Origin of the sequence: Kouleothrix sp. (assembly GCF_046328425.1) — a bacterium.
In the GTDB taxonomy this organism is placed as follows: Bacteria; Chloroflexota; Chloroflexia; order Chloroflexales; family Roseiflexaceae; genus Kouleothrix.
Map to the genome: position 1 here is coordinate 1 of NZ_JAXLWP010000014.1, position 57,671 is coordinate 57,671.

Annotated in this window: 47 protein-coding genes and 1 tRNA gene (1 of these 48 running past the window's edge); 32 read left to right on the forward strand and 16 right to left on the reverse strand. The window is 65.6% G+C overall.

The annotated features are described in order from the left end of the window. Nucleotides 1-93: 93 nt before the first annotated feature. The 6 genes from U0177_RS14165 to rpsB form a co-directional block, all read right to left on the reverse strand. Complete coding sequence (locus tag U0177_RS14165) at nt 94-993, reverse strand: phosphatidate cytidylyltransferase (protein ID WP_409571291.1); 900 nt, start codon at nt 991-993, stop codon at nt 94-96. Beyond that, complete coding sequence (locus U0177_RS14170) at nt 950-1,669, reverse strand: isoprenyl transferase (RefSeq protein WP_409571292.1); 720 nt, start codon at nt 1,667-1,669, stop codon at nt 950-952. The genes U0177_RS14165 and U0177_RS14170 overlap by 44 nt, the downstream gene beginning before the upstream one ends. Nucleotides 1,670-1,745: 76 nt before the next feature. Then, on the reverse strand, nt 1,746-2,303 hold the full coding sequence (gene frr, locus U0177_RS14175) for a ribosome recycling factor (protein WP_409571293.1): 558 nt from the start codon (nt 2,301-2,303) through the stop codon (nt 1,746-1,748). A 12-nt stretch (nt 2,304-2,315) separates the two neighbouring features. Beyond that, nucleotides 2,316-3,047, reverse strand: a complete 732-nt coding sequence (gene pyrH, locus U0177_RS14180; protein WP_409571294.1) for a UMP kinase — start codon at nt 3,045-3,047, stop codon at nt 2,316-2,318. 83 nt (nt 3,048-3,130) lie between these two features. Beyond that, complete coding sequence (locus U0177_RS14185) at nt 3,131-3,661, reverse strand: elongation factor Ts (RefSeq protein WP_409571295.1); 531 nt, start codon at nt 3,659-3,661, stop codon at nt 3,131-3,133. A 169-nt stretch (nt 3,662-3,830) separates the two neighbouring features. Next, nucleotides 3,831-4,634 carry a 30S ribosomal protein S2 gene (gene rpsB / locus U0177_RS14190; protein WP_409571296.1) on the reverse strand — a complete coding sequence of 268 codons (804 nt, stop codon included), beginning with the start codon at nt 4,632-4,634 and terminating at the stop codon, nt 3,831-3,833. 437 nt (nt 4,635-5,071) lie between these two features. Here rpsB and U0177_RS14195 point away from each other — a divergent pair, with 437 nt between their 5' ends. From U0177_RS14195 to U0177_RS14215, 5 genes are all read left to right on the forward strand, one after another. Further along, nucleotides 5,072-5,752: an adenylate kinase family protein gene (locus U0177_RS14195; RefSeq protein WP_409571297.1), complete on the forward strand. Its 681-nt coding sequence runs from the start codon at nt 5,072-5,074 to the stop codon at nt 5,750-5,752. Nucleotides 5,753-5,789: 37 nt separating this feature from the next. Continuing rightward, entirely contained in the window at nt 5,790-7,298 is a 1,509-nt protein-coding gene (locus U0177_RS14200; protein WP_409571298.1) for a glycogen synthase, read from the forward strand. Between the two features lie 253 nt (nt 7,299-7,551). Beyond that, a complete protein-coding gene (locus tag U0177_RS14205) occupies nt 7,552-8,916 on the forward strand; it encodes an alpha/beta fold hydrolase (RefSeq protein WP_409571299.1) in 1,365 nt (454 codons plus the stop codon). Nucleotides 8,917-9,194: 278 nt separating this feature from the next. Further along, nucleotides 9,195-9,425: a hypothetical protein gene (locus U0177_RS14210; protein ID WP_409571300.1), complete on the forward strand. Its 231-nt coding sequence runs from the start codon at nt 9,195-9,197 to the stop codon at nt 9,423-9,425. A gap of 5 nt (nt 9,426-9,430) precedes the next feature. Beyond that, entirely contained in the window at nt 9,431-10,234 is an 804-nt protein-coding gene (locus tag U0177_RS14215) for a P-loop NTPase (RefSeq protein WP_409571301.1), read from the forward strand. Nucleotides 10,235-10,348: 114 nt separating this feature from the next. On the opposite strand, the gene U0177_RS14220 is transcribed toward U0177_RS14215, so the two are convergent. Beyond that, nucleotides 10,349-10,438: transfer RNA gene (locus tag U0177_RS14220), tRNA-Ser, on the reverse strand. A 165-nt stretch (nt 10,439-10,603) separates the two neighbouring features. On the opposite strand from U0177_RS14220, the gene U0177_RS14225 reads away from it, so the two are divergent. The 5 genes from U0177_RS14225 (at nt 10,604) to U0177_RS14245 (ending at nt 16,383) form a co-directional block, all read left to right on the forward strand. After that, nucleotides 10,604-11,257, forward strand: coding sequence for an O-methyltransferase (locus tag U0177_RS14225; protein WP_409571302.1), 654 nt, complete (start codon nt 10,604-10,606; stop codon nt 11,255-11,257). Between the two features lie 76 nt (nt 11,258-11,333). Beyond that, a complete protein-coding gene (locus U0177_RS14230; RefSeq protein ID WP_409571303.1) occupies nt 11,334-13,268 on the forward strand; it encodes a GAF domain-containing SpoIIE family protein phosphatase in 1,935 nt (644 codons plus the stop codon). After that, the gene (locus tag U0177_RS14235; protein ID WP_409571304.1) at nt 13,268-15,001 is read left to right on the forward strand and encodes an ABC transporter permease; all 1,734 of its coding nucleotides are present in this window, start codon (nt 13,268-13,270) and stop codon (nt 14,999-15,001) included. The genes U0177_RS14230 and U0177_RS14235 overlap by 1 nt, the downstream gene beginning before the upstream one ends. Nucleotides 15,002-15,488: 487 nt before the next feature. Then, on the forward strand, nt 15,489-15,881 hold the full coding sequence (locus U0177_RS14240) for a hypothetical protein (RefSeq protein ID WP_409571305.1): 393 nt from the start codon (nt 15,489-15,491) through the stop codon (nt 15,879-15,881). A gap of 256 nt (nt 15,882-16,137) precedes the next feature. Next, entirely contained in the window at nt 16,138-16,383 is a 246-nt protein-coding gene (locus U0177_RS14245) for a hypothetical protein (RefSeq protein WP_409571306.1), read from the forward strand. Nucleotides 16,384-16,582: 199 nt separating this feature from the next. Here U0177_RS14245 and U0177_RS14250 read toward each other — a convergent pair whose 3' ends face one another. Continuing rightward, nucleotides 16,583-17,878, reverse strand: a complete 1,296-nt coding sequence (locus tag U0177_RS14250) for a citrate synthase (RefSeq protein WP_409571307.1) — start codon at nt 17,876-17,878, stop codon at nt 16,583-16,585. A gap of 154 nt (nt 17,879-18,032) precedes the next feature. Between U0177_RS14250 and U0177_RS14255 the strand changes: the two genes are divergently transcribed. Then, nucleotides 18,033-18,776 (forward strand): PIG-L deacetylase family protein, encoded by a 744-nt coding sequence (locus tag U0177_RS14255; RefSeq protein ID WP_409571308.1) that lies wholly within the window; start codon nt 18,033-18,035, stop codon nt 18,774-18,776. Nucleotides 18,777-19,038: 262 nt separating this feature from the next. Then, complete coding sequence (locus U0177_RS14260; protein WP_409571309.1) at nt 19,039-20,214, forward strand: N-acetyltransferase family protein; 1,176 nt, start codon at nt 19,039-19,041, stop codon at nt 20,212-20,214. A gap of 99 nt (nt 20,215-20,313) precedes the next feature. Here the strand turns inward: U0177_RS14260 and U0177_RS14265 are convergent, their stop codons facing one another. From U0177_RS14265 to U0177_RS14280, 4 genes are all read right to left on the reverse strand, one after another. Further along, nucleotides 20,314-21,438, reverse strand: a complete 1,125-nt coding sequence (locus U0177_RS14265; protein ID WP_409571310.1) for a carbohydrate ABC transporter permease — start codon at nt 21,436-21,438, stop codon at nt 20,314-20,316. Beyond that, nucleotides 21,435-22,556: a carbohydrate ABC transporter permease gene (locus tag U0177_RS14270; protein ID WP_409571311.1), complete on the reverse strand. Its 1,122-nt coding sequence runs from the start codon at nt 22,554-22,556 to the stop codon at nt 21,435-21,437. Before U0177_RS14270 ends, U0177_RS14265 begins: the two co-directional genes overlap by 4 nt. A 133-nt stretch (nt 22,557-22,689) precedes the next feature. Continuing rightward, nucleotides 22,690-24,204, reverse strand: a complete 1,515-nt coding sequence (locus U0177_RS14275; RefSeq protein ID WP_409571312.1) for an ABC transporter substrate-binding protein — start codon at nt 24,202-24,204, stop codon at nt 22,690-22,692. A 305-nt stretch (nt 24,205-24,509) separates the two neighbouring features. Then, entirely contained in the window at nt 24,510-25,502 is a 993-nt protein-coding gene (locus tag U0177_RS14280) for a LacI family DNA-binding transcriptional regulator (RefSeq protein WP_409571313.1), read from the reverse strand. A gap of 451 nt (nt 25,503-25,953) precedes the next feature. Here U0177_RS14280 and U0177_RS14285 point away from each other — a divergent pair, with 451 nt between their 5' ends. The 7 genes from U0177_RS14285 (at nt 25,954) to U0177_RS14315 (ending at nt 37,826) form a co-directional block, all read left to right on the forward strand. Then, a complete protein-coding gene (locus U0177_RS14285) occupies nt 25,954-27,309 on the forward strand; it encodes a nicotinate phosphoribosyltransferase (RefSeq protein ID WP_409571314.1) in 1,356 nt (451 codons plus the stop codon). 164 nt (nt 27,310-27,473) lie between these two features. After that, nucleotides 27,474-28,118, forward strand: coding sequence for a DNA modification methylase (locus tag U0177_RS14290; RefSeq protein WP_409571315.1), 645 nt, complete (start codon nt 27,474-27,476; stop codon nt 28,116-28,118). A 744-nt stretch (nt 28,119-28,862) separates the two neighbouring features. Beyond that, nucleotides 28,863-31,331, forward strand: coding sequence for a hypothetical protein (locus U0177_RS14295; protein ID WP_409571316.1), 2,469 nt, complete (start codon nt 28,863-28,865; stop codon nt 31,329-31,331). A gap of 57 nt (nt 31,332-31,388) precedes the next feature. Beyond that, nucleotides 31,389-32,102 carry a response regulator gene (locus tag U0177_RS14300; RefSeq protein WP_409571317.1) on the forward strand — a complete coding sequence of 238 codons (714 nt, stop codon included), beginning with the start codon at nt 31,389-31,391 and terminating at the stop codon, nt 32,100-32,102. Nucleotides 32,103-32,157: 55 nt separating this feature from the next. Beyond that, complete coding sequence (locus U0177_RS14305; protein WP_409571318.1) at nt 32,158-33,306, forward strand: sensor histidine kinase; 1,149 nt, start codon at nt 32,158-32,160, stop codon at nt 33,304-33,306. A gap of 25 nt (nt 33,307-33,331) precedes the next feature. Further along, nucleotides 33,332-35,698 (forward strand): VC_2705 family sodium/solute symporter, encoded by a 2,367-nt coding sequence (locus tag U0177_RS14310; RefSeq protein ID WP_409571319.1) that lies wholly within the window; start codon nt 33,332-33,334, stop codon nt 35,696-35,698. A 706-nt stretch (nt 35,699-36,404) separates the two neighbouring features. Next, nucleotides 36,405-37,826, forward strand: a complete 1,422-nt coding sequence (locus U0177_RS14315) for an MFS transporter (protein WP_409571320.1) — start codon at nt 36,405-36,407, stop codon at nt 37,824-37,826. 78 nt (nt 37,827-37,904) lie between these two features. Here the strand turns inward: U0177_RS14315 and U0177_RS14320 are convergent, their stop codons facing one another. Continuing rightward, entirely contained in the window at nt 37,905-38,093 is a 189-nt protein-coding gene (locus U0177_RS14320) for a hypothetical protein (protein WP_409571321.1), read from the reverse strand. A gap of 265 nt (nt 38,094-38,358) precedes the next feature. Here U0177_RS14320 and ppk1 point away from each other — a divergent pair, with 265 nt between their 5' ends. The 3 genes from ppk1 to U0177_RS14335 all read left to right on the forward strand — a co-directional run bounded on the left by ppk1 (nt 38,359) and on the right by U0177_RS14335 (nt 42,630). Beyond that, nucleotides 38,359-40,494, forward strand: a complete 2,136-nt coding sequence (gene ppk1 / locus U0177_RS14325; RefSeq protein ID WP_409571322.1) for a polyphosphate kinase 1 — start codon at nt 38,359-38,361, stop codon at nt 40,492-40,494. Between the two features lie 227 nt (nt 40,495-40,721). Then, nucleotides 40,722-41,324, forward strand: a complete 603-nt coding sequence (thpR, locus tag U0177_RS14330; RefSeq protein ID WP_409571323.1) for an RNA 2',3'-cyclic phosphodiesterase — start codon at nt 40,722-40,724, stop codon at nt 41,322-41,324. Nucleotides 41,325-41,433: 109 nt separating this feature from the next. Then, complete coding sequence (locus tag U0177_RS14335) at nt 41,434-42,630, forward strand: AI-2E family transporter (RefSeq protein WP_409571324.1); 1,197 nt, start codon at nt 41,434-41,436, stop codon at nt 42,628-42,630. A gap of 362 nt (nt 42,631-42,992) precedes the next feature. Here the strand turns inward: U0177_RS14335 and U0177_RS14340 are convergent, their stop codons facing one another. Then, nucleotides 42,993-43,616, reverse strand: a complete 624-nt coding sequence (locus U0177_RS14340; protein WP_409571325.1) for a hypothetical protein — start codon at nt 43,614-43,616, stop codon at nt 42,993-42,995. 335 nt (nt 43,617-43,951) lie between these two features. On the opposite strand from U0177_RS14340, the gene U0177_RS14345 reads away from it, so the two are divergent. The 4 genes from U0177_RS14345 (at nt 43,952) to U0177_RS14360 (ending at nt 49,322) form a co-directional block, all read left to right on the forward strand. After that, nucleotides 43,952-44,419 carry a TIGR00725 family protein gene (locus tag U0177_RS14345; protein WP_409571326.1) on the forward strand — a complete coding sequence of 156 codons (468 nt, stop codon included), beginning with the start codon at nt 43,952-43,954 and terminating at the stop codon, nt 44,417-44,419. Nucleotides 44,420-44,635: 216 nt separating this feature from the next. Then, nucleotides 44,636-46,444 carry a cellulase family glycosylhydrolase gene (locus U0177_RS14350; RefSeq protein WP_409571327.1) on the forward strand — a complete coding sequence of 603 codons (1,809 nt, stop codon included), beginning with the start codon at nt 44,636-44,638 and terminating at the stop codon, nt 46,442-46,444. Nucleotides 46,445-46,897: 453 nt separating this feature from the next. After that, nucleotides 46,898-48,241 carry a hypothetical protein gene (locus U0177_RS14355; protein ID WP_409571328.1) on the forward strand — a complete coding sequence of 448 codons (1,344 nt, stop codon included), beginning with the start codon at nt 46,898-46,900 and terminating at the stop codon, nt 48,239-48,241. A 94-nt stretch (nt 48,242-48,335) separates the two neighbouring features. Further along, on the forward strand, nt 48,336-49,322 hold the full coding sequence (locus U0177_RS14360; protein WP_409571329.1) for an HDIG domain-containing metalloprotein: 987 nt from the start codon (nt 48,336-48,338) through the stop codon (nt 49,320-49,322). Nucleotides 49,323-49,366: 44 nt separating this feature from the next. Here the strand turns inward: U0177_RS14360 and U0177_RS14365 are convergent, their stop codons facing one another. Beyond that, nucleotides 49,367-49,834 (reverse strand): methyltransferase family protein, encoded by a 468-nt coding sequence (locus U0177_RS14365; protein WP_409571330.1) that lies wholly within the window; start codon nt 49,832-49,834, stop codon nt 49,367-49,369. A gap of 159 nt (nt 49,835-49,993) precedes the next feature. Between U0177_RS14365 and U0177_RS14370 the strand changes: the two genes are divergently transcribed. From U0177_RS14370 to U0177_RS14395, 6 genes are all read left to right on the forward strand, one after another. Further along, entirely contained in the window at nt 49,994-50,851 is an 858-nt protein-coding gene (locus U0177_RS14370) for an AAA family ATPase (protein WP_409571331.1), read from the forward strand. Nucleotides 50,852-51,106: 255 nt separating this feature from the next. Further along, on the forward strand, nt 51,107-52,267 hold the full coding sequence (locus U0177_RS14375; protein ID WP_409571332.1) for a vWA domain-containing protein: 1,161 nt from the start codon (nt 51,107-51,109) through the stop codon (nt 52,265-52,267). A gap of 135 nt (nt 52,268-52,402) precedes the next feature. Continuing rightward, nucleotides 52,403-53,275, forward strand: coding sequence for an FAD binding domain-containing protein (locus U0177_RS14380; protein WP_409571333.1), 873 nt, complete (start codon nt 52,403-52,405; stop codon nt 53,273-53,275). A gap of 87 nt (nt 53,276-53,362) precedes the next feature. Then, nucleotides 53,363-53,857: a (2Fe-2S)-binding protein gene (locus U0177_RS14385; protein WP_409571334.1), complete on the forward strand. Its 495-nt coding sequence runs from the start codon at nt 53,363-53,365 to the stop codon at nt 53,855-53,857. Nucleotides 53,858-54,006: 149 nt separating this feature from the next. Beyond that, the gene (locus U0177_RS14390; RefSeq protein ID WP_409571426.1) at nt 54,007-56,328 is read left to right on the forward strand and encodes an aerobic carbon-monoxide dehydrogenase large subunit; all 2,322 of its coding nucleotides are present in this window, start codon (nt 54,007-54,009) and stop codon (nt 56,326-56,328) included. Between the two features lie 97 nt (nt 56,329-56,425). Then, nucleotides 56,426-57,391: an XdhC family protein gene (locus U0177_RS14395; protein ID WP_409571335.1), complete on the forward strand. Its 966-nt coding sequence runs from the start codon at nt 56,426-56,428 to the stop codon at nt 57,389-57,391. Between the two features lie 74 nt (nt 57,392-57,465). On the opposite strand, the gene U0177_RS14400 is transcribed toward U0177_RS14395, so the two are convergent. Continuing rightward, nucleotides 57,466-57,671, reverse strand: the 3' end of a protein-coding gene (locus U0177_RS14400) for a DUF2231 domain-containing protein (RefSeq protein ID WP_409571336.1). It continues 268 nt past the right edge of the window; 206 of the gene's 474 nt are visible here — the last part of the coding sequence; its start codon lies off the right edge, out of view — the gene reads right to left on this strand; it ends in the stop codon at nt 57,466-57,468.

A 57,671-nucleotide genomic window follows, 5' to 3' on the forward strand; every position in this document is an offset into this window, starting at 1 on the left:
GCCAGATGTGTCACCCCCTCCCCTGACAGGGGAGGGGGGAGGGGTCGAAAGACGTTGCACCAGCCCTAGGCAGTGTGGCGGTACGCGGCCGGGCTATACCAGCAGGAGTTTAATCAGGTAGTAGAGCACCGGCCCGGTGAAGAGCAGGCTATCGGCGCGATCGAGGATCCCACCGTGGCCGGGGATGAGGTTGCCGGCATCTTTCAGGCCAACCTGGCGTTTGATCATCGATTCGGCCAGATCGCCCAGCGGGCCGACAATGCCGCCGACAAGCCCGAGGAACAGCGCCTGTGCAGTGTTGATCGGCAGGCCAAATACCACCGCGAATCCAACCGATGCCAACACCGAGCCAACCAGGCCGCCAACCGCACCCTCCCACGTTTTCTTGGGGCTGAGTATTGGTGCCATTTTATGCCGGCCGGTATACTTGCCAACGAAATACGCCGCCGTGTCCTGGATCCAGGTAATCGCTAGAATGAGGTAGATCCAGGCCGCGCCCGAATCGAGTGGCAAGCCGAGCAGAGTAAACAGGTTAGGCCGCAGCGCGCTGCTGAGCATGCGCAGTGGAATGAACTGGCTGAACAGCCAGCCGAGGTAGAAAGCGCCGGCCAGCGTCAGCGCCCACGAGGCCACGCCGCCGCGCTCGCTGTGGCGCGTCAGCTCGAACACCAGGCTGGCGACGATCGCCAGGGTAATCAGCGGCATGACCAGATCGAGCGAGGTAGTGGCGCGGAGGGTGACAGCGCCGATCAGCGCCAGCGCCAGTGCGATGCCAACCGCGACGCGCGGCCGGTAGCCGCCCTGCGCAAACGCGCCGTACAGTTCGAGCAGCCCGACCACAGTTGCGGCGACGACGAGCACCACAATTGGCCAGACACCCCACCACACCAGCCCAATCACAATCGGCAGCAGTATCAGCGCGCTGATGACGCGCTGAGCCAGCGAGCTTTTATTTCTGGGTGAGGCCGCCGAAGCGGCGTTCGCGCTGTCCATAATCGTGTAATGCCTGGCGCAAAAGCTCAGGGCTAAAATCGGGCCAAAAAGTTGGCGTGACCCAATATTCGCTATAGGCCGCCTGCCAGAGCAAGAAATTCGAGAGCCGCCACTCGCCACTGGTGCGGATGATCAGATCGGGGTCGGGTATGCCGCCGGTCGAGAGGCGTTCCGAGATCATCTGCTCGGTAATCGCGTCGGGGGCAACGCCAGCCGCAACCAGCGCGCGCACTGCGTCGACGATATCGGCGCGCCCGCCATAATTAAACGCCACGCACAGGTTGATGCGCTGATTTTCGCGCGTCAGATCGAGCGCCGCTTGGGTCTTACGCTGGAGCGCAGGCGAGACGCCCTGCATGCTGCCAAGGTGGCGGATCTTAACGCCTTCGGCATGCAGCGAGCGCGTTTCGCGATCGAGAAACTCGCCAAAGATGCGCATCAGGCCCTCGACCTCGGCCGAGGGCCGCGACCAATTTTCGGTCGAGAAGGCGTAGATCGTCAGGTACTGAATGCCCAGGTCGGTGCACTCGCGCAGAATGCGCCGAATATTTTCGACACCGGCGCGATGCCCGGCCAGACGCGGCAGACCCCGACGTTTCGCCCAGCGGCCATTGCCATCCATGATGATCGCAATATGCCGGGGGATCTGCGCTAGTGCAGGCTTCTCCGACGTCATTCCATCCCCCATGAAGAAGTTTCGAGCAATGCGTTTCGAGCTTGAGAAGATCGCGAGGCGCTCAAAATCGTGCGCTCTAGACTTCCATCACCTCGGCTTCTTTGGCGGCGCCGACGTGTTCGATCTCACGAATATACTTATCGGTCAGCTCCTGCAGCTTCTCCTGGCCGCGGCGCTGGTCGTTCTCGGAAACCTGCTTCTCGCGCTCGAGCTTTTTGATCTGATCGCCGCCGTCACGGCGCAAGTTGCGCACCGCCACTTTGCCTTCCTCGACATGCGCCTTCACCTGCTTCGTGAGGTTGCGGCGGCGTTCCTCGGTGAGTGGCGGCAGCGCCAGCCGGATAACAATCCCATCGTTCGAAGGATTGATCCCCAGGTCGGAGTTCTGGATGGCTTTTTCGATCGCCTTCAGCGTCGTTTTATCGTACGGCTGAATGACGATCATCTTGGCGTCGGGCGTGGTAATCCCCGCCAGCTGATTCAACGGCATAGCCGACCCCCACGCCTCCACCTGCATATGTTCGACCAAGGCAGGCGACGCGCGGCCGGTACGAATCGTCGTCAGGTGCTGGCGCAGCGACTCGACCGACTTTTTCATTTTTGTTTCGGTCTCGCGCAAAATGTCGTTGATCATGGACTCGCTCCTTCAGATGGCGGCCGAGTCGGATACGAGCGTCCCAACCCGCTCGCCATTCACAATTCTGGCGATATTGCCCGACCGCATCGGGTCGAAGACAATGATCGGGATTTTGTTATCCATGCAGAACGTAAGCGCAGTGCTGTCCATCACGGCCAGGCCGCGCTGCAATGCATCCATATAGGTGATAAAATCAAAGCGGGTCGCGCTCGGGTCGCGTTTCGGGTCGGCGGTGTACACGCCATCGACGCCGTTTTTGGCCATGAGGATCACTTCGGCGTGGATCTCGGCGGCTCGTAGCGCTGCGGCTGAGTCGGTGGTGAAGTATGGCCTGCCGGTGCCGCCGGCCAGGATGATCACGCGGCCTTTTTCGAGGTGCCGAATGGCGCGGCGGTGAATATACGGCTCGGCGACCTCGTCCATCTTGATCGCCGTCATGGCTCGCGTCACCACGCCGCGGCCTTCGAGCGCATCTTGCAGGGCCAGCGCGTTGATAATCGTCGCGAGCATGCCCATGTAGTGCGACTGCGCGGTGTCCATGCGCCGCGCCGAGGCGCGGTTGCCGCGCCAGATGTTGCCGCCGCCGAGCACCACAGCAACCTGCGCGCCCACCGACAGGATCGAGATGATCTCCTGGGCGTAAAATTCGAGCACCTCGGAAGACAGCGCATCGCCATTCTCGCCGACGAGGGCTTCGCCACTGAGCTTGAGCAATACGCGATGATACTTTGGCTCAGCCATAGCACGCGCCGCAGCGCCAGAGCGAAGAGCCGAGAACCCTGCGCATACTGGCCGGTTCTCGGCTCTTGGTTCTTGGCTCGCGGCTATCCTCCAATCTCATAGCGCACGAACCGGCGAACAATGACATTCTCGCGTACTTTCGCGACGGTATCTTTGATCTTGTCTTCGATCGTCCGCGAGCCATCTTTGACAAACGGCTGGGCCAGCAGCACATACTGCTCGTTGAACTTCTCGGGCGTCTCGCCGCTCTCGGCCAGCACATCGGCAGGCACGTCCTCGGGCTTGAGGTAGCGCGGGTTCATGGCGGCCACGTGCAGCGCCAGATCCTTCGTCAGCGCGATAAAATCTTCGGTGCGCGCCACGAAATCGGTCTCGCAGTCGACCTCGACCATCGCGGCCATGCGCGAACCGGGGTGGATATACACCTCGACGCGGCCCTCTTTGGCCTCGCGGCCCTGCACCTTGTCGCTGACCTTCAGGCCCTTTTCGCGCAGCACCTCGAAGGCCTTCTTCATATCGCCGCCGGTCTGCACGAGGATGTCTTTGGCTTCCTTTACCCCGGCGCCGGTGCGCTCGCGCAGCTCTTTGACCATTTGCGCAGTGATCTCTGCCACAGCTCTGCTCCTTACAGATTGCGAGCCGCGCCCAGCATACCGCATAGTGGCAACCGGGCGCAAGCACTCGTGTGCATGATAAACATAAAAAGGGGAAGAGCGAAGGCCACACAGCCGTGCCGCCGCCTTCGATCTTCCTCAGTTCCCAGTTGGCGAATCGCTAGGCGTTCTACGCGACCGGCACGTCTTCCGACTCATCGGCGGCCTCGGGAGCCGCGGCCGGGCGTGGCTGATCGTAGCGCCCGCCGCGCATCAGGTCGGCCTGCGAGCTTTCGCGCCGATTCGCGCCCTCGATCGCCGCGTCGGCGATCTTGCCGGTGATCAGGCGGATGCTGCGAATGGCGTCGTCGTTGGTCGGGATCACATAGTCGATCACGTCGGGATCGCAGTTGGTATCGACCATGGCGACGATCGGGATGCCGACTTTGCGCGCCTCTTTCACCGCCAAATCTTCTTTATGCGGGTCGACGATGAACAGCGCGCCGGGCAGCCGATCCATCTTCTTGATGCCGGCAAACACGCGGTTCAGCTTCTCGATCTCTTCGCCAAGCTTGAGCCCCTCGGCCTTGGTGAGCCGGGAGAAATCGCCGCGATCGCGCTGATCTTCCAGATCGGCCAGGTAGCGCAGGCGCTTGCGAATAGTGACAAAGTTGGTGAGCGTGCCGCCCAGCCAGCGCTGCGTGATGGCGAACTGGTTCGCGCGCGCGGCCTCTTCGGCGATCGCCTCCTGGGCCTGCTTCTTGGTGCCGACGAACAGCACCTTCCCGCCTGCCGCAACCGTCTCGACCACGAAGTTGTAGGCCGACGTCAGGCCGACGATCGTCTTCTGCAGATCGAGGATGTGGATGCCATTGCGCGCCGCGAAGATATACGGCTTCATCTTCGGGTTCCAGCGCTTGGTCTGATGCCCGAAATGCGCGCCCGACTCCAGCAGCGACTTCATGGAAACAAGCCGTTGGGTTCCCTGGGTCATACGTGTACCATGCCTCCTTAATAGCTACCAGTCAAACGACTCCGCCACCCCCCTCTGCTCGCTGCGGAACCGGCGCGCCGCCGGCAGGGCCGCCGCGATCAGGGGATGTGTGTAATTCGGCGCGTTGGGACGCACCAGACGGTAGTATAGCATACAAGACCCATCGCAGCAAACGCGGGCCAAGCCAACGTTTGCTTATAGAGACGCCTAACAAATATAAACACCTTGCGGTGGCACCATAGGTTGGCGCGACCTGTAGAGCGACGTCAATATCAGCCCGATCAGCCTAGCCTGTGCTCGCGCACACCAGGGGCAGAGAGCGAGGGCACAGCGCACCGGTCTCTGGCGGCACCCTACACGGCCCCGCGCCAGGGCGCCGGGCATGCGAGGGATGCGGTATAATAGGCGCCAAACACACATACGCAGACAAGGATACCATGACGCAGCCGCCCGACCAGCCGCTGAACCTTGTGCTTGTCGGGCCGCCTGGCTCGGGCAAAAGCACGATCGCCGAAGCGCTGGTACACGCATACACGCTTGTGAGCATCTCGACAGGCCAGCGCCTGCGCGCCGAGATCCAGGCGCGCAGCGCGATCGGCCGCGAGGTAGTGCCGTATCTCGATCGCGGCAACCTCGCGCCCGACTCGCTGATGGATCGGCTGATGCGCGGCACGCTCGAGCGCCTTGAGCCAAGCCAGGGCTTTTTGCTCGACGGCTACCCGCGCACGCTGCGCCAGGCGCGCGGCCTGGTGGGCATGCTTGCCGACTTCAAGCGCGAGCTGCACGCCGTGCTGGCGCTCGGCGTGAACGACGAAGAGGTGGTGCGCCGGCTCAGCGGCCGGCGGATCTGCGAGGGCGCGGGCGAGCCGTTCCCGGTGCACATCGACGACCTTTCGAGCGTGATGCGCTGCCAGGAGCGCGGCGGGCGCCTCGTGGAGCGCGACGACGACCGGCCCGAGGTGGTGCGCCAGCGCCTGGCCGTGTACCACGAGCAGACGCAGCCGCTGCTCGAGTTCTACAGCGCCGCCGGGCTGCTACGCCGCATCGATGCCCAAGGCACGCCTGCCGAAGTGGCGCGGCGCGCGCTTGCCGCCCTGGGCCAGCTTCGCCCAGCGTAACGCCGATGTATTCGCCCATGCTACCGCGCGAGGAGCTATGCCAAACGCAGCGCTGAAGATCCTGCTGATGAGCGCCGAGGTGGTGCCATTCGCCAAAACCGGCGGCCTGGCCGACGTGGCCGGGGCGCTGCCCAAAGCGCTCAGGGCCGACGGGCACGACGTACGCGTAGCCATGCCGCGCTACGGCCGGATCGACCGCGCGCGCTTCGACCTGAGCGTCGCGCTGCCGCCCTACCCGGTGCCCATGGACGACCACGACATCGAGGCCGGGCTGCTGCAGACGCACCTCCCCGACCACGATGACATACCGGTATACATGGTCGATAACCAGCACTACTACGAGCGCGACGGCATCTATATGTACGAAGACGACGCCGACCGCTTTATTTTTTTCTGCCGCGCCACGCTTGAAGGCATCAAGCGGCTCGGCTGGCAGCCCGACGTGATCCACTGCCACGACTGGCACACCGCGATCGTGCCAAACTGGCTGAAAACGATCTACAAGCACGACCCATTTTACGCGCGCACTGCCTGCGTCTATACCATCCACAACCTGGCCTACCAGGGTATTTTTGGCTACCGCGTGCTCGAAGTGGCCGGCGTCGACGAGTACGGCTTTATTGCGCACCCCGATATGCCGCATCTCAACGACGTGGTCGACTTCATGGGGCGCGGCATCTACTACGCCGATATCATCAACACAGTGAGCGAAACCTACGCCGACGAGATTTTGCAACCCGATTTTGGCGAAGGGCTCGACCCGCTGCTGCGCGACCGGCGCGACCGGCTGTATGGCGTGCTGAACGGCATCGACGCCGAGCTGAACGACCCGGCCGCCGACCAATATATCGCGGCACACTACACCGCCGAGAACCTTGCCGGCAAAGCCGAGTGCAAGCTCGACCTGCAGCGCGAGGCCGGGCTGCCGCAGAGCCGCAGCACCCCGGTGATCGGCGCGATCTCGCGCCTGGCCGACCAAAAAGGCTTCGACCTGATCGACCAGATTGCCGAGCCGCTGCTGCTGCACAACGATGTACAGCTGATCGTGCTTGGCACCGGCGACCAGCGCTACCACGATCGGCTCAACGAGATCCGCGCGCGCTTCCCACAGCAGATCGCTACATTTCTGACCTTTAAAGCCCAGCTCGCGCAGAAGATCTACGCCGGGTCGGATATGTTTCTCATGCCATCGCGCTTCGAGCCGTGCGGGCTAGGCCAGATGATCGCGCTGCGCTACGGCTCGATCCCGATCGTGCGCGCAACCGGCGGCCTGGCGGATACGGTGCGCAACTTCGACCCAACCTCGGGCGAGGGCAATGGCTTCGCATTCCACCCCTACCACTCGATGGCTCTGTACACCACGATCGTGCGCGCGCTCGAAAACTATCGCTATCGCCACACCTGGCAGCAGCTGATGCTGCGGGCCATGCACGCCGACCACTCGTGGGCCAGCTCGGCGCGGCGCTATGTCGACCTGTACCGCCGCGCGATTGCCACGCGCAGCGACCGGCCGCCGCGCGAGGCTTACCAGAAAAACGCCAGCTAGCACACCCAAGCTGCCGGCATTGCCGCGAGGAAGCGCGCCGCAGCCTCCTCGCCGATTTGCTGCGGCCAGCCGCGACAACGCCCCGCTACAAAGCCGCTCACTTCCCGCCCTAAAGCCGCGTATCTACGAGCCCCTATCGTCGCATTTAGTTTATTACACAATAGACATACCCAAGTATGCAAAAAACGTGAGGCATTACGTTTTTGCTAGCGAAGGTAGTGCGGCGGCAACAACGAGCGGTATAGGTGAAGCGATGGCGACATATACGATCAATGGCCAGGTGCTGTATGTGCAAGAGGCCGGCCCGGCCAACGGCCCGATCGCGATCTTGATCCACGGCTGGTCAAGCTCGTCGTTCACGTGGGCGCCGATCCTGCCGATCCTCAGCAAGCGCTACCGCTGCATCGCCATCGACCTACCGGGGTTCGGCCAGTCGCCCGCGCTGGCGGCCAAGCCAACAATCGCCGGGTATGCCGAGCTGATCGCCCAAATGATCATGAAGATGACCGGCGATCAGGATCGCGCGGTGCTGGTGATGGGCCACTCGATGGGCGGGCAGATTGCCGCCACGCTCGCGCTACGCTACCCGGTGCTGGTCGACAAGCTGGTGCTGCTGAACCCGGCGCTGAGCGGCCGGCTTTCGACGCGCGTGAACCTGCTGATGAAGCCGCACGTGATGGCCGAGCGCTTCCGCGCGCTCGAGTGGCTGCTCTACCAGGCGGCAAAGACCCCGCTCGACTATACCGACTTCCTGCTGAAACCTTCGAACTTCGCCGAGCGCGCGCATATTTCCGAGCAAGCCTACGCCAAGATCCGCGAGGATGCGCGCCGCCGCGGCCAGGGCCAGGTGCGCGCCGCCTGCTTTGTGGCAATGCAGCAGGGCGACCTGCGCGGCCAGCTCGGGCGGATCGAGCCGCCGACGCTGGTGCTGTGGGGCGCGGAAGACAACATTGTGCCGCTCCGCGACGCCGGCGCGGTGGCAGAAGAATGGCCGCGCGCCGATCTGCGGCTGATCCCTAACGCCGGCCACTGGCCGCAATTCGAGCAAACAGGCGCGACGATCAAGCACATCTCGCACTTCCTGGGCCTGCCGCTCATGCTCGGCAGCGCCGACGCCGAAGGCGACCAGGACCTGGCCCACCTGCGCGAGATTGCCGAGTTTCTGAATAACTCGGAGATCGGCGAGCACCTATCCGAAGCCCAGCGGCTGCGGCTGGCGGCGCTGGTGCACTCGCACGGCTACGCCCCCGGCGAGAAGGTCGTGTCGATGAACAGCAACGGCGACGAGATGTACATCGTGAAAGCCGGCACGCTCGAGGTATGGCTTGACACTGCGGGCCGCTCGACGCGCCTGGCGTTTATGAACGCCGGCCAGGTAGCCGGCGAGCTGGCGCTGCTTGAGGGCGTGACGCGCAGCGCCGATTTGCGGGCCGGCGAGCACGGCGCACAGCTGCTGGTGCTCACCAAAGCCGCGCTCGACACCCTGGCCGAAGACGACCCAGCCATGGGCATGCGCATGATGCAGAACCTGGCGATCTCGCTGGGCAAGCGGCTGCGCTTCCAGAACTGGCGCGCCGCCCGAGCCGAAGAGGAGCTCGCACCCGCGCCAGCGCGCTGAGCTTCGCCCCGCCTGCCTGGCCCACACCACAGCCAGCCGTGCTATACTACCGGCACCCTGCGCACGGCAGTTTCAAAACCTGCTGCTTGAGCTTTACAACCCTGGGGTTCTTGGAAGGCTGACGCCCGCCAAGAACCCACACTCTTTGCCTGGGGTACGAAGCGCTGTGCGCCTCATCGCGCAGCACAAGCCAGTGTTTTGGGGCGGCAAAGCCGCCCAAGCCCTGCCGCAGTGTAACGAATGTTTGAAACCCACCTAACTTCGGAAAGAGAAGCCATATGAGCGGCAAGCTCGTCGCGTGCTACCGGCTGCCGACCGCCAGTGCCGTCAAGATCGGCCAGGTGCGCATTGTCAAAGATCGCAACGGCGTGTGCTATGCCGACGGCAGCAAGGTGCTGAGCGCAAACGTCACCGGCGCACACTCGGTGCTGAAGCTAGCCGACGGGCGTGATTTCTACGTGCTGACGGCCGAGCTGCAACAGGTGCCCAAGGCGAAATCGCGCGGATGAAGCCGATGCATGCGAAGCAACGAATTGCTCAGACGGCGCGCACGCTGGTGATCGCCAGCGGCAAGGGCGGCGTAGGCAAAACCACCGTGAGCGTGAACCTGGCGCTGGCGCTGGCCGGGCTTGGCGCGCGCGTCGGCATCTTCGACGCCGATATTTATGGCCCGAATGTGCCGCTGATGCTGGGCGTGCGCCGCAGCCAATCGGCGCGCGGGCTGCTGCCAATCGCGCGGGCCAGCAGCGAGCCGTATATCGACCCGCTCGAGCGCTATGGCCTTCAGATTATGTCGATTGGCCTTGTGGTTGGCGAAAGCGACGCAGTGATGCCCGACCCGCACGACGCGGGCAGGATCGTCACCCAGACGCTACGCGACGTACGCTGGAACGCGCTCGACTACCTGTTGATCGACCTGCCGCCCGGCACAGGCGAGCCGCAGCACAGCCTGGTGCGCGCATTCGCGATCGATGGCGCGGTAGTGGTAACGACGCCGCAGGATCTCTCGCTGCTCGACGCCTCGCGCTCGCTGGGGCTGTTCCGCCAGGCGCAGATCGCAGTGCTGGGCGTGATCGAGAACATGAGCTACCTGATCTGCCCACACTGCGGCGAGCAGATCGAGGTGTTCGCGCGCAGCCCGCGCCAGTGGGCCGTACACGACACAGCGCTGCCGCAGCTCGGGCGCATCCCCATGGATATTGCGATCAGCCGCGGGATCGACGCCGGCCACCCGCTGGTGCAAGCCCGGCCCGACGCGCCCGACAGCCAGGTATTTCGCACGATCGCGGCCACGATCGCACAGCTGCTGGCGCGCTAGAGCACTGGCACATTCCTGTAGTGGAGATAAAAATAGTGGGGGTTTGGGAGCCGCAGGCAATGCCCACGAATCAGGCGGCCGCCAAGGGTTACTCAGCGGCCGCCTGGGGATTCTTGGCGGGGAGGGTGGGATTTGAACCCACGAGGAGGTTGCCCCCCTACGGCATTTCCAGTGCCGCGCACTAGGCCACTATGCGACCTCCCCAGCATATGAAGCCGGTTCGTGCTGGCGCGCATTATAGCAAACAAGCCGCCTTCCCGCAATGCATCTAGCGCAGCAGATAAACAAAATCACATTTCGTAAGGCCGCGAGATGTGGTACAATCGGGGGCGTTGTGGTTCTGAACTGGGGCGCGCAAGGAGGGCACGCATGCGTGACGATATCACAAACATTGTGATCGAGGACTATCTGTCCAGCATCATGCCGCCGCGCGCCGGGGTGCTGGCCGAGCTCGAGCAGCGCGCACGCGAGCGCGGCCTGCCGCTGGTCGGCCCAGTCGAGGGCCAGCTGCTGTACCTGCTCGCCAAGAGCATGGGCGCGCGCGAGGCGCTTGAGATTGGCACGGCCACCGGCTACGCCGCCATGTGGCTGATGCGCGCCGTCGTGCCGGCCGGCGGGCGGCTGACGGCGATCGAGCGCCAGCCCGAGCGCTACAAGCTCGCGCAGGATTACATTACCCGCGCCGGGTATGGCGACCGGCTGAATATCATCGCCGGCGAGTGGTTCAGCGTGCTGGAAACCATACAAGGCCCATTCGACCTCATCTTCCTCGACATCCTCCGCAACCTCTCCAACGAGCACGACGCGGTGAAAGCACTTGAGCTGTGTGTCTCGCGGCTACGGCCGGGCGGCCTGCTGATCGGCGATAACGTGCTGTGCAATGGCCTGGTGGTTGAAGAAGACGCGGCGCCCACCGTTCGCGGCATCCAAGAATTCAACCGCGCGATCATGCAGCACTCGCAGCTTGAATCGGTTATCATCCCGCTGCGCGACGGCGTCGCGATCTGCCGAAAAAAAGACTGACGATAGGGTACAGAGTATAGGGACAGGGTACAGTAGCGAACCTACTTCCTGTAACCTGTCCCTTTCACCTGAGGCTATGCCCGCACTTACCGACGCCCAACAGCGGATCGCTGAGCTGACCACGCTCAACGAGCTGGCCCAAACGCTCAACCAGGCGCTCGACCTACGCGAGGCGCTTGATGCCGCGCTGCCCAAGATTGTCGAGATTATGGGGCTGCGCACCGGCTGGATCTTTCTGCGCGACGATGCCGGCGCGTTCAAGCTGGCAGCGCGGCACGACCTGCCGCCGGCGATCAGCTACCCCGGCCCGCCCTGGCTGGGCGACTGCAGCTGCCAAAATATGTGCCAGGAAGGCAAGCTGAACAAGACAGTCAACATGGTGCGCTGCAGCCGGCTGCGCCACGCGGTCGGCGATAAGCGCTCGCTGGCGCAGCACGCCTCGGTGCCGATCCGCGGCGAAACCGAGACGCTGGGCATCCTGAACGTCGCAACCTCGGAGTACGGGCGCTTCACCCCGCCGCAGCTCCAGCTGCTCTCGGCGATTGGCTTTATGCTCGGAACCGCGATCACGCGCACGCGCCTGCACGAGCAGGTGAAGGTGCGGCGCGTGCAAGAGCAGGCGGCCCTGCTGAAGCTCTCGCAGGAGCTGCTTGGCGCCGAGTCGATCGAGCCGGCGCTGCAGCGGCTGGTGCGCGTGGGGGCGCGGCTGCTCGAGGCCGATGCGTGCGCGTTTATCGAGGCCGACGAGCACGAAGGCCACGCAATGCTGGTAGCCGCGCACGGCTGGCACTTTCTGCCGAAGAGCGGGCTACCGACGCCGTTCGACGCGGTAAACCCACACCTGTGGTACCTGCCCGAGAGCAGCAGCAATTTGCCCGAAGACGCGCTCGACGACCTGCCACAGCTGCTCGCAGCCCAGCACTTCCAGGGCCATCTGGCGGTGCCGATCGAGATCGGCGGCGCGCCCGTGGGTACGCTGATGGTCAACACCACCACACCGCGCCGCTTTCTGATCGACGAGGCCCAGCTGCTCGGCCTGCTGGGCAGCCAGCTGGCCCAAACGCTCGAGCGCGAGCGGCTGCACCAGGAAGCGCTGGCGCGCCAGCGGCTCGAGCAAGAGCTAAACCTGGCGCGCGACATCCAGGCCAGTTTTCTGCCGGCCTGCTGCCCAATGGTGCCGGGCTACAATATTGCCGCATTCTACCGCGCGGCGCGCCAGGTCGGCGGCGATTTCTACGACTTCATCGAGCTCGCGCCCGAGCGGCCGGTCAATGGCGCCGAGGTGCTTGGCGAGCCAATGGCGCGTGGCCAGGCCCAGCCCAAGGGCGGCGCGGCGCGGCCCGACTCCAACCTGGAGTTCTGGCGCACTGGCAGGCTGGCGCCGCGCGTGCCTCCCAAGCCGTTGCAGGTGGCTACTCCGGCAGGGCCGGGGCGCCTTGGCATTGTGATTGCCGACGTGACCGATAAGGGCGTGCCGGCGGCGCTGTTCATGGCGCTCTCGCGAACGCTTATCCGCGCCACCGCCAGCGACGGGCGCTCGCCCATGGCTGTGCTCGAGCGCGCCAACCGCCTGATTCTCTCCGACGCGCGCTCTGGCCTTTTCGTTACTTGCTTCTACGCGATTCTCGATATCGAGAGCGGCGACTTGCTGTTCGCCGACGGCGGGCACAACTACCCGCTGCACTACCGCACCAACACCGCCACGGTCGAGCAGCTGCACGCCCAAGGGATTGTGCTGGGGATCGTGCCCGACCCGCGCTTCGAGCAGCACGCCACCGTGATCGAGGCCGGCGACGTGGTGTGCTTCTACACCGACGGCGTAACCGAGGCAATGAACCCGCGCCGCCAGCTGTTCGGTGAAGAGCGCCTGGCCGAGATCTTGCGGCGCTGCCACCACCTCAGCCCCGAGGAGATCATCGAGCGGATCATCGACGCTGTGACGAGCTTTGCGGCCGGCACGCCCCAGGCCGACGACATCACGCTGGTAGTGCTGAAGCGCGACGCGGCCTGATGCGCTACCGCACGCTGATCTACGCCCTGCCGCTGCTGTTCCTCGCGCTGTTTTTCTTCTACCCGCTGGCGGCGATCTTGCGCCTGAGCTTCGGCGGCGACGCGCGCCTGGCGCCGGCCGACGGCGGGCTTGCCCGGCTGCTGGCCGACAGCTACTACTTCGAGGTCATCTGGTTCAGCACCTGGCAGGCGCTGCTCTCGACCGCCCTGACGCTGCTGGTGGCGCTACCGGCGACATATGCGTTCGCGCGCTACCGCTTCGCCGGCAAGGCGCTGCTGCGCGCGCTGGCCACGGTGCCGTTTGTGCTGCCGACAGTGGTGGTAGCAGCGGCGTTCAAGGCGCTGATCGGCCCGCGCGACCTGCTGAATACGGCGCTGCAAAGCTGGCTTGGCCTGGCCGAACCGCCCATCCGGCTTGATCAAACGCTGGCGCTGATCTTGATCGCCCACGTATTCTATAACTACAGCGTGGTGCTGCGGATCGTCGGCGCGTTCTGGGGCGCGCTCGACAGCCGCCTCGAGCAAGCGGCGGCGGTGCTGGGCGCCAGCCGGCTGCGCGCGTTTCGCGAGGTGACGCTGCCGCTGCTGCTGCCGGCGATTGGCGCGGCAGCGTTGCTGATCTTCGTCTACACCTTCGCTAGCTTCGGCGTGATCCGCATCCTGGGCGGGCCGCGCTTCGCCACCGTCGAGGTCGAGATCTACCGGCTTACCACCAGCCTGCTGCGGCTCGACCTGGCGGCAGCGCTGGCGCTGGTGCAGATGGCCGCAACTCTGCTGACGACGCTGGCGTACACGTGGCTGCAGCGGCGCGCCAGCGTGCCGCTGGACATGCGTGCGCGCGCGGCCAGCGCGCGCCCGCTCGTCACCTGGCGCCAACGCGTGTTTGTCGCTGCAAATCTGGCGGCGCTGCTGGCGCTGATCGGCGCGCCGCTGCTGGCGCTGGCGCTGCGCTCGGTCACGGCGATCTCGCCAGGCGGCGCCAGCCAGCTCACGCTCGGCTACTACCTGCGGCTGAATACCAACCCGGCGCGCGGGGCGTTCGCGCTGCCACCGCTGATCGCCATCGGCAACTCGCTGCGCTTCGCGCTGGCAGCTACCGCGCTCGCGCTGCTGGTGGGCGTGCCGGGCGCGTACCTGCTGGCGGAGAGAACCAAGTACCAAGAGCCGAGAAGCCGGGGCGGCGCTGGCCGCTTCGCGTTCCTTGGCTCTCGGCTCTCGGCACTGCTCGACCCGATCTTCATGCTGCCGCTCGGCGCAAGCGCGGTGACGCTGGGGCTCGGCTATATTCTGGTGTTCGGGCGGCCACCGCTGAACCTGCTGGCCTCGCCCTGGCTCATCCCGGTAGCGCACGCCCTGCTGGCATTCCCATTCGTGGTGCGCGCGCTGCTGCCCACGCTGCGCGGGCTCGACCCACGGCTGCGCGAGGCGGCCAGCGTGCTAGGCGCGGGGCCGCTGCGGGTGCTGCGCGAAGTCGATCTGCCACTGCTGCTGCCGGCGCTGCTGGCAGGCGCGGCATTCGCGTTCACGGTGTCGATTGGCGAGTTTGGGGCCGCGCTGCTGCTGGCGCGCCCCGAGAACCAGACCGTGCCGGTGGTGATCGACCGGCTGCTGGGGCTGCCAGGCGCCGAGAACTACGGCCGGGCGCTGGCGCTGAGCACCATCCTGATGCTTACCACCGGCCTGAGCTTTGTGCTGCTCGAGCGCGTGCGCGTTGGCGAGGCGGGCGAGTTCTGATCCGCCACGAGGCTCGCGGCCGGCATTTCGCCTTCGGCAGAGCGGAGCTTTTCAGCGCTTCCGCTCATACCAGCTCCGTTTGATCGCGTTCGTTGTGTGATACACTCGTCGCTATGATCACGTATAGATTGTGCTGCACGCGTGTCGCCACGCAGTGCAGCCGGCGGCTTCGCCGCCCCGAACCCCACCAGAAGAAATAAAGAAACTCGGGGCGGCGAAGGTCGATAAGCAGACAAGGACGCTCTTGTGGTATGGTTGTTGTCGCCAAACCACAACCAAACACCGACAGGAGCCGCCCTGATGACGACTATACCACAGCTGGCCGCCACGCTTGCGGCGGTGTTGACCGAGGAAGCCGACCGTGCCGGCCGCCAGACCGGCTTTGTTCCGTCGGACGCCAAACTGACCGGCAGGTTCGTGCAACGCTCGTGTTGGCCTCGGGCCGACCCGCGGCGAGCTGAGCGCCCTGACGCAGACGAGTGCCGCCTTGGGCGTAACCATCGCCCGAAGCGCCAGCGGTTTGACCGAACCGCCGCCACCTGTCTGGAACACGTGCTCGGGGCTGATTGGCGAGGTGCTGTGTGCTGACCCACTCAGCTTGCCCATCCTCGACCGCTTCGCCGAGGTGGTGGTGCAAGATAGTACCACGATCCCTTGCCCGGGCGCTCGCTGCGGTCTGACCGGCTGCGGTAATGGCACGCCCGACGCCGGCAACGCGGCGCTTAAGCTCCAGGTCGCCCTCGACCTGCGCACGGGGCGCGCGCCCGACCCTGCACGATGGCCGCGAGTCGATGTCGCCACCCTGCATCACGATCTGCCGCAGGGCGCGGTCCGGCTGGTGGATTTGGGCTATTTGACCTCGCCCTGCTGGCGGAGTTGACGCGCGGGTCGTTCTCGCCATGCGGCACTGCCAGCCTGCAAACGGACGATGGACCGGTGGCGCCTGCACGACCTGCTGGCCGCCATGCCCGGCAACGCTCGATCGCCGGTGCGGCTGGGCGGAGGCGCAGGTGCGGGCGCTTGCTGGCAGTGCGGGCACCGCAGGGGGTCGACCAGCGCCGCCGCCGCTTGCGGAGGAAGCCAAAGCGCAGGCCAGATGGTCGCGCTGCTTGGCCTTGGCGGCGTGGAGCGTGTTTGTGACCACCATCCCGCCGGACGGACTGACCGTGACGGAGGCGCTGGTGCTGGCGCGGGCGCGCTGGCAATCGAACTGCTGTTTGCTGTGGAAAACCACGGGCAGATTGATCTGGTACGGACGTGCAGCCGTGGCGGGTGCTGATGTGGACGCTCAATCAAATTGTGCAGCATTGGCTGCTGCTCGTGAGCGGGTGACGCCCGCACGGAGTTGGGGCAAAGCGGCACAGACAATTCGTACGCATTGATCGCGCTGGCAACGGCGATGGGGCAGCCCGCACGGCTGCGGGACGCGCTGACGACGCTGGCACGCTGTATTCAAGCAGGCTGCCGCAAGAACCGGCGAAACATCCGTGTACCTTCCAGCGGTTTTGATGAGTACCGATAGCTGTGTGGCGTGATGCGCAGGGCGGCGCCGAACCACCAAGAAGAAATATGGGGTGCGTGTTACTGCCCGCGCCGCGCGTCGATCGACACATAATCGCGGCTTGGCTCGCCCGTGTACACCTGGCGCGGCCTGGCGATCTTCTGCTCAGGGTCCTCGAGCAGCTCGACCCACTGTGCCAGCCAGCCGACAGTGCGCGGGATGGCGAACAGCACTGGGAAGAACGGCGTCGGCAGGCCCATAGCCTGGTAGATCAGGCCCGAGTAGAAATCGACGTTCGGGTAAAGCTTGCGCGTGATGAAGTAATCGTCTTCGAGCGCGATCCGCTCGAGCTCGAGCGCCACATCGAGCAGCGGGTTACGGCCCGTCACCTCGAACACCTCGTAGGCCAGCTGCTTGACGATCTTGCCGCGCGGGTCGAAATTCTTATACACGCGGTGGCCGAAGCCCATCAGCTTGCCTTCGCCGCGTTTCACGCTGGCGATAAACTCGGGGATGTTCTTGGTGGTAGCGATCTTCGAGAGCATGCGCACCACCGCCTCGTTCGCGCCGCCGTGCAGCGGGCCGTACAGCGCCGCCGCCGCGCCGGCCAGCGCCACGTACGGGTCGGCATGGGCCGAGCCGATCGCGCGCATGGTGTTGGTGCTGCAGTTCTGCTCGTGGTCGGCGTGCAGGATGAACAGGATATCGAGCGCGCGCTCAAGCACGGGGTTGGGCTTGTAGTGGTGCTCGGTGCGCTTGAACATCATGCTCAGGAAATTGCCGGTGTAGCTCAGATCGTCGTCGGGGTACACCACCGGCAGGCCGCGGATATGGCGGTACGAGAAGGCCGCGATCGTCGGCACCTCGGAGATCAGCCGCACGATCTGCTCGTTGCGGATGGCCGGGTCGAAGATATTGGCCGACTCGGGGTGGAAACTCGACGACGCGCCGACCGCGCTGATGAACATGCCCATGGGGTGCGCGTCGTGGCGGAAGGCGTCGATCAGGTGCTTGATATTCTCGTGAATAAACCAGTGCTTTTTGATCTCGGCTTCGAGCTTGGCTAGCTGAGGCGCCGTAGGCAGCTCGCCGTTCAGGATCAGGTAGGCCGTCTCGAGGTGCGTGCTCTTCTCGGCAAGCTGCTCGATTGGGTAGCCGCGATACAGCAAAATGCCTTCGTCGCCGTCGAGGTAGGTGATCGAGCTTTTCGTCGACGCGGTGTTGGTGAAGGCTGGGTCGTAGCTCATCAGGCCATAGTCGGCCGGATCGAGCTTGAACTGGCGCAGATCGCTTGCGCGGATCGCACCATCGACAATCGGAACCTCGTATTTCTTGCCGGTTCGATTATCGGTTACGGTGAGTGTATCCGTCGACATTGGCGGTTGTAGTCCTTTCTCCTGTAAAGGGTTCTGGTTCCCATAAACGCAAACCTTGGCGAGCGCGGATATTATACCCCGATTTTATCTTTATAGACGATCAAGTGGTGCTATCATACGAGTCGCGCAGATCAGTTTTGTTACAGGTATGCCAATGCCCGAAACCTTTGTTCCGCCGCGCCGGGCGCTTGCGGTGATGGCCCACCCCGACGATATCGAGTTCATGGCCGGCGGCCTGGTGTCGCGCTGGGCGCGCGCTGGCACCGAGCTGCACTACTGCCTGCTGACCGATGGCAACAGCGGCAGCCGCGACCCGAGCCTTACGCCTGCGGCACTGGCGACGATCCGCCGCGCCGAGCAGCAGGCTGCTGGGGCGATCTTCGGCGTGTCAAGCTACGCGTTTCTAGGCCACACCGATGGCCGGCTGGTGGCGAGCATCGAGCTGCGGCTGGCAATCGCCCGCGAGATCCGGCGCGTGCGCCCCGACGCAGTGCTCACGTGCGACCCGCGCTTCTTCTATGGGCCGAGCTATATCAACCACCCCGACCATCGCGCCGCCGCCGAGGCGACGCTGGCCGCGGTGATGCCGATCGCCAACACGCGCCTGGCCGCGCTCGAGCTGCTGGCCGAGGGCCTCGAGCCGCACGATGTCGCCGAAGTGTACATGGCCATCCCCGACTCTGCAACGCTGTGGGTACCGCTGGAAAAGCAAGATCTCGACCGCAAGATCGACGCGATGCGGGCGCATGCCAGCCAGCTGGGCGGCTGGGACGCGGCCGCGATGATCCGCCAGTTCGCCGAAGGCACCGCCCAGCAGGCGCGCGCCAATGGCGTCGAGTGTGCCCTGGCCGAGGCGTACGTGCGCGTGGTGCTGCGCCAGCCACCGCCCGCCGACTGAGGCACGCATTGCCAGCTCATTGCACCGAAGGCGTACGGGCGCGATAGTTCGCGACCGCACCGTGTCAAGCCGATCATAGGACGTACGCGGTGTCCTCCCGCATGGGAGGCTTGGAGGGCTTGCGCCCTCCAAAATCATCTCTTTTTTTTGGCCGGTCGCGGCCACGGCGGTGGCCACGGCCGGCCAAAAAGGAAGTTTCGGGGCGACAAAGCCGCCCCCCGAACCCCACCGCGTAACTCGTGTCAATTCAATGGAGAAAACTATGACACACGAGACCGCCGCAGCAAGCATTGGCCACGCGCCGCTGGTGATCGAGCCAGTGGCCAGCGCACGCGCCAAATCGCGCTTCATCATGTTCCCCTGGCAGGTGTACGCCGGCAACCCGGCGTGGGTGCCGCCGCTGCTGAGCGAGCGCAAGCGCACCTTCGACCCGGCCGTCAACCCGTTCTTCAAGCATGCCGAGGTGCAGCTGTTTGTCGCGCGCCGTGGCAGCCAGGACGCCGGCACGATCGCCGCGATCGTCAACCACGCCTACACCAGCGTCCAGCACGAGGATGTAGGCTTCTTCGGCTTTTTCGAAGTGCGGCGCGACGCCGAGGCCGCCGCAGCGCTGCTGGCCGCCGCCGAGGATTGGCTGCGGGCGCGCGGGCTGCGCACCGTGCGCGGCCCGATCAACTTCGCCACCGACAACGAGTCCGGGCTGCTGCTCGACGCATTCGACCAGCCGCCGATACTGATGACCGCCTACAACCCGCCATACTACCGCGAGTATATCGAGGGCGCCGGCTACAGCAAGGCGATGGACTGGTACGCCTACATGCTCGACCGCGCCCACCTCGGCGGTGGTGCGACCGACGCGCTGCCGCCCAAGCTGCTGCGCACCGTCGAGATCGCGCGGCGGCGCAGCGGGGCAACCTTCCGCAAAGTGCGCATGAACGAGTTCGCCGCCGAGCTTGGGCGCGTGCGGACGATCTACAACCGCGCCTGGGAGCGCAACTACAGCTTCGTGCCAATGGACGACGACGAGATCGACTATATGGCTGCGGGGCTGAAGTCGATCATCGACCCCGACCTAGTATTCATTGCCGAAGTGCACGGCGAGCCGGTGGGCGTATCGATCAGCCTGCCCGACTACAACCAGGTGCTGCAGCATATTAACGGCCGGCTGCTGCCGTTCGGCTGGCTGCGGGTGCTGCGCGAGCGCTCGCACATCGACACGGCGCGCGTTTTCGCCATGGGCATCGTGCCCGAGTACCGCCAGCGCGGCATCGACGCGGTGTTTTATTTTGAAACGTTCAAGGAAGGCGTGCGCAAGGGCTACCAGCGCGCCGAGCTGTCGCTAATCGTCGAGAACAACCTGCCGATGCGGCGGGTGATCGAGGGGCTGGGAGCCTGGATCAACAAAACCTACCGGATCTACGAGAAGCGGCTGCCATAGCAGCGGAGAACACAGCGCAGGTTGCAGAACGAAATCTGCAACCTGCGAGCTTGCAAAGGAGCCTGGCACGGCGCCGCGAACCGGCCGGAGGTGGATCGGCTAGCCCTTCACCGAGCCGGCCAGCAGGCCGCGCACGAAGAAGCGCTGGAGGCTGAAGAATACGACCAGCGGCAGCAACATCGAGATGAACGCGCCGGCCGTCAGCAAGTGCCAATCCTGGCCGCGCGAGCCAGTGATATTGGCCAGCACCATCGTCAGCACTTGCACATTTGGCGTCGCGCCGATAAAGATCAGCGCCACCAGGTAGTCGTTCCAGACCCACAGGAACTGGAAGATCGCGAACGACGCCAGCGCCGGCACCGAGAGCGGCAGGATCAGGCGCGTGAAGATCGTAAACGGCGTCGCGCCATCGATAAATGCCGACTCAAGGATCTCGCGCGGCAGCTCGCTGATGTAGTTGTACAGCAGGTAGGTGGCCAGCGGCAGGCCGAAGCCGGTGTGCGCCAGCCAGACGGACAAAAAGGTGCCATTGATACCCAGACGCACGTAGTCGCGCAGGATCGGCACCAGCGCCAGCTGGAGCGGCACTACCAGCAGTGTCACAATGATCGCGAACAGCAGCTTGCGGCCAGGGAAGCGCATCCAGGCGAACCCATACGCGGCGAATGCCGCCATCAAGATCGGGATCACCGTCGCGGGAATCGACACGGCCACCGAGTTCAGGAACGCGCTGCCGAAGTCGGTACCCGCATCGGCTTTAACGACGCCATTCTGATCCTCGGCTTTGCCGGTGAGCACGTTTTGGTAATTGCGCAATGTGAAGTTGGTATCCGCGCGCGTTTGATAGCTTTGTACGGCGATCGAGCGCTGGCGGCGGCTGGCCCACTTGATCTGCCCGCCATCGGGCAGCGGGTAGCCGGCTTGGAGCTGGGCGTCAGTCACCGACAGGCCGCCAAGATCCGGAATAACCACCGGCTGATCGAGCGGCGTGGCGCGCGGCAGCGTAATCGTCTGGCTGGTGACCAGCTCGCTATGCGGGAAGATCGCCCACCAGCCACTGGTATTAATGTTATTACGCGGCCGGAACGATGAGATCAGCAAGCCAAAGGTCGGAACCGTCCAAAGCAGGCAGATGATCGCCAGCACAATATTGACGAACAGGGTGCCTATAAGCTGTTGGCGGCGTTTGCTGATGGCGCGAGGGCTGACCGCTGTAGCACTCATCTGAAGCCCTCCTGCTTACCTAACTGTCGCAGATTATAGTAGATCACCGGCGAAACCGCGATCAGCAGCACGATCGCAATCGCCGCGCCGCGCCCGAAATCGCGATTGGTGAAGAACTGGCGGTAGAACTGCGTCGCAATCACGTGCGTACCGTACTGGCCGCCGGTCATCACGATCACCACGTCGAAAATCTTGAGCGAGAAGATCACGATTGTGGTGGTGACGGTAATGATCGTGCTCATGATCGCCGGGATCATAATCTGGAAGAACACCTGCCACTCGGTCGCGCCGTCGACGCGCGAGGCCTCGAGGATGTCGGTGGGGATGCCTTTGATCGCCGACGAGAAAATCACCATCGCGAAGCCAGTCTGGAGCCAGATCATGATGATCACCAGGAACAAGTTGTTCCACGGCTGGAGCAGGCTCGTCCAGGCTTGCGGCTGGCCGCCCAAGCCGGTCACGATCGCGTTGAGCAGGCCGATCTGCGGCTCGCCGGGCGGTGCATAGTAGTAGATGAAGCGCCAGATCACGCCGGCGCCGACGAACGAGATCGCCATCGGCATGAAGATCAGCGCCTTGGCCAGATTCTCGAACTTGCTGCGGTCGGCCAGCACGGCGATCACCAGGCCAAAGATGACGCATCCGGCGGTGCCGAAGATCATCCAGATCAGGTTGTTACGGAACGACTCGAGCATGCTACGGTCGGTAATAGCAAACACATAGTTGCGCAGGCCAACAAACTGGGTCGAGTCGTTATTCAGCAGGCTCAGATAGATCGTACGCAGCGTGGGAAGGAACAGAAACCAGCCAAGCATAAAAACGGCGGGGCCAACAAAGACGAACGGCCGCAAGTAGGCTTTGGCTGCATCGCCGAACTGCTCGATCAACAGGTTGGCCGAGAAGAACAGCGCCGCCACGCCGCCGACGCCCCACACAATGGCTACGAGCGTCGTGACAATTTTTGGCGCCGTGTTTTGATTATCGCGCAAGAAAATAAAACCGTACCAAATTGCTATCAAGGTAACGGCCACCGCGAGAAGCGCCATCGCGATCCGACCAACCCCACCTTCCTGGGCTGCCGCCTGCCGTCGCGGCTCGATCTCCGTTAATCGTGCCATTGTTACTCTCCCTTAGCACCTGCGCATTCGGAGCGGCGAGTGTGTGCGGCACAGCCGCGCCGAGCCATCTGGTGGCAACGATCGTGAAAGTAGGCTGGGGCGCGCCGCAGGCGACGCACCCCAGCCTCCGACACTACTTCACGTTGGCCCAGCCGGCCTGGATCTCCTCCAGGGCCTTGTCCAAGTCAACCGTGCCAGCAACATAGTCGGTCATACCCTTCCAGAACGTGCCCGCGCCCACGACGCCCGGCATCAAGTCCGAGCCGTCGAAGCGCACGCTCTCGGCCTTCAGCAGGATGTCTGCCACGGCCTTATCGGTTGGGTTCGAGTACCAGTCGAGGTTCGAATCCTTGTGCGGCGAGGTCGCGCCGCCGGCTTTGACCCACTTCTCGATCGAGGCGCCCGAGCTAAAGAACGCTAGCGTCGCGCGCACTTCGGGCCGATCGGCGAAGCCGGAGTACAGGTCGCCCGAGAACAGCACGGGCTTGCCATACTGCGGATCGACCGGCGGGAAGTAGAACACGCCGTAGTCCTCGGGCTTGGTGCCCTCGGGGAAGAAGCTGACGATGAAGCTGCCCTGCTTGTGCAGGTAGCACTTGGGATCGGGCTTGTCGAACATCGGCTTGGGCGCATCACCGAAGCTGGTGGTGACGATCTTGGCGCGCCCGCCGTACACGTACTTGTCGTTGAACCAGATGTCCGACCACTTCTGCACGGCGGTCTTGACGATCGGGTCGGTGAACTTCAGCTCGCCCTTGACCCACTTGTCGTAGTTCTCGAGCGAGGTGGTGCGGAGCATCATCTCCTCGGTCCAGTCGGTGGCCGGCCAGCCGGTAGCTGCGCCCGACTCGATGCCGATGCACCAGGGGGTATCGCCGTCCTTCACGATCTGATCCTGCAGCGCCGTCAGCTCTTCCCAGGTGGTCGGGATCTTGTAGCCGGCGTCGTCGAAGGCTTTCTTAGGATAGAACACGACGCTCTTGGGGAAGGCGCGATGCCACACACCGGCGACGATCTTGCCGTTCGGGCCGTCGAGCGTCGCGATATCCAGGTAGCTCTGGTTGTAGTTCTGCTTGTACCATTCGGGCTTAATGAACTTAGTAACGTCGATGATTTTGCCGCTCTTGGCAAAGCTAGCAGCAAGGCCTGGCTGCGGGAAGTCCGCAATATCAGGCGGGTTGGCGCCATCGACGCGCGCCGCGATCGTGGCCTCGAACTCCTTGGTACCTTCGTACTGGATGTCGATACCAGTCATGTCCTCGAACTCTTTGATCGTATCGTTGAACTTATTGGCATCTACATCGACAAACGGGCCGGTCATGGTGACCTTGGTGCCCTTGAGCTTGCCGTCGAAGGCATCAACCAGATCCTGGCTGATTGTGGCGGCTTTAGCCTTCAAGTCGGCCATTGCCGAGCTGCCTTCGGATGACGCGGCTGCGGCGGTCGGCGCGGCCGTCGGGGCCGGCGCAGCGGTAGCCTCAGGGGCAGCTGTCGGGGCCGGAGCGGCCGTCGGGGCTGGCGCAGCCGTGGGCTGCTCGGCCGGCGCGGGAGCCTGCGTCGGAGTTGCCGCGGTGCCACCACCGCAGGCGGCCAGGATCATGCTGGCCAGCATTGCCAGTAGAACGAGCGAGAAGCTCTTCGTTCGCATGGATCTGTCCTCCTAACATTCATTGTAACCGAGGATCATCAGACAAACTGAAACGCGGGTGATGCCCCATGGCAGCAGTTCTGGGCCGGCTCACCTCCTTTCAAGTCGAATAACAACCCGGTATATGCAAAGCGCAGCGCATCCAACGTCGAAGGCCAGGTGCGAGCCGCAGCCAGCGTGGAAGCGCGCATAGCATACATCCAAAACCATGATTTGTACACTAAACCACTGCACGAAAAAAACACGTGCCCAGCCAACACAGCTCTATTGCTTCAGGAAGCCTAACGCGCCTGGCGGCCGATGTGTCAGGCGGTTTCGCGCCGCACGATCTCCAGCTGTAGCGTCACGCGCTGCACCGGCCGCGCCCGGTCGGCAAGGCGCGCCAGCAGTAGCTCAACCGCCACGCGCCCCGACTCCTCCAGCGGCTGGCGCACCGTCGTCAGCCCGATGTAGTCGGCCACCTCGACATCGTCGAAGCCAATCACCGCAAGCTCACTCGGTACCGCCAGGCCGCGCTCGCGAGCGGCCTTGAGCACGCCCATCGCCTGCGTATCGCTCGGCGCGAAAATCGCGGTTGGCGGGCCGGGCGCCTCGAGCAGCTGGTGCGTCAGCTTGCGCGCCTGCTCGAGGCCATGCTGCCCCGTCCGCACGTGCTCGGGCTGCAATTCGCAGCCGGCCGCGCGCAGCGCGCGCTGGTAGCCCAGAAAGCGCCGCTCGCTGGTGTGGATCGCGTAGTCGGGCACGTTGGCGTCGCCGACAAAGCCAAAGCGCCGGTGGCCACGTTCGAGCAGGTAGCGCGCAACCATCTCGCCGCCGGCATCGTCGTCGATCTCGACGCTGCTGAACCACGGGTTCGTACATTCGATCAAGACTGTCTCGAGGTTATGCATCCGCAGGCGTTGCGCCGCAGCCGAGCCAAACGGCAGCGCCATCACGATCAGGCCATCGAGCCGGCGCGTCACCGGCAGTGTTGAAAGGTAGCCATCGCGCCGCGAGGCCGACTCGACATTGTAGATCACCATCTCGTAGGCTGCGTCGGTCAGCGTGGCAACACCGCGCAGCCGCTGTACGAACGACGGGTAGGTGATAAACGGGGCAAGCACCCCGATCCGCCGAGTGCCTTTACGCGCCCGCGCCGTCGCCTCGGCTTTCGGCACGAAATTCAGCTGGTCGATCGCCGCCAGCACGCGCGTACGCGTCGACTCGTTCACCTGGTCGGGCGAGTTGAGCACGCGCGATACTGTCGAAATACTCACGTTGGCCAGATCGGCTACGTCGTAGATCGTCGGGTCTGACATCGCTAACCCCATCTCTCTGCGATCACGGATGGGGAATCATCCACACTATACACTTGCTCGTTCTTTTATGAAAGCACTTTCATTATAGCATAGCTTCGCAGGCTTGTCAATATCATTGCGCAAAATCCCTGACCCTGAAGGCTTCGCGTACGCAATCGTTTACTCAGCACATGTGAACGCATTGTGAACATATAATGAAAGCGCTACCATATTACGCGAATGGCACGATTTTGTCAAAAACCTTTTTATTGTCGAGAGTATTATCAGGCAGGCTGCGGCGATCGCTCGCGCTTGCGGCGAAGTTTATGAAATCGATTTCACGGAAAACCAGGCTCTAATACTCGTACAGCAATTCTCTTGCCATGCTTTGCCAGGCCATTGACAAATACGGCGAGCTGCGCTAGAATATTTATTGTCATATTGACAATAAATATTCGCAAAGGACGATCCCATGAGCATATTCGACGGCCAGCGGCTCAACGACCAGACGTTCAAGCTCGACGCCGAGCGCATGCGCGCCGGCTGGTATTCCGACAAATATTTCGAAAACATTGTGGGCATGCTCGGCGACCTATCGCGGCGCGGCTACCGCTTTGGCGGCAGCTCGACGCGCCTGGCGGCCATCGGCGTCGACCCGCGCGGCATCGACGTAGGCGATCTCGTCGTCGAGATGCAGTGGTTCACGCGCCGCCAGCCCTGCTCGGTGGTTGCCGGCGTCGACAAGGCGCTGGCGATGCTGAAGTGCTGCACTGGCTACTTCTCAGACGGCAGCTTTGTGAACACCTACGATCAGCTTGAGGTCGAAGCTGTGCACGACGGCGCGATCGTGCGCTACAGCGGCGACCCGCTAAACGTGCAGCCAGTGCTGAAAGTGCGCGGGCGCTATCGCGACTTCGCGCTGCTCGAAACCCCAAGCCTCGGCGCGCTCACCCGCGCCACGCGGATCGCGACAAACGTGTACAATGTGCTGGTGGCGGCGCGCGGCAAGCCGGTGCTCTTCTTCCCGGCACGCTTCGACGCCCACGAGGTGCAGGCGGCCGACGGCTACGCCTACAACATCGCGGTGCAGCGCTTCAACCACGACCACGGGCACACGGTCAGCTCGTTTATTTCGACCGACGCGCAGGGCGACTGGTGGGGCGGGCTGGGCGGCGGCACGGTGGCGCACGCCGCGATTGCCGCGTTTCTGGGCGATACCGTCGAGTGTATGCTAGCCTTCGCCGAGACGCGCCCGGTCGAGATCCCGCGGATCGCGCTGATCGATTTCGACAACGACTGCGTCGGCACGACCATGGCAGTGATGGACGCGATGTTTGCGCGCTACCGCGAGCTGACCGACGCCGGCCAGCTGGCCGAGGCCGAGCGCTACCGCCTGTTCGGCGTGCGCCCCGACACCAGCGGCACCCTGCGCGACAAGAGCGTGCCGCCCATCGGCCAGAAGGATCTGGACATGGGCGTGACGCCGCGGCTGGTGTTCTACCTGCGCCAGGCGATCGACGACGCCTGGCAGCGCTGGCAGCTCACGCCCGCCTGGGCCGCGCGCGCGCGCCAGTGGTGCCGCGAGGTGAAGATCGTAGTGACGGGCGGTTTCGGGCCACGCAAGATCCGGCGCTTTGAAGAGCTGGGCGTGCCAGCCGACATCTACGGCGTCGGCTCGTCGCTGTTCTCGAATAGCGACGAGGAAGGCACCAACAACGACTTCACCGCCGACATTGTGCGGGTGAAGGTAGCTGGCGCCTGGCACGATCTGGTGAAAACCGGCCGCCGCGCCTGCGATAATCCGGATCTCTCGCTGGTGACGCGGTAGCGCTTACTGTGGCAGGGCGCTGCTATCCGATGTATTGTGTGCAGTTTTCCGCGCTCCACGCGGAAAACTGCACGCAGAGCTGCCGCAGGCGAAAAAGCGCACCTGAGGAAGCCGAGGCACACAGCGGCGCAACCGCCACGCCGGGCGCAAGCAAAGCACCGCCTATGCGCGACGCAAAAGCTCTAGCCGAATACCTGCGCCAGCGCAAGCCGCTGACCAGCGTGGTGAGCTACCCTGGCCGCGGGCCATGGGGCGATAATCGCTACCCAGGCAACTGCTCGGGCTACCTGCTGATCGACCTGTGCGCGACCTTCCGCCCCAGCCGCGTGCTCGATCCGATGGAGGGCGGCGGCACCAGCCGCGAGGTATGTGCCGATCTGGGCGTCGAGTACGCCGGCTTCGACCTGCACTCCGGCACCGATAGCCTGCGCGACCCAATCGGCGCAGGCTACGACCTGATCTTCTGGCACCCGCCCTACCACGACATGAAGCTCTACAGCGACGACCCGCGCGACCTCAGCCGCGCCGGCTCGCTCGCGGCGTTTCAAGCGCTGCTGCGCGCGGCCTACTGGCGCTTTTTCGAGCTGCTGGCGCCGGGCGGGCGCATGGCGATCCTCATGGGCGACCTGCGGCGCCAGGGCCGCTACGAGCCGCTCACGCACGACGTGGTGCGCCTCGACCGCCCGCACCTCGAGGGCATCGTCGTCAAAATGCAGCATAATGTCAGCTCGAACACGACGCAGTACGGCGGGGCATTCGTACCGATCCTGCATGAGACACTCACGATCTTCCGCCGCCCAGCCAGGTAGCAGCCACACACACCGCAGCCGCCGCGAATACTGCTCGCGGCGATCGTTTCTATATAAAAACGCCCGCGCTTGCCACCTGCGCGGGCATTCGGGCGTCAGATCAGTCGGATGGCGCTAGAGTACCAGCGAGAGAAAGCGCTGCACCAGAGTGGGCGATGTGCGCCGGGGAGGCGGCGCGGGTGCTGCGGGCCGGCACGAGGGGCAGTGCTGCAGGCCAAGCGCGACCTTGGCGGTAAACAGGCCGCCGCAGCCCGCGCAGGGCAATCGGTGGTTTGCCTCGCGCTGATGATAGCGCCCGTGAGACGCACACCATACCGCGTGTGGCCGGCACGTGCGGCACAAGTGCTGCGCCTGGCCCTCCGGCCCATCGCAGACGCGCCGCCAATCCGGGTCGAACAGCGCGCTGGCGCCGCCACACAGATCGCAGGCGACCAGCGTCCCATCTTTTGGTGTATCGATAAAGCTCACGCTATCACCTTTGGCTTCGTGGTATTGGCGCACGCCGCACGATGTACTGCTGTGCTTTCGCAGAGCGCCTGCGCGAAATACTGTTATTGATTATATACAACTATCACCCGTTTTCAATTGTGCATTTTGTCTAACTGAGCTACGCTAAGCACTGGAAACAGCGAGATGCGGTACAGCTTTTTGTACAAACGACCTCGATATCAGCATACACCGGCGGCCGGGGCGCAAGCGGCGGCGAGCGCAGCGCCAGCCGGCGCATCGCTGGCGTGGCTGCTGATGAGCATCCCAGGCGGCGCGCTAGCTGCGCTGGTAGTAGCCGGGATCGTCGCCGGCCGAATTGGGGTGCCGATCAGCGGCGCGCTGCTATTAGTCGCGGCCGGCATTGGCGCGCTTGGCCACGCCGCCGCGCTAGCGCGCTCGCCAGTGGCGTTACGCCCGGCCGAGCTCGCCGCCACGACCCTCGGCGCCCTGGCAACCGCCGGCATGGCGCTGGCGCTGGCGTGGCCCAGCCTGCTGCCGCTTGGCATTTCGGTCGACGCGGTACACCACTTCCAGATGGTCGACTGGATCGCCGGGCACCGCGCGCTGCCGCCATTGAACGACGACACGCGCGGCCTGCTTGGCGAGATGAGCGCGTACCCGCCTGGCTTCGCGCTGCTGGTGATCGCGCTGGCACGCGCCAGCGGCCTGCCGGCGCTCGAGGCAATGTACCCGGCGGCGGCGTTGCTTGGCGGGCTGGTGGCCGGCATGGCGGTTCTGCTCGCCGCGCAGGCCGCGCCCGACGCCGGTGCGCGCCGCAGCGCGGCGGCCGAAGCAGCGCGGGCGCTGGCGCTGCTGATCGGGCCGCTGCTGCTCCTGACGCACCGCACATTCTCCCTCGAGGCGCTGATCGACCACAGCTACTACACCATGGTGTTCGGCGTGTTTCTGACGCTGCTCGCAATTGGCCACGCGACTCCAGCAGCGGACTGGACGCCCGGCGCAGCCGCGCGGTTTGGCCTGGCGCTCGCAGCGCTGGTGGCTACCTACCCGCTGTGGGCGCCGCTGCCGGCCGCGCTGGCGGCCCTGGTGCTCTACCGGCAGCGCCGCACCGCGCCACTCGCCGATGCGCGCCCATGGCTGGCCTTTAGCCCCGCCCTGGCGCTCGCGCTGCTCGATCTGCCAGAGCGGATCGGCGCCGGGCAGGCAGTGCTGGCGCACCAGGGGCTCGTGGCAACGCCAACCGCCGAGCGCCTGGTGCCGCTGCTGCTGGCGCTGCCTGGCGCGGCGCTGCTGCTGGCCTCGCGAAAGGGCTGCGGGCTCGTGCGCGCCGCCGCGCTGGCCGCCGGCGCCGCGCTGCTGCTAGCCATTGCAAGCGGGAGCGGTGTTGTCGCAAGCTACCACGCCTACAAGCTGCTATTTGTGCTGACGCCACTGGCGGCCGCGATCGTGGCGGCTGCCGCAGCGTACCTGCTCGCGACGCCAGGCTGGCCGGCGCGCGCACTGGCTGCTGGCGCGCTCGTGCTGGCGCTGGCACTGAGCGGCAGCTTCCAGATCGTGCCGGCGCGCCCGATCCAGCTGCTCACGCCCGATACCGTCGCGGCGGCGCGCTGGCTACGCGAAGCCAACCCCTCTGCAGCCGCCAGCGCGCCGCTGGTGGGATCGCCGCTCGGCCCGCTCGCCTACTGGGTGCAGATCGGGCTGCTTGGCCAGCGCCGCGACAGCGCCGACATCGCCCGGCGCGATCTGACCGCGCCGCAGCCGGCCACCGAGAGCTGGCTGATCGATACCAAGCAGCCGAAGATCGCCATCCTCGCCGGCGCCGAGCCGATACCGACCGGCGCGCACCTGCTGCGGCAGTTCGGCACGGCCGCGATCATCGAACGCGACCACCCGCTCGACATCGCCGCGCTCAACCCGCTGACGATTCGCTATCGTACGTTCTGGGAAGATGGCCGGCTCAAAACCGCGATCGAGCTGCGCCACCCGCTCGCGGGCCGCCTGCCGCAGCTCGAGGTCGGGCTGTATGCGGGCGACACGCCCGTCAACCGCTTTGTGCTGGTGCCCGACGAGCAGCGCACGCGCACGCAGTACCTCGGCGCCGACATGCTGCCGGCGACACTGGCCGGCGAGGGCTACGTGAACGTAAGCGCGTACCCCTCTTTCGCGGCGCCGGCATTCCAGCCAACCGGCGCGCTGACGCTGACGCTGCGCCTACTGATCGATGGGCTGAGCGTCGACGAGCGCGCGCTGGCAACATTCTCACGCGCGACCGACGGCCGGCTCGAGCAGCTTGTAGCCCATAGCGGCGAGCTGGTGTATGTGCGCCATACCGCCGCCGGCACAGCCATGCACAGCAGCGCGCTAGCCTTCGGCGACAGCCTGCGGCTGGACGGATGGGGCGCTCCGCAGCGCGCGCGGGCCGGCGCGCCGCTGGCAATTGGCCTGCGGGCAGGCCGCCAGGCGTATCGGCCGGGCGCTGTTCCCCGAGGGGCGCCTGCTCGACGCCAGCGGCGCGCCGGTCGCCAGCAGCCTGGCCGCGCCACAGGATGGCTTCTACCCCACCTGGCTGTGGCGCCCCGGCGAGAGCGTACCCGAGCAGCGCACACTCGCGCTGCCGGCCGGGATCGCGCCCGGCAGCTACCGCCTGAGTGTGCGCGTTCACGATTTCGCGAGCCGGCAACTGGTTGGCAGCGAACAAGAGCTGGGCAGCGTGGCGATCGAGTAGGACGACAGCGCGCCCACGCCACAAATATGCTACAATAGCGTACACACCAGCCCCGCCACAGCCGATATGGTTAGATAATGCGAGGGGACGGCTCGATGCAGAGCGCAACGATTCTTGTCGTTGACGATGAACCACCTATCCTCGATCTCATCGCCAGCTACTTGCGCGCCGATGGCTTTGCCGTTTCGACCGCCCAAGACGGCCCGACTGCGCTTGCCCAGGCGCGGGCAATCCGCCCCGATCTGATTGTGCTCGACGTGATGCTGCCCGGTATGGACGGCCTGGAAGTCTGCCGCCGCATCCAGCAGGAGTTCGACGTCTACGTGCTGATGCTCACCGCGCGCGCCGAAGAGATCGACAAAATCGTCGGCCTGTCGGTCGGCGCCGACGACTACCTGACCAAGCCGTTCAGCCCGCGCGAGCTCGTGGTGCGCGTGAAAACCATCCTGCGCCGCAGCCGCACGCTCGGGCCGCGCCAGGTGCAGCACGCCCCCGAGCGGCCGGCGCTGCGCTTCGACGACCTGGTGATCGACCCGGACACTCGCGAGGTGTGGCACGACAGCAGCCAGATCGACCTGACGCCGCGCGAGTTCGACCTGCTGTACGCCCTGGCCGAGCAGCCTGGCCGCGTCTTCAACCGCGACCAGCTGCTCGAGCGCGTGTGGGGCCACGATTTTGCCGGCATCGACCGGGTTGTGGACGTGCACATCGGGCTGCTGCGCCGCAAGCTCGAAGACGACCCCACCAACCCGGCAATCATCCAGACGGTGCGCGGCGTCGGGTACAAGTTCGTCGGGCGGCGCCGCTGATATCGCGGTTCGCAGATCTGCGCCGTAATCTGCAATCCGCAATCTACAAATTCGTATGGGCTGGCTAAGGCACCTGCGCTGGAAGCTGTTTGTCTCGCACCTGTCGATCCTAGTGATCGGCGTGCTCGTGCTGCTCGCTACCGCACACTTTCTCGCCAGCACCCAAATGGTGCCGGATCCGCAGCTGAGCCTCGGGCAATCGGCCTCGGAAACCGGCCAGGTGACCGACGACACCCAGCCGGCCGGCGCGATCAGCCAGCAGGTACACTTTCAGGCCGTGGTCGACCAGAGCATGCTGATCTCGGCATTCGCGGCGCTGGCGGCGGCGGTGGTGGTGAGCCTGTTCGTCTCGCGGCGGATCGTCGAGCCACTGCAAGAGCTGACCTTCACCAGCCAGCGGCTGGCGCGCGGCCACTACCACGAGCGCACCACCACGCGATCCGACGACGAGCTGGCCGACTTGAGCCAGAGCATCAACCAGCTGGCCGAGGCGCTGGAGCAGACCGAGCAGCGCCGCCTGGCGCTCCTGGCCGATGTTGCACACGAGCTGCGCACCCCGCTGACCACGATCGAGGGCTATATGGAAGGGCTGATCGACGGCGTGATCGCGCCCGAGGAGCATATCTTCGCGATGATCCAGCACGAGGCCGCGCGGCTGAAATGGCTGATCGAAGAGCTGGCGCTGCTTTCGCGCGCCGAGGCCGGCCAGCTGCGCGTGGCGCCCCGGCCGCTGGCGCTGCGCGTCAGCCTGCGCCACGTGATCGCCCAGTTTCAGCCGCAGTTCAACGCCAAAGGCGTATACCTGGCCAGCAACCTACCGCCCGACTTGCCCGAGATCATGGCCGACCCCGACCGGCTCGAGCAGATCCTGATCAACCTGCTTTCGAATGCCCTGCGCTACACTGCGGCCGATGGCCAGGTGACAATCGCCGCCGAGGCGCACGATTACTTCGTGCAGATCAGCGTGCGCGACACCGGCATCGGCATCAGCGCCGAGCACCTGCCGCATATCTTCGAGCGCTTCTACCGCGTCGATAAATCGCGCGCGCGCCACAGCGGCGGCACCGGTATCGGCCTGACGATCACGCGCCACCTGGTGTACGCCCAGGGCGGCGAGATCTGGGCCGATAGCGATGGCCCAGGCCGCGGCACCACCTTCTACCTGACACTGCCAGTGCACGACGCCGTCGCGGCCGCCGCGTAACCAAACCTAGCCGACAGCAGAACATATGCAACAGGTGCTGACATTCAACTGGATCGGCCTGCTTCAGCTGATTGTGCTGTGGATGCTGATCGTCTTCGTGGCGGTGTGGGTGCTCGACTGGCTGTTTCCGCCGCTGCACCGCGACGAAAGCGAGCTGCCCACGTCGGGCAGCGCGCGCCAGCCGAACCGGCGCGCGCGCCTGCGCGTGCCGGGCCGGGGGCAGCCCGCGCCCGCAAGCCCAGCCGCAGCCAGGCCAGCCGGCCAGATCGACCAGCCGGCCTGGCGTGCAAACCTGCGCCTGATCGGCCTGATGCTGCTGATCTGGGCCGGCGTATCGTTTGTGCCGGCCGCGCTCTCGCCGCAGCTCAACCAGCTGCAGATCCTGACCGGCTTCCCGCTCGGCTACTACATGGGCGCCCAGGGCTCGCTGGTGGTGTTTCTCGGGCTGATCACCGCCTACGCCTGGCGCGCAGCCCACCTCGAGCGCCGCCTCACCGCGCTGCGCCTGCCCGAGGGCACGCGCGCCGGCCGGGCCGGCATCCGCCGCCTGGGCATCATCTACATCCTGTTCACCGCCGGCTTCATCCTGTTCGCGCTGCTGGTGGGCACGCTTGAGCAGCGCTTCAGCCTGCCGGCGGCCTTCAGCGGCTGGGCGCTGATGATCGTCATGATCGGCTTGTACGCGGTGATCGGCATCGCCAGCCGCACCCGCAACCTCGACGAGTACTTCGTAGCCGGGCGCCGCATCCCGGCCTTCTTCAACGGCATGGCCATCGGCGCCGACTGGATGAGCGCGGCCTCGTTCATTTCGCTTGCCGGCACGCTGTGGCTGCTGGGCTACGAGGGCCTGGCCTACATCATGGGCTGGACGGGCGGCTACGTGCTGCTGGCGCTGCTGCTGGCGCCCTACCTGCGCAAGTTCGGCCAGTACACCATCCCCGATTTTGTGGCCACGCGCTACGAGGGCCACCGGCCGCGCGTGGTGGCGGCGGTGATCGGCGTGATCATCTCGTTCACCTACCTCACCGCGCAAGTCACCGGCATCGGCATTATCATGAGCCGCTTTCTGGGCGTGAACTACCTGGCCGGCGTGACGATCGGCCTCGGCGCGGTGCTGTTCTGCTCGTACCTCGGCGGCATGCGCGCGATCACCTGGACGCAGGTGGCCCAGTGCATTGTGCTGCTGATCGCCTACCTCACCCCCGTCACCATCCTGTCGTTCCGCTCGACTGGCGTGCCCATCCCGCAGATCATGTACGGCGAGGCGCTGCAGCAGATCACGCAGCTCGAAGCGGCGCAGGGCATCACCAGCTCGTATGTCACGCCATTCAACAACTGGACGCCCTGGAACTTCATGGCGCTGATGTTCTGCCTGATGGTCGGCACCGCCGGCCTGCCGCACATTCTGATCCGCTTCTACACCGTGCCCGATGTCGGCGCGGCCCGCCGCAGCGTGGCCTGGGCCATGCTGTTCATCTGCCTGCTGTACTTCACCGCGCCGGCCTACGCGGCGTTCTCGCGGCTCGAGGTGATGAAAAATGTCGTCGGCAAGCCGGTCACCGCCGTGCCCGAGTGGGCCGTCAACTGGGCGAATGTCGGCCTGATCGAGTACACCGACCTGACCACGCTCGAGCACACGCCGATCGCGCAGCTGCCGCGCTGGGCCGACCGGCTGGTGCAGAGCGGGGATCTGGTGATCGACGACCGCGACGGCGATGGGCTGATCGGCATGAGCGAGCTGAGCGGCCCGGCCACGCGCCCTACCGCCACCGCCAACCCGACCGATGGCATCCTGCAGTTCGATGAGCTGAAGATCGACCCCGACGTGGTGGTGCTGGCCACGCCCGAGATCGCCGGCCTGCCGCACACCGTCGCCGCGCTGGTGGCGGCCGGCGGGCTGGCGGCGGCGCTCTCGACCGCCGACGGGCTGCTGATGGTGATCGCCTCGGCGCTCTCGCACGACCTGTACACCCGCACGTTTTACCCGGCCAGCGCCACGCGCGAGCGCCTGCTGATCGGCCGCGCGATGATGTTTCTGGTGGCGGTGGCGGCGGCATTCGCGGCCACGCGGCGCCTGCCGCTGATCGTGCAGCTGGTGGCGTGGGCGTTCTCGTTCGCCGCGGCGACGTTTTTCCCCATCCTGGTGCTGGGCATCTTCTGGAAGCGCGCCAATGGCCGCGGCGCGGTGGCCGGCATGATCGCCGGGCTGCTGACGACGCTGCTGTATATGCTGCTGAATGTGCGCGACCCGGATTTCAATGTGCTTGGCATTACCAATGTGGCCGCTGGCGTGTTCGGCGTGCCCGTAAACTTCCTGGTGACGATCATCGTCAGCAAGCTTACCCCCCCGCCCTCGCCCGAGACACAGCATCTCGTCGATACGCTACGCTAGAGCTAGGGCTTTTTGCTATAAGAGCCTGTTTGAACAGGGGTGCGCGAGGGTGTCATAGCCCCTCGCACTGCCCTTCTGGCGGGTGGCGGCCACATTCGTGGCCGCCACCCACCAGAACGAGTGATAGTTGGAGGAACTTCGTCCCTCCAAACTACCCTTTTCAGACAGCTTCCCAGGACAAACGCGGTTGGCGCGCTCTGCCGCAGGCTCAATCGCATACCCTGAGGAAGCTGAATCACGCAGGTGCGTAACTCCTAGCTGTTTACGCTGCCGCCAACCTTTACACAATCTTTACAGATCATAGCGGCTGGGCTTGCTGTGACGCACTCGCGCTGTGAAGCGCGCGCCGCGCATATTTACACAAAATTCACCATAACCTTGATCGGGCTTGACAATCAGCCTCTATTATTCCAGCATCACGAAACGACCCTGAAGCAAATACCTCTGGCGCTCGTGTGCGCATGCCCGCAATGTTTTGGCCAGAACAGTGCGCTGCGTACCCGCCAGCTATGCTCAGCACCGGCGAGCGCGAGTGGCGCGACACTTGGCGGCGAGCCGCGGCACAACAACGGCAGATATTGCTTGAGTGTGGCATGAAGGAGGTTAATGGCACACATAGCCCTGGCTCCCGAACCATCGCAGACCGCCGAAACCGAACGCATCAACGCAGTGACGCAAAAGCCGTAAGCTCAAAGGAGACATTTGTATGGCTACGATGGCACGCGCCGTACCCTCTACCGCAGTCGACACCCGCACAATCTGGAAGGTCATCCTTGCCTCCGCGCTGGGCACGATGATTGAGTGGTACGACTTCTACATCTTCGGCAGCTTGGCGACAGTGATCGCCAGCAAGTTCTTCCCAGCCGAAAACGCCACCGCGGCACTCCTCTCGACCCTCGCGACTTTTGGCGCCGGCTTTGCGGCGCGCCCGTTCGGCGCGCTGGTGTTCGGGCGCATCGGCGACCTGGTTGGCCGCAAGTATGCCTTCCTTGTGACGCTGCTGATCATGGGCGGCGCCACCACGCTGATCGGCTTGCTGCCGACCTACGCGTCGATCGGCATCCTGGCCCCAATCCTTCTGGTATTCATCCGGATCATGCAGGGCCTGGCGCTCGGCGGCGAGTACGGCGGCGCGGCAGTGTACGTGGCCGAGCACGTGCCCGACAACAAGCGCGGCTACTACACCAGCTTCATCCAGATCACCGCGACGCTGGGCCTGTTCGTGTCGCTGGCGGTGATCCTGATTGTGCGCGGCTCGATGCCGACGGCTGCCTTCGCCGACTACGGCTGGCGCATTCCGTTCCTGCTGTCGATCCTCTTGGTGGGCATCTCGGTGTACATCCGCTCGAAGATGAAAGAGTCGCCGCTGTTCACCAAGCTCAAGAGCGAGGGCAAGACGTCGACCGCGCCGATCAAGGACAGCTTCGGCAAGGCGCGCAACTGGCGCACGTTCTTCATCGTGCTGCTGGGCGCGGCCGCCGGCCAGGCGGTGGTGTGGTACACCGGCCAGTTCTATGTGAACACCTGGATGAAGAGCGCGCTCAAGCTCAACGCCACCACCGCCGATACGATCGTGGCGATCGCGCTGCTGATGGGTATGCCATTCTTCGTGGTGTTCGGCGCGCTCTCGGATCGCTTCGGCCGCAAGAAGATCATGATGGCCGGCAACCTGCTGGCGGCGATCGGCTTCTACCCGATCTTCCAGGGCATCAAGGCTGCCGCCGGCGCGATCACGCCCGAGGTGAAAGACGCCGCCGGCAAGGTGGTGACGCCGGCCGTGGCCGCGAACCCCGACACCGTGACGATCACGCTGCTGATCTTCCTGATGCTGCTGTTCGTGACGATGGTGTACGGCCCGATCGCGGCGTTCCTGGTCGAGTCGTTCCCGGCCAAGATCCGCTACACCTCGGTGTCGCTGCCGTACCACTTCGGCAACGGCTACTTCGGCGGCTGGCTGCCGTTCATCGCCACCGCGCTGGTGGCCAGCACCGGCAATATCTACGCCGGCCTGTGGTTCCCGATCGGCGTGGCGATTATGACCTTCGTGGTCGGTATGATCTTCCTGAAGGAGACCAACCACGTCTCGATCCACGACGAGACCGAGGAGTCGTACCCGTCGCCGGCCTAGCGATACGCTGAGCGGCACAAACAGCCGGCGGCTGGCCAATGGCCAGCCGCCGGCTTGTATGTTGGCGAGCGTGCGGCGCTATGGGCGCGCTCGGCCGCGCAGGTAGCGCAGCCCAAACGTCAGCGCCAGCGCCAGCACCAGCGCGACCAGCCAGGGCACCGGCGTGCGGGTCAGCATCGACACGCCGTAGAATACCCCGAGCAGCACGGTGAAGATCATGGCAAACGCCAGGATCAGCCCCTCCCAATTCGGCCCCTGTGATGGCATGGTTGGTTCCTTTTGCTTCCCGCCCGATGCGGCCCAGTATACCACGCGCCCAGCTCGCGCGGGCTTGCGCCCCAAGCGCCGAAAGCGAGGTTGGTGGTATCCGAAAAGCCGGCGGCGCATGCCTCGTGGCGCGCTCGGCAGAACCGTGCCACAGCCAAACAGCCAAAGCAATGCTTGCCCACGGCAATCCATAATGCTATACTTACCCGTGCCCAACACCTATCGCGCCGATCAGCGAAGCCACTACAACGTCAAGGAAGGTATCATGGCCGTTGCGTCCGAGCTGGCTCCGCCGCCCGAGCTGCTGAGCCCATACCACGATCGCACCCGCTATATCAACCGCGAGCTTAGCTGGCTCGAGTTCAACCGCCGTGTGCTTCTGGAAGCGCTCGATGAACGCCACCCGCTGTTCGAGCGCGTGAAGTTCCTCTCGATCTTCAGCACCAACCTCGACGAATTCTTCATGATCCGCGTGGCCGGCATCAAGCAGCAGGTCGCCGCCGGCGTCGCCGGCCGCTCGCCCGACGGCAGCACCCCCGCCGAGCAGCTCGCCGCCATCCGCCGCGCCGTCCTGGCGCTGGCCGATCAGCATCGCGCCTGCTGGCTCAACGACATCCAGCCGCGCCTGCGCGCCCAGGGCATCCACGTGCTCGATTACGACGAGCTGAACGCGCGCCAGCGCGCCTACTGCAAAGATTATTTCGAGCGCGAAGTGTTTCCGGTGCTCACGCCGCTGGCGTTCGACCCCAGCCATCCCTTCCCGCAGATCTCGAACCTGAGCATCAACCTGGCGGTGGTGATCAACGACCCCGAGGAGGGCGAGCTGTTCGCGCGCGTCAAGGTGCCGGCGGTGCTGCCGCGGCTCATCCCGATCGGCGGCAGCTCGTGCGCCACGCCCGAGCACATCCCGCCCGAGCGGCGCTACTGCTTTGCCTGGCTCGACCAGGTGATCGCCGAGAATGCCGACGCGCTGTTCCCCGGCATGGCCGTGACCGAGGCGTATGTCTTTCGTATCACGCGCAACGCCGATGTCGAGATCCAGGAGGAAGAGGCCGCCGACTTGCTGCGTACGATCGAGCAGGGCGTGCGCCGCCGCCGCTTCGGCGCGGTGGTGCGCCTGACGATCCAGCCGAACATGCCCCAGCGCATCCGCGACCTGCTACTGGTGAACCTGAAGCTCACGCCCGAGGATCTGTACGAGGTGCGCGGCCCGCTCGGCCTCGCCGATGTGATGGCGCTCACCAAGATCGACCGGCCCGACCTGAAAGACCCGCCGTTCTACCCCAAGGCGCCGCCGATCTTGCGCCACGCGCGCACCAGCGCCGAGATATTCGGCGCGATCCGCCAGCAGGACATCCTGCTGCACCACCCCTACGACTCATTCCAGCCGCTGGTCGAGCTGATCGAGGCCGCCGCCGAAGACCCCGAGGTGCTGGCGATCAAGCAGACGCTCTACCGCGTCGGCAGCAACTCGCCGATCGTCAAGGCGCTGATGCACGCCCGCGACCAGGACAAGCAGGTGACGGTGCTGGTCGAGCTGAAGGCGCGTTTCGACGAGGAGAACAACATCACTTGGGCGCGCGCGCTCGAGCGCGCCGGCGTGCACGTGGTGTACGGCCTGGTGGGGCTGAAAACCCACGCCAAGATCGCGCTGATCGTGCGCCGCGAGTACGACGGCCTGCGCCGCTATGTGCACCTGGGCACCGGCAACTACAACGCCGGCACCGCGCGCGTGTACACCGACCTCGGGCTGCTGACCTGCCGCCCCGATATTGGCGCCGACGTGTCCGACCTGTTCAACTTTCTCACCGGCTACTCGCGCCAGTCGCGCTACCGCAAGCTGCTGGTGGCGCCGGTCAACCTGCGCGAGCGGCTGACGCTGCTGATCGAGCGCGAGATCGCGCATGCCGCCAGCGGGCGCGCCGGCCACCTGATCTTCAAGCTCAACGCGCTGGTCGATCCGGCGATGATCGACCTGCTGTACCAGGCCTCGGCGGTGGGCGTGAAGGTTGATCTGAATGTGCGCGGTATGTGCTGCCTGCGGCCGGGCGTGCCGGGCATGAGCGAGAACATCAGCGTGCGTAGCGTGATCGGCCGCTTCCTCGAGCATAGCCGGATCTACTACTTCGCCAACGATGGCGCGCCCGAGGTGTACCTGGGCAGCGCCGACCTGATGCAGCGCAACCTCGATCGCCGCGTCGAGACGCTGTTCCCGATCGAAGACCCGGCGCTGGTGGCGCATATTCGCAACGACTTGCTGGCGGTGTATCTGCGCGATAACACCCGCGCCCACGTGCTTCAGCCCGACGGCTCGTACCTGCGCGCGCGGCCCGGCGAGGGCGAACCGACGATCGACAGCCAGGCCGCATTCTCGGTTGGCCGCCAGATCCCGCCTGAATGACAGGACGTACGCGGTCGCCTGCGATATCGGCTTGTTCTGCCTGCGGCAGCATGGTACTCGCTTTCTTGTGTGCTGAGATGTTGGCGCAAAGCGCCAGCATCTCAGCACCATCCATGAAAAAGTACCGCTCTGCCGAAGGCAAAAACCCGCACCGCGTAAGTCCTGTGAATAGGATACGGATAGGAGATTGGCGCGCGGCAGATCCACGCGCCACAACCTGCAACCCGATGAGCTACCGCCTGTTTATCGCCACACCGCTGCCGCCGGCCGTGAAGGCCGCGCTTGCGGCAGCCCAGACACGCCTGGGCCGAGGCGGCGCGCCGATCAAGTGGGTCGCGCCTAGTTCGATGCACCTCACGCTGCGCTTTCTGGGCGAAACCGACACCACGCTGCTGCCAACGATTGGCCCGACAATCCGGCAGAGCATCCAGGGCTACCCGGCGTTTCAGCTGAGCCTGACCCACGTGAGCGCGTTCCCAAACACCCGCCACCCCAACGTGGTGTGGGCCGGCGTCGGCGGCGCGGTCGAGGCGCTGGGGCGGCTGGCAGGCGAGATCGAGCGCGCAATGGTCGCGATCGGCTTCCAGCCCGAGAAGCGCGCGTTTCGCCCACACCTTACGCTGGGGCGCGCACGCCACGGCGCCGCGCAAACAGCGCTCGAGCGGCTGGGCGACACCATCCGCGCGCTGCCGCAGCTGCCGCCGGTCGCATGGCTAGCGCAGCACGTGAGCCTGCTGCGCAGCGAGCTGCAACCCGGTGGGCCGATCTACACCGAGATTGCAGATTGCCAACTGGCGGGCGATCCGCAGTCGGATATCACACTCGCTTGAAGTGGCGCTGGCGGCCTTCCGCCCAGCCAGCCGGTAGTGCTCCGCGCGGCGGCACGGCGCGACCCACCGCAAACCACGGGCAATCAGGCGAGTATGAAATGGGGCAACGATGTTGGGCGATCGTCTCCAGCGCATTCTGGTGTGGATGCTGATCGTAGCAGTGTCGGTGTACCTGCTCGAGCGGCTGTTCTTCCTGACGGCGCTGTTCGCCACGCCGCTGCTGCTGTTTGGCCTGGCCTGGCTGGCGTCGCTCGTCCTCAAGCCGCTGGTCGACTGGCTGACCATGCTCACGCTGCCGGTGCCGTTCGTGTCGCACCGCGCCGCCACCGGCGCAGTCACACCCACATGGCGGCTGCCGCGCGCGCTGGCGGTGTCGCTGGTGTATGTGGCGATCATCGCACTGGTGGTGGTGCTGGTAGTGTCGCTGGTGCCAATCATCGAGCCGCAGCTGGTTGGCATCGACGAGACGCTGCCAAACGCGGTGAGCCAGATCTCGCTGTGGATCACCGGCCTGGAGAGCGAGCTGCAGCGCGTAGGCTTTCGCGGCAACATCGCGCGCATCGCGCAGCCCGAGGCGCTGGCGCAGCAGGCGACGACTCTCGGCAGCACGCTCATCCAGCAATCGCTCGGCATCGCCAGCGGCATCGCCACACTGCTGATCGACCTGATCCTGGTGCTGATTCTCAGCTACTACATGACGCTCGACGGCCCGCGCATCGCCGACAAGTTCTTGCAGCAGCTGCCCGAGCAGTGGCGCGACGACACCGTGCGCTTCTTTACGATCGTCAACCACACCTTTGGCGGCTTTCTGCGCGCCCAGCTGATTCAGGGGTTTATCTACGGCATTGCCACGGCGATGGTGATGACCGGCCTTGGGCTGGACTATGTCGCGCTGGCGAGCGTGATCGCCTCGATCATTGTGCTGGTGCCCATCATCGGCAGCGTGCTTGGCGTCATCCCACCGCTGGTGATCGCGATCATCGACCGGCCCGACAGCGTGCTGCTGATGGTGCTGGTGCTGGCGGTGGTGCAGCAGGTGTTGTTCAACATGATCATGCCGCGCCTGATGGGGCGGATCGTGGGGCTGCACCCGCTGCTGGTGTTTGCCGCCATCCTGGTGGGGGCGACGGTTGCCGGCGGCTGGGGCATTCTGTTTGGCATTCCAATCGCCGGCGTGGTGGCGGCGGTGCTGCAGTTCATCTACGGGCGCACGACGATCGCGCCGGCCCCACCAGCTCCACCCGAGCCGCAGGCCGAGCCGCGCAGCGACCCGCGGCCATCCGCAGGCGACCACCGGTCGATTTGATAGGCTTCTAGAAGTTACGCACTTGCGTGATTCGGCTTCCTCAAGCGACGAGATTGAGCCTGCGGCAGCATGGTGCTTGCTTGATCTTCGGTGTGCGGTTTTCCGCGCCCCGCGCGAAAACCGCACACGATACGGAGAATTGTACCGCCCTGCCGAAGGCTGAGGGCGCCAAGCAAGTCCTAAGAGCCTGTTTGAAAAGGGGTGCGCGAGAGGCATAGCCCCTCGCACTTCCCTTCTGGCGGGTGGCGGCCACATTCGTGGCCGCCACCCGCCAGAAAAGTGGAAACTTGGAGGGACAAAGTCCCTCCAAACCACCCTTTTCAAACAGCTTCTAAGGCTTCATTGGTGGGGGTTTGGGGGCACTATGCGCCCCGGCGCGTCTGCGCGGACACCCGCTCGACGATCGTCGCGGCAAGGCGCGCCACCGCCGCAGGATCGACCACCCCGGAAGCCTCGCGAGCAGCAACCACATCGCTCAGCCAGCCATAGGTCGAGTCGGCCAGGGTGATCAGCAGTTCCCACTGGTTATCGGCCAGCCGCGTGACGCGCTGGCGCGGCGCGGCCGGCTCGTATGGCGTGAGCGGCTGGCTGCCGGTGTAAGGCGGCGGCTCAGGCGGCATGGCCGGCTCGGGCGCCTGCGTGCGCGCGGCCAGGTGGTACTGGTAGGTCGCCTCGAACTCGCGCAGCGCGCCGATCGCCAGGTGAAAGTAGTCGATCATGCCGTAGTACTCGCCGCGCTTGACATCTTTGCGCATCGCCTCGGCCATCAGCGCGTCGCGCCGATCGACCAGCGACTGCCAGCGCAGCAGTGCCGGCGATTCGTCGCCGAACACCAGCTGCGCCACATTGTGCACGGCCGTCTCCCACGCCTGAAACTCGCTAAAGCGCATCATCACGGCCGAGGGAACATTCTCGCGGCCGCGCTCGGCGCTCTGGTGCAGGCGCCCGATCATATCGCGCGCGTCGTCGATCAGTGGTTGAAACATGCAATCTTGCTCCTCGGGCCACAGCAGCCAGATCCCGCCCTGCCGCTCATCGAGCATAATCCTAGCAGGTAGCCGCGCGATGTCAAGCGCATGCGCGCAAGCTTCAGGGCTGGTGCAACGTCTTTCGCCCCTCCGCGTGGCCACTTGCCTGATAGGCGAGCGGAGTGAGAGCCGGCGTTGCACGGGCCATGGCGCAATTTGACGCGCCTGCGGCTCTCCCCTATAATACGCGCTTGCCAGGTGCTACCGGTCATCGTACGCTCCCCGGCGATTTCCACGTTTTCTAGAAAGTGCACGGACCAAGCGGTATGGTCGCTCCAGAACGACGAAAACCGATGATCGCCGTCTGCGGCGCCGGCCAATGCGATAGCGGCACCGCCGCGCTGGCCGAGATGGTTGGCCGAAGCGTCGCCGCAGCCGGCGCGACGCTGGTATGCGGCGGGCTGGGCGGCGTGATGGCGGCGGCGTGTCGCGGGGCGCGCGGCGCCGGCGGCACCACGGTTGGGATCCTACCGGGCAACGACGCCGCCGCAGCCAACCCCGACGTGCAGGTGCCGATCGCCACTGGCATCGGCGAGGCGCGCAATGCGATCATTGTCTGCAGCGCCGACGTGGTAATTGCGATCGGCGGCGAGTACGGCACGCTCTCGGAGATCGCCCTGGCGCGCAAGCTTGGCCGCCCGGTGATCGGGCTGCGCACCTGGAACCTGGGCCGCGACGACGCTGGCGAGCCGCACGTGCTGGCGGTCAACTCGCCCGAGGCGGCGGTGGCGGCAGCGCTGTCATACTGCAAGCGCCGCTAGCAGCTCGGCAGCGCTGCGTGCCCGGCCCGCGGCCAGCGCCGCATCTCCACCAAACGCCATGATCCGGCTCCACGCCCCCACTAGATTAACCCAACGGTAATCGCTCTATCAGGCGCCCGTCAGCGGCGCGTCAGCCATGCGCAATATAATCGCCTATACAGCGCCGCTAACGCCCGTGCCGGCGAACTCAGGGTACTCTCACTAGAGGAGCAGACAATGCGGAACCGTGCCTTTGCCGCCCTTTTGATCCTTTCGATCCTCAGCGCGTGGGTGGCCTGGCCGAGTGCCGGCGCCGCCGCGCCCCGCCGGCCCGAAGACGTGCCCGACACGCTGCCGCCGTTCATGTCGCAGTACTTCAACGAAACACAGCACGCGGCCATGAACTCGTTTCTGGCATTCTGGCAGCGCACGCCGAACGCACTGTTCGTGCTGGGCTACCCGATCTCGCAGCCGTTTATCGAAGAAAGCTTCACCAACCCCGGCGAGTTCTACCGCGTGCAGTACTTCGAGCGCGCCGTGCTGGAAGAGCACCCTGAGAACGCCGGAACGCAGTTCTACATCCTTGGGCGCCTGATGGGCAACCAGATCATTCGCGGCCGCGAAAGCCAGGCGCCATTCCAGCCGGTGGCCGACCCTGGCGACGGCACGTTTGACGCCGCGACCAGCCACACGCTGCGCGATAGCCCGGCGCCGTTCCGCAGCTTCTGGCTCGGCAACGGCGGCCTCGAGGTGTTTGGCCGGCCCAAATCCGAGCCGTTCCAGGAAGTCAACCAGGCCGACGGCCGCACATACTGGGTGCAGTACTTCGAGCGCCAGCGCATGGAGTGGCACCCCGACGAGCCCGACCCGCGCTACCAGATCTTGCTGGGCCTGCTGGGCAACGAGTACCGCGACGCCAAGCACAAAGGCGAGGCGGCGTTCCAGCCGATCGGCCCCGACCAGGTGCCCAACCCGACGCCCAACCCGCAGACGTCGTCGTTTGTATATGGCTTCAACGCCATCCTGTACGGCCAGGGCCAGCCCTGGCAAGATCGCCAGCGCGTGCTGAACGCCTCGAAAGGCGCCGGCGTCGGCTGGATCCGCCAGCAGGTGCGCTGGATGGATCTGCAGGGCGCGCCGGGCACACCATGCTTCCAGATCTGCTGGGGCGAGCTCGACAACATCGTCAACGACTCGGCCAACGCCGGCGTGAAGCTGCTGATTAGCGTGGTGGCCGCGCCCAGCTGGGCTACCCCCGACGGCCGCAACGGCATGCCCGCGCGCGAGCACTTCAACGATTTCAATAGCTTCATGGGCAATATGGCGCTGCGCTACCGCGGCAAGGTGCAGGCGTACGAGATCTGGAACGAGGAAAACCTGGCCCACGAGAACGGCGGGCGCGTCGCCAACGCCAGCTTCTATATGGATATGCTGGTGGGCGCGTCGCAGGCCATCCGCGCCGCCGACCCAGGCGCGATCATTGTGTCGGGCGCGCCTTCCTCGACCGAGACGAACCGCTCGGACGTAGCGATTAGCGACATCACGTTTCTGCGCCAGATGTTCGCCGACGGCCGCTTCCGCGCGAGCGTCGACGTGATTGGCGCGCACCCCGGCGGCCAGGCCAACCCGCCCGACACCTTCTGGCCCGATAACCCCGGCCCCGGCCCGGGCTGGACGACCAGCCGCGAGTTTTACTTCCGCCGGCTCGAAGACGTGCACCAGGCGATGGTCGACAGCGGCCTCGGCGACATGAAGGTGTGGGTGACTGAGTTCGGCTGGGCTACGCGCAACAACACGCCGGGCTACGGCTTCGGCAACAACACCTCGCAGCAGGAGCAGGCCGACTACATCGTGCGCGCCTTCCAGATGGGCCGCCACGACTACGCGCCGTGGGTCGGCGGGATGTTCTTGTGGCAGCTGAACTTCGCGACGCTGTGGAAGTTCCAGGGCAACGAGCTGCACGAGCAAGCCTCGTTCGGCGTGCTGAACGGCGACTGGAGCCCGCGCCCGGCGTATACCGCCATCCAGCAGATGCCCAAAGACTAGGCAGCAGGCAGCCAGAGACGCCTGCAGGGCAACCATTCAAGAGCCGAGAACCACGCGACGCCGGGTTCTCGGCTGTTGATTCGCGGCCCGCCACTTCGCTTGATTACTGACACTTTGGTGAGGGTTTGGGGGGCGGCTTCGCCGCCCCCAAATTTCGTATTGTGTTGCACGACGTGGCGAAGCCACGTCGTGCAACACGATCTCTACGTGATCAAGCGAACAGCGTATTACGCACTTGCGCTCTTCGGCTTCCTCAAGCGACGAGATTGAGCCTGCGGCAGCAAAGACAGTGATCATACGGAGTTGGTGTAACGCGCGCGCCGGCTCATACGTCATCACTTCCGGCGCAACCAGCCGTCAGCTTGCGCTCAGGGGGCCGCGTTTCAGCCCGCGCGCGAATTCGTGTACAATACGGCCATTACTACAAAGCATTGTCGTATCAAGGAGATGCTTGTGAAGACGCCTTTCGCACATATGCGAAGCATTGCCGCAACAGCGCTGCTGGTGCTGCTGCTGCCCACGCTGGCAGCCTGCGGCGGCGCGCCCGACACTGCCGCAAACCCAACCGCCGCGCTGCCGACCGCCGCGGTGGTGGCCACTGCCCAGCCCACGGCTGGCGCGCCAACCGCCGAGGCAACCGCCGCCGCCGAGCCGACCGCTGCGGCCGAGCCGACCGACGGCGCCCCGGCCGAGCCGATTGTCGAGCCGGGCAAACCGATCAAAATGCCACACCTGAACTTCGGGATCGTCAACCACCTGTACTATACCGACCGCGACCGCGTGCTGACGCTCGACGGCATCGCCGGCTTCGACTGGGTGCGCCAGCAGGTCGTGTGGAAAGACGTTGAGGGCCCCAACCCCGGCGACTACGCCTGGGGCGAGCTCGACAAGATCGTCGACGACGTGGCGGCCAAAAAGTTCAAGCTGCTGGTCAATATCGTGCAGGCGCCGGCGTTCTATAACGAGACGAACGGCCTGCCAAGCGACCCGGTATCGATGGGCAACCTGGTTGATGCCATGGTGAAGCGCTATGGCAAGAAGATCGGCGCCTACGAGATCTGGAACGAGCAAAACCTGGCGCACGAGAATGGCGGCCGCGTGACCGAGGCCGACGCCGGACACTATGTCGACATCCTGGTCGAAAGCTATAACCGGATCAAAGCGATCGACCCGAGCATCATTGTGCTGGCCGGCGCGCCCTCATCGAGCGGCGTGAACGACCCGGCAATCGCCGTGTCGGACGAGAACTACTACCGCGCGATGTACCGCTACAAAGACGGCATCATCAAATCGCACTTCGACGCGCAGGGCGTGCACCCCGGCGGCTCGGCCAACCCGCCCGACACCATGTGGCCCGACAACCCGAGCAAGGCCGACGGCTGGGTCAACGACCCGACGTTTTACTTCCGGCATGTCGAAAATGTGCGCAAGTTCATGGAGCAAGAGGGTGTCGGCGATCACCAGATCTGGATTACTGAGTTTGGCTGGGCAACCAAGAACGACACGCCGGGCTACGAGTTCGGCAACCAGGTGTCGTTCGACCAGCAGGCCGAGTATATCGCCGGCGCGATCAAGATGGCCTACGATAAATATCGCTACGACGATGGCTCGCCGTGGATGGGCAATATGTTCCTGTGGAATATGAACTTCGCGGTGATCTGGGCGCAGAACAACCCACCCAACCCACTGAACGAGCAGGCTTCGTTCGGCATCCTGAACCCCGACTACAGCCCGCGGCCGGCGTTCAACCGCCTGCAGGGTCTGCTGGCGCAGCTCAAGAAAGACCAGGGGCGGTAGAGATTACGTCAACTACACGCAGCCAGGGCGCCTTCACCATCGGGCGCCCTGGCTTTTTTGTGGAACCCGCCAGCGGCGTGGTATCATGCCCGCCATGACGATAAGCGAACCACAATCGATCGCGCTGGTAGACTCGGCGCTGGCGCACACCGACGCCACGGCGCTGCGCGAGGCGCTGGTGGCAGTGCTCGGCGGCCCCGGCGCGGCGCTGCGGCTGCGCGCGCTCGACCACGCCGGCCTGCTGACGCGCGCCATCCCCGAGCTCGAGCCGGCCCGCCACACCGACCAGCCGATCGTCCACTTTCTCTCGGTGCTCGACCACTCGATCGAGACCGTGGCGGCAGTGGAGTGGCTGCTCGCGCAGATCGACCAGATCGCGCTGCCCGACGAGGCGCTGCCCGCCGCCATTCGCGCCAACCCCAGCCTGGCCTACCGCAGCCGCTACGCCGCTCAGCTGCGCGAGCATATCACCCAGCCAGTCGGGCGCTACCCGCGCCCGGCGCTGTTCAAGCTCGGCGCGCTTCTGCACGATATCGCCAAGCCGCAGACCAAGCAAGACAAGCCGGGTGGCGGCGTCAGCTTCCACGAGCACCAGACGATCGGCGGCGAGGTGGCCGCCGGTATCGCGCGGCGGCTGGGGTTCGAGCCAGGCGAGGCCGGCTACATCCGCGCGGTCGTGCGCGAGCACATGCGGCCGGGCCAGCTCGCCGCGCAGGGCGAGGTGACGCTGCGCGCGGTACAGCGCTTCTTCAGCGCCACCGGCGACGCCGGCCCCGACGTGCTGCTGCACCTGCTGGCCGACCACATGGCCACGCGCGGGCCAAACCTGAGCGTGCGCAGCTGGATCGCTCAGGCGCAGTGGATCGACGCGCTGCTCGAAACGATCTGGGGCGAAGAGGTCGCGATCACGCCGCCGCTGGCGAATGGCGACGACCTGATGCGCGAGCTTGGGCTGCGGCCCGGCCCGCAGATCGGGCAGCTGCTGGCGGCGATCGGCGAGGCCCAGGCCAGCGATACGATCGCGACGCGCGAAGAAGCACTGGCGCTGGCGCGGCGCATGTTGGAGCGGGCCAGGCGCTAGCCACCAGGCGGCAAGTTGCGGCCGTGAAGCGTATTCTTCAGGCGCTACCACACCCGCCGAGGCACGCGCCGGGCATACTCGGCGTACTCGGGGTATTTCTCGCGCAGCCACAGCTCTTCGCGGCGAGCCTTGCGATCGAAGAACAGCGCCAGCAGCAGGCTAAGCAGCAGCGAGGGCGGGCTGGCGCGCAGCAGCGACCACGCCAGGGCTATCAGCAAGATGCCACTGTAGATCGGATGGCGCACCACGCCATACACACCGCTCTGCACCAGCTGGCCCTGCTCGCGCGGGCGCGGAAACGGCGTAAGGTTCGGGCCGAGAGCGCGCGCGCCGGCCAGCGCCACGCCAGTTCCAGCCGCGCCCACGGCAACCCCGGCAAGCCCGAGCGGCGTACGCACGGCCTCGGGCAGCTCGGGCAGGCCCGGCAGCCGGCGCGGCGCCAGCACAACCGCCGCGAGCAAGACAGCCTGGCCGGCAACCCAGATCTCGCCGCGATCTTGCTTCACCTTCATAGCCATCGCTCCCTCGCTGATTTTCATTTTGCGAAATAGCGCCTGTACAAAGCTATTGCGAACCGCATCGCGGCGTATTATACTTCAGAAGCCCTTGATTTTACGCAAGAACACGCCATGCATGCCGCTACGTTTGCAACAATTGCGGATATCACCGATATGCTCGCAAACCACGAGTATATCGCCGACGTGGGGCTGAGCACCAGCCTGTTTCTGGCGCTGCGCATGGGCAAGGCGCTGCTGCTTGAGGGCGAGCCGGGCGTAGGCAAAACCGAAGTGGCCAAGGTGCTGAGCGCGAGCTTCGATACGCCGCTGATCCGGCTGCAGTGCTACGAGGGCATTGATGTGGGCCAGGCGGTGTATGAGTGGAACTACCCGCGCCAGCTGCTCGAGATCCAGGCGCGCCAGCAGCGCGCGCCGGGCGAGCCGGGCAGCGCCACCGGCGAACTGTATACCGAAGCATTTCTGCTGCGCCGGCCGCTGCTGCAGGCGATCGACCAGAGCAATGCCAAAGCCCCGGTGCTGCTGATCGACGAGCTCGACCGCGCCGACGAGGAGTTCGAAAGCTTCCTGCTCGAGCTGCTCTCCGACTTTCAGATCACCATCCCCGAGCTAGGCACGCTGCGCGCCGCACATCGCCCGATCGTGATCATCACATCGAACCGCACCCGCGAGCTTCACGACGCACTCAAGCGGCGCTGTGTCTACCACTGGATCGATTACCCGCCGCACGACAAAGAGCTCGCGATTGTCCGCCGCAAGGCGCCCGGCATCGGCGCACGCCTGGCCGCGCAGGTTGTCGGCTTTGTGCAGGCGCTGCGGCGGCAGGAGCTCGCCAAGCACCCCGGCGTGGCCGAGACGCTCGACTGGGCCGCGGCGCTCGAGCACCTGAACGCGCAGGCGCTCAGCCCCGAGCTGGTGCAGGCCACGCTCGGCATCATCCTGAAGTACCAGGACGATGTCGATAAGCTGCGCGGCCCGCTGGCCGCCGAGCTGCTGGAGCAAGCCGGCGGCTAGGCGCTAAGCGCCCACAGGTTGCGCAGATTCCACAGATAAAGTCAATCGCCCATCTGCGTAATCTTTAAGAGCCTGTTTGAAAAGGGGATGCGCGAGGGGCTATGCCTCGCACTTCTTCTGGCGGGTGGCGGCCACGAATGTGGCCGCCACCCGCCAGAAAAAGTGGAAACTTGGAGGGACAAAGTCCCACCAAACCACCCTTCTGCGGAAGGCTGAGCGCGCCAACTGCGTAAGCCCTAACAATGATTGCCACACATGGAAACCCAAGGCCGCGCGTTTCTGAATAACTGTGTGCTGTTTGCCGGGCTGCTGCGCCAGGCCGGCATCCCAATCGGCACCGACCAGGTGCTCGAGCTGGCGCGCGCGCTGGAATGGATCGACCTGGGCGAGCGCGAGCAGGTGTACCACACCGCGCGCAGCCTGCTGATCCGCCGCCACGAGCACCTGCGGCTGTTCGACGCGATCTTCAGCCGGTTCTGGCGCCGGCCGAGCGCCGAGCTGGCGCGCGCGCGCCAGACAATGCCACGCGCGCCGCGCCACAAGCGCCGCGAGCAGCCGTTCACGATCGTGACGTATATGGCCTACAAAGCGCGCCTGGGCGACCCCGAGGTCGACGTGAGCGATAAATCAGGCACAGCCAGCAGCGCCGAGATATTGCAGCGTAAAGACTTCTCGCAGATGACGCCCGAGGAGCTCGAGCAGATCAAGCGGCTGATCGCCCGGCTGCGCTGGCAGATCAGCCTGCGCGAGACGCGGCGGCGGCGGCGCGACCGCGCTGGCGATCAGCTGCACATGCGCGCGATCGTGCGCGAAGCGGCGACACATGGCGGCGTGCCGCTGCAGCTGGCGTGGCAGCGCCGCACGCTGCGCCAGCGCCCGCTGGTGCTGATCGCCGACATCAGCGGCTCGATGGAAAAGTACGCCCGGCTGCTGCTGCAGTTCCTGTACAGCGTGGCCCACAGCCTGGCGCGCGTCGAGTGCTTTGTGTTCGGCACGCGGCTGACGCGCGTCACCGGGCAGCTGCGCGTGCGCAACATCGACCAGGCGATCGACGCAGCCGCGCGCGAGGTGGTCGACTGGGCCGGCGGCACGCGCATCGGCGAAAGCCTGCACACCTTCAACCGCCAGTGGGCCGGCCGCGTGCTCGGGCGCGGCGCGGTAGTGCTGGTGATCAGCGATGGCTGGGAGCAGGGCGACGGCGCCGTGCTGGCGCGCGAGCTGCGCTTTCTGCGGCGCCGCTGCCACCGGCTGATCTGGCTCAACCCGCTGGCCGGCCGCGCCGGCTACCAGCCGCGTGTCGGCGGCATGCGCGCGGCGCTAGAGCAGGCCGACGACCTGCTGCCGATCCATAATTTTCAAAGCCTGGCCAACCTGGCGGATCAGCTCGGCCAGCTTGGCCGGGCGCGCAGCCGCTGATTGTGCCGAATTCGGCGTAGCAGCGCGCTATAGTGCGCCACAGCTCGGCAAGCGAAGAAAGGAGCGCAGCCAACCGACATCGCCATCGCAACCACGCCATCGAATGGTTCAGACCTGAACGCGAAGGGAGCAATGATGATCCCAGGAACCTTCGACTACCTTGCGCCGAGCACGATCGACGAGGCGATCGCGGCGCTGGCGGCCCACGGCGACGACGCCAAGATCCTGGCCGGCGGCCAGAGCCTCATCCCGGCAATGCGCTTTCGGCTCGCATCGCCGACCGTGCTGATCGACATCAACCGCGTGGCCGGGCTTGAGTATCTGCGCGAGGAGGCCGGCTACCTCGCGATCGGCGCGCTGACGCGCGAGCACGCGCTCGAGCACGCCGCCGAGCTGATGCGCGGCTACCCGCTGCTCGCCGACGCCGCCCGCGTGATCGCCGACCCGCTGGTGCGCAATCGCGCCACCGTTGGCGGCAATATCGCGCACGCCGACCCGGCCAACGACCACCCGGCCGTGATGCTGGCCTATGGCGCCGAGATGGTGGCGCGCGGCCCCGGCGGCGAGCGCCACATCCCGATCGACGATTTCTTCCTCGGCCTGTTCGAAACCGCGCTCGCCCACGACGAGCTGCTGACCGAGATCCGCATCCCCAAGCCCCAGCCCGGCGCCGGCGGCGCCTACCTCAAGATCGAGCGCAAAGTCGGCGACTACGCCGTGGCCGCAGTGGCCGTGCAGCTGGCGATCGACGGCAGCCGCGTATCTGCCGCGCGCGTGGCGCTCACCAACGTCAGCCCGGCGCCCATGCGATCGGCGGGCGCCGAGGCCGCCCTGGTGGGCCAGGAGCTGAGCGAGGCGACGCTCGAGGCAGCCGGGCGCGCCGCCGCCGCCGAGTGCGACCCTTCATCGGATCTGCGCGGCACCGCCGAGTACAAGCGCGACCTGGTGCGCGTGCTGGTGAAGCGCGCCGCGCGCAAGGCCGCCGAGCGAGCATCCGCCCGACCGTAAGGGCGAATGCTTCGCCCCACCGAGACGATCCGGCGACCGTAAGGGCGAACGCTTCGCCCCAAGAAATCGATCGCGAGGAAAGCATCCATGAGCAAACACACCATCTCCGTCACCGTCAACGGCGAAACACGCGGCGGCGAGGTCGATAGCCGGCTGCTGCTGGTGCACTACATCCGCGAGCAGCTCAGCCTCACCGGCACACACATCGGCTGCGATACCACCAGCTGCGGCGCGTGCACCGTGCTGCTGGACGGCCGGCCGATCAAGAGCTGCACCATGTTCGCGGTGCAGGCCGACGGCCATAGCGTCGAGACGATCGAGGGCGTGGCGCAGAGCGGCAACCTGCACCCGCTCCAGGAAGGCTTCTGGGAGCAGCACGGCCTGCAGTGCGGCTTCTGCACCCCCGGCATGATCATGACCGCGAAGGCGCTGCTGGCCGCCAACCCCAACCCGAGCGAAGACGAGATCCGCCACGGCATTTCGGGCAACCTATGCCGCTGCACCGGCTACGTCAAGATCGTCGAGGCGATCCAGTACGCCGCTGCGAAGCTGCGCGAGCAGCCCGAGGAGGTGGCGGCATGACCGACAACCCGATGCATGAGCTCGATCTGAGCGGCGGCCGCCACCTCGACGACCGCTTCGAGCACCACACGCCCAAGCCGGCCGGCACCTCGGCGAACGTGCCGACGACCCACGACGTGCGCGTCACCACCCCGGCGAATGTGTGCGGCATGGGCCACCGCATGAAGCGCAAGGAAGACCCGCGCTTCATCCAGGGGCGTGGCAACTATGTCGACGACGTAAAGCTGCCGGGCATGCTGTACATGGACATCGTGCGCAGCCCCTACGCGCACGCCAAGATCAAAAAGATCGACGCCAGCGCCGCGCTGAAGATCCCCGGCGTGCTGGCCGTGATCACCGGCGAAGACCTGAAGAACGCCGGCAACCTGCACTGGATGCCCACACTCATGTCGGACACGCAGATGGTGCTGCCGATCGAGAAGGTGGTGTACTACGCGCAGGAGGTGTGCGTGGTGGTGGCGACCGACCGCTACACCGCCGCCGATGCCGTGCAGCACGTCGACGTCGAGTACGAGCCGCTGCCGCCAGTGGTCGACCCATTCGAGGCGCTCAAGGACGAGGTGATCGTTCGCGACGACAAGGCCGAGAAGACCAACCACATCTGGCACTGGGAGGCCGGCAGCCGCGACGCGACCGACCAAGTGTTCGGCCAGGCCGCGCACGTGGTGCGCCAGTACATGCACATCCCGCGCATCCACGTCGCCTCGATCGAGACGTGCGGCATGGTCGCCGACTTCAACAAGGCTACCGGCAAGCTGCGGATCTACATGACCTCGCAGGCGCCGCACGCGCACCGCACCGTGTTCGCGCTGGTGAGCGGCATCCCCGAGCAGAAGATCCAGATCATCTCGCCCGACATCGGCGGCGGCTTCGGCGGCAAGGTGCCGGTGTACCCCGGCTATGTCTGCTGCGCGGTGGCCAGCATTGTGACCGGCCGGCCGGTGAAGTGGATCGAGGATCGCAGCGAGAACCTGCAGGCCGACTCGTTCGCGCGCGACTATCACATCACCGCCGAGATGGCCGCCGACGCCAGCGGCAAGATCACCGGGCTGCGCGTGAAGACGCTGGCCGACAACGGCGCTGCCGACGCCGCCGCCAACCCCTCGAAGTTCCCGGCTGGGCTCTACAGCATCTGCACCGGCTCGTACGACATGCAGGCCGCGCATATTGCCGTCGACGGCGTGTACACCACCAAGCCGCCGGGCGGCGTGGCCTACCGCTGCTCGTTCCGGGTGACCGAAGCCGTGCACATGATCGAGCGCATGGCCGATATCATGGCGCACGATCTCGGCGAAGACCCGGCCGCGTTCCGCATGAGAAACTTCATCCAGCCCGAGCAGTTCCCGTACAAATCGCCCACCGGCTGGGAGTACGACAGCGGCAACTACGCCGAGGCGCTGCGCGTGGCCATGGAGCTGATCGGCTACGACGACCTGCGGCGCGAGCAGGCCGAGAAGCGCGCGCGCGGCGAGCTGATGGGCATTGGCATCTCGAGCTTCACCGAGGTGGTAGGCGCCGGCCCCTCGCGCGACTACGACATCCTGGGGATCAAGATGTTCGATAGCGCCGAGATCCGCATTCACCCGACCGGCAAGGCAATCGCGCGCTTCGGCACCAAGAGCCAGGGCCAGGGCCACGAGACCACCTACGCCCAGATCGTGGCCGAGGAGCTGGGCCTGCCGGCCGGCGATGTCGAGGTGGAGGAGGGCGACACCGACACCGCGCCCTACGGCCTGGGCACCTACGCGAGCCGCTCGACGCCGACGGCCGGCGCGGCGGCGGCCATGGCCGCGCGCAAGATCAAGGCCAAGGCGCGCAAGATCGCCGCCTACCTGCTCGAGGTGAGCGAAGACGACCTGGAGTGGAATGTCGACCGCTGGCAGGTGCAGGGCTCGCCCGACCAGGCCAAGACGATCCAGGACATCGCGTTCGCGGCCTACACCAACCACCCGCCGGGCATGGAGGCCGGGCTCGAGGCCACCGACTACTACGATCCGCCGAACCTGACCTTCCCGTTCGGCTCGTATATCGCGGTGGTGGACATCGACAAAGGCACCGGCGAGGTGAAGATCCGGCGCTTCGTCGCGGTAGACGACTGCGGCAATATCATCAACCCGCTGGTGGTGGAGGGCCAGATCCACGGCGGCCTGACGATGGGCCTGGCGCCAGCGCTGTTCGAAGAGATCGTCTACGACGAGAATGGCGTGAACCTGACCGGCACATTCTCGGACTACCTGCTGCCGACAGCGGTGGAGACGCCGAAGTGGGAGCTGGGCAAGACGATCACGCCATCGCCGCACCACCCGATCGGCGCCAAGGGCGTGGGCGAGTCGCCGACCGTGGGCGCGCCGCCGGCAATCGCCAACGCGGTGGTCGACGCGCTGTGGCACCTGGGCGTGCGCCACATCGACATCCCGATCACGCCGATGAAGGTGTGGAAGCTGCTGCGCGAGCACGGCGTAACTGACTAAAGCTGTTATTTCACCACGGAGACACAGAGCGCACGGAGATGCCATATTTTGGATCTCTGTGCCCTCCGTGCCTCTGTGGTGGAAATTCTGGTGCTCTATGGCTGATAATTTCTTCGCACGTGCGGCCGAGCTGAGCGCGCGCGGCGAGCCATTTGTGACGGCGACGGTGGTGCGGGCCGAGCGGCCGACCTCGGCCAAGCCAGGCGACCGGGCGATCGTGACGGCCGGCGGCGAGCTGCACGGCTGGGTCGGCGGCAGCTGCACCCAGCCGACGGTGCTGGCCGAGGCGAAGCGCGCGCTGGCCGACGGCCAATCGCGGCTGCTGCGGCTCTCGACCGCGCCCGAGACGCAGGCGCCGCGCGCCGGCCTGATCGACCTGCCGATGACCTGCTTCAGCGGCGGGGCGCTCGAGATCTATCTCGAGCCGCAGCTGCCGATACCGCGGCTGGTGGTGGTGGGCGACGGGCCGATCGCGGGTGCGCTGCTGCGGCTGGGCGCACTGATGCGCTACCGCGTGCTCGCGGCCGATCTCGACAGCGCGCCGGCCGACGGCGCCGAGCACATCGCCGAGCTGAGCCAACTGGCGGCGCTGGCGACGCCCGAAACCTACGCCGTGGTGGCGAGCCACGGCGCCTACGACGAGATCGCGCTGGGCTACATCCTGCGCGGCGCGCCGGCCTACGTAGCCCTGGTGGCAAGCGCGACGCGCGCCAACGCGGTGCGCGAGTACCTGGCCGGCGAAGGGCTTGCGCCCGAGCAGCTGGCGGCGCTGAAGGCGCCAGCCGGGCTCGACATCGGCGCGGCCGGCGCCGAGGAGGTGGCCGTAAGCATCATGGCCGAGATCATCGAGCGGCGGCGGCACGCGCCGGCCGCCACAGCCGCGCCGGTTGCCGTAGCAGTCGCGCCGCCGGCCGAGGCGATCGACCCAGTGTGCGGCATGAGCGTGACGATCGCCGGGGCCAGGTACACCCACGAGCACGACGGGCAGACCTACTATTTCTGCTGCCCTGCATGCCGCAAGAGCTTCGCGCGCGAGCCCGAGCAGTACCTGGTACAGAAGTAGCTGGTTTGTGGCGACACAAGGCAAGGGCGAGCGACGAAGGAGCAAGATTTCGCCGCTCGCCCTTCGAGGTTGGCCTAGTCTTCAAAGAGCGAGTTCGGCGCATCCAGGCTGGCGCCGGGGTGCACCGACACGCCCATGCGCTGCACCAGCTCGCCGCCAAACCAGCCGACCGCGCCAAGCGCGGCGCCGCCCAGCAGCGCCAGCACAGTTGCCTTCACCGGCGGATTCTCGGGGTCGCTGCGGCGCAGCAGCCAGCTGGCGAAGAACAGGTTGACGGTGG

Excerpts from the sequence above, each read along its gene's own strand:
- pyrH (WP_409571294.1), bottom strand. The coding sequence starts at position 3,047 with ATGGCTGAGCCAAAGTATCATCGCGTATTGCTCAAGCTCAGTGGCGAA.
- U0177_RS14250 (WP_409571307.1), bottom strand. The coding sequence starts at position 17,878 with ATGTCGACGGATACACTCACCGTAACCGATAATCGAACCGGCAAGAAA.
- U0177_RS14225 (WP_409571302.1), top strand. The coding sequence starts at position 10,604 with ATGCGTGACGATATCACAAACATTGTGATCGAGGACTATCTGTCCAGC.
- U0177_RS14375 (WP_409571332.1), top strand. The coding sequence starts at position 51,107 with ATGGAAACCCAAGGCCGCGCGTTTCTGAATAACTGTGTGCTGTTTGCC.
- U0177_RS14215 (WP_409571301.1), top strand. The coding sequence starts at position 9,431 with ATGCATGCGAAGCAACGAATTGCTCAGACGGCGCGCACGCTGGTGATC.
- U0177_RS14165 (WP_409571291.1), bottom strand. The coding sequence starts at position 993 with ATGGACAGCGCGAACGCCGCTTCGGCGGCCTCACCCAGAAATAAAAGC.
- U0177_RS14395 (WP_409571335.1), top strand. The coding sequence starts at position 56,426 with ATGGCTGATAATTTCTTCGCACGTGCGGCCGAGCTGAGCGCGCGCGGC.
- U0177_RS14370 (WP_409571331.1), top strand. The coding sequence starts at position 49,994 with ATGCTCGCAAACCACGAGTATATCGCCGACGTGGGGCTGAGCACCAGC.
- U0177_RS14320 (WP_409571321.1), bottom strand. The coding sequence starts at position 38,093 with ATGCCATCACAGGGGCCGAATTGGGAGGGGCTGATCCTGGCGTTTGCC.
- U0177_RS14305 (WP_409571318.1), top strand. The coding sequence starts at position 32,158 with ATGGGCTGGCTAAGGCACCTGCGCTGGAAGCTGTTTGTCTCGCACCTG.
- U0177_RS14270 (WP_409571311.1), bottom strand. The coding sequence starts at position 22,556 with ATGGCACGATTAACGGAGATCGAGCCGCGACGGCAGGCGGCAGCCCAG.
- U0177_RS14285 (WP_409571314.1), top strand. The coding sequence starts at position 25,954 with ATGAGCATATTCGACGGCCAGCGGCTCAACGACCAGACGTTCAAGCTC.
- U0177_RS14310 (WP_409571319.1), top strand. The coding sequence starts at position 33,332 with ATGCAACAGGTGCTGACATTCAACTGGATCGGCCTGCTTCAGCTGATT.
- frr (WP_409571293.1), bottom strand. The coding sequence starts at position 2,303 with ATGATCAACGACATTTTGCGCGAGACCGAAACAAAAATGAAAAAGTCG.
- ppk1 (WP_409571322.1), top strand. The coding sequence starts at position 38,359 with ATGGCCGTTGCGTCCGAGCTGGCTCCGCCGCCCGAGCTGCTGAGCCCA.
- U0177_RS14200 (WP_409571298.1), top strand. The coding sequence starts at position 5,790 with ATGCCAAACGCAGCGCTGAAGATCCTGCTGATGAGCGCCGAGGTGGTG.
- U0177_RS14345 (WP_409571326.1), top strand. The coding sequence starts at position 43,952 with ATGATCGCCGTCTGCGGCGCCGGCCAATGCGATAGCGGCACCGCCGCG.
- U0177_RS14335 (WP_409571324.1), top strand. The coding sequence starts at position 41,434 with ATGTTGGGCGATCGTCTCCAGCGCATTCTGGTGTGGATGCTGATCGTA.
- U0177_RS14295 (WP_409571316.1), top strand. The coding sequence starts at position 28,863 with ATGAGCATCCCAGGCGGCGCGCTAGCTGCGCTGGTAGTAGCCGGGATC.
- U0177_RS14280 (WP_409571313.1), bottom strand. The coding sequence starts at position 25,502 with ATGTCAGACCCGACGATCTACGACGTAGCCGATCTGGCCAACGTGAGT.
- U0177_RS14300 (WP_409571317.1), top strand. The coding sequence starts at position 31,389 with ATGCAGAGCGCAACGATTCTTGTCGTTGACGATGAACCACCTATCCTC.
- U0177_RS14170 (WP_409571292.1), bottom strand. The coding sequence starts at position 1,669 with ATGACGTCGGAGAAGCCTGCACTAGCGCAGATCCCCCGGCATATTGCG.
- thpR (WP_409571323.1), top strand. The coding sequence starts at position 40,722 with ATGAGCTACCGCCTGTTTATCGCCACACCGCTGCCGCCGGCCGTGAAG.
- U0177_RS14230 (WP_409571303.1), top strand. The coding sequence starts at position 11,334 with ATGCCCGCACTTACCGACGCCCAACAGCGGATCGCTGAGCTGACCACG.
- U0177_RS14210 (WP_409571300.1), top strand. The coding sequence starts at position 9,195 with ATGAGCGGCAAGCTCGTCGCGTGCTACCGGCTGCCGACCGCCAGTGCC.
- U0177_RS14390 (WP_409571426.1), top strand. The coding sequence starts at position 54,007 with ATGGGCCACCGCATGAAGCGCAAGGAAGACCCGCGCTTCATCCAGGGG.
- U0177_RS14260 (WP_409571309.1), top strand. The coding sequence starts at position 19,039 with ATGACACACGAGACCGCCGCAGCAAGCATTGGCCACGCGCCGCTGGTG.
- U0177_RS14205 (WP_409571299.1), top strand. The coding sequence starts at position 7,552 with ATGGCGACATATACGATCAATGGCCAGGTGCTGTATGTGCAAGAGGCC.
- U0177_RS14365 (WP_409571330.1), bottom strand. The coding sequence starts at position 49,834 with ATGAAGGTGAAGCAAGATCGCGGCGAGATCTGGGTTGCCGGCCAGGCT.
- U0177_RS14315 (WP_409571320.1), top strand. The coding sequence starts at position 36,405 with ATGGCTACGATGGCACGCGCCGTACCCTCTACCGCAGTCGACACCCGC.
- U0177_RS14360 (WP_409571329.1), top strand. The coding sequence starts at position 48,336 with ATGACGATAAGCGAACCACAATCGATCGCGCTGGTAGACTCGGCGCTG.
- U0177_RS14255 (WP_409571308.1), top strand. The coding sequence starts at position 18,033 with ATGCCCGAAACCTTTGTTCCGCCGCGCCGGGCGCTTGCGGTGATGGCC.
- U0177_RS14290 (WP_409571315.1), top strand. The coding sequence starts at position 27,474 with ATGCGCGACGCAAAAGCTCTAGCCGAATACCTGCGCCAGCGCAAGCCG.
- U0177_RS14350 (WP_409571327.1), top strand. The coding sequence starts at position 44,636 with ATGCGGAACCGTGCCTTTGCCGCCCTTTTGATCCTTTCGATCCTCAGC.
- rpsB (WP_409571296.1), bottom strand. The coding sequence starts at position 4,634 with ATGACCCAGGGAACCCAACGGCTTGTTTCCATGAAGTCGCTGCTGGAG.
- U0177_RS14275 (WP_409571312.1), bottom strand. The coding sequence starts at position 24,204 with ATGCGAACGAAGAGCTTCTCGCTCGTTCTACTGGCAATGCTGGCCAGC.
- U0177_RS14340 (WP_409571325.1), bottom strand. The coding sequence starts at position 43,616 with ATGTTTCAACCACTGATCGACGACGCGCGCGATATGATCGGGCGCCTG.
- U0177_RS14195 (WP_409571297.1), top strand. The coding sequence starts at position 5,072 with ATGACGCAGCCGCCCGACCAGCCGCTGAACCTTGTGCTTGTCGGGCCG.
- U0177_RS14235 (WP_409571304.1), top strand. The coding sequence starts at position 13,268 with ATGCGCTACCGCACGCTGATCTACGCCCTGCCGCTGCTGTTCCTCGCG.
- U0177_RS14385 (WP_409571334.1), top strand. The coding sequence starts at position 53,363 with ATGAGCAAACACACCATCTCCGTCACCGTCAACGGCGAAACACGCGGC.
- U0177_RS14265 (WP_409571310.1), bottom strand. The coding sequence starts at position 21,438 with ATGAGTGCTACAGCGGTCAGCCCTCGCGCCATCAGCAAACGCCGCCAA.
- U0177_RS14380 (WP_409571333.1), top strand. The coding sequence starts at position 52,403 with ATGATCCCAGGAACCTTCGACTACCTTGCGCCGAGCACGATCGACGAG.